General features: G+C 72.2%; 34 protein-coding genes and 12 pseudogenes. 19 read left to right on the forward strand and 27 right to left on the reverse strand.

Annotated features, from left to right (window positions below; all coding sequences use genetic code 11):
* Window positions 1-63: 63 nt before the first annotated feature.
* Window positions 64-996, reverse strand: a pseudogene (locus tag H8R17_RS32415) (hypothetical protein).
* Window positions 997-1,033: 37 nt separating this feature from the next.
* Window positions 1,034-2,073 (reverse strand): annotated as a pseudogene (locus tag H8R17_RS32420) (APC family permease); the annotation flags it as partial.
* A gap of 339 nt (window positions 2,074-2,412) precedes the next feature.
* Between H8R17_RS32420 and H8R17_RS32425 the strand changes: the two are divergent.
* Window positions 2,413-2,787 (forward strand): hypothetical protein, encoded by a 375-nt coding sequence (locus H8R17_RS32425; RefSeq protein WP_187826794.1) that lies wholly within the window; start codon window positions 2,413-2,415, stop codon window positions 2,785-2,787.
* Window positions 2,788-2,817: 30 nt separating this feature from the next.
* On the opposite strand, the pseudogene H8R17_RS49460 reads toward H8R17_RS32425, so the two are convergent.
* Together H8R17_RS49460 and H8R17_RS32430 are read right to left on the reverse strand one after the other, a co-directional pair.
* A pseudogene (locus H8R17_RS49460) lies at window positions 2,818-2,964 on the reverse strand (Si-specific NAD(P)(+) transhydrogenase); the annotation flags it as partial.
* 257 nt (window positions 2,965-3,221) lie between these two features.
* A complete protein-coding gene (locus H8R17_RS32430) occupies window positions 3,222-3,962 on the reverse strand; it encodes an NIPSNAP family protein (RefSeq protein WP_187826795.1) in 741 nt (246 codons plus the stop codon).
* A gap of 129 nt (window positions 3,963-4,091) precedes the next feature.
* Between H8R17_RS32430 and H8R17_RS32435 the strand changes: the two genes are divergently transcribed.
* A complete protein-coding gene (locus H8R17_RS32435) occupies window positions 4,092-5,069 on the forward strand; it encodes a YafY family protein (RefSeq protein WP_187826796.1) in 978 nt (325 codons plus the stop codon).
* 128 nt (window positions 5,070-5,197) lie between these two features.
* Window positions 5,198-5,437, forward strand: a pseudogene (locus tag H8R17_RS49465) (group II intron maturase-specific domain-containing protein); the annotation flags it as partial.
* A 201-nt stretch (window positions 5,438-5,638) separates the two neighbouring features.
* Here H8R17_RS49465 and H8R17_RS32445 read toward each other — a convergent pair.
* The 3 genes and pseudogenes from H8R17_RS32445 to H8R17_RS32455 all read right to left on the reverse strand — a co-directional run.
* Window positions 5,639-5,845, reverse strand: a complete 207-nt coding sequence (locus H8R17_RS32445; protein WP_187826797.1) for a hypothetical protein — start codon at window positions 5,843-5,845, stop codon at window positions 5,639-5,641.
* Between the two features lie 162 nt (window positions 5,846-6,007).
* Complete coding sequence (locus H8R17_RS32450) at window positions 6,008-7,117, reverse strand: PP2C family protein-serine/threonine phosphatase (protein ID WP_316959590.1); 1,110 nt, start codon at window positions 7,115-7,117, stop codon at window positions 6,008-6,010.
* A 12-nt stretch (window positions 7,118-7,129) separates the two neighbouring features.
* Window positions 7,130-7,948, reverse strand: a pseudogene (locus H8R17_RS32455) (beta-1,3-glucanase family protein); the annotation flags it as partial.
* A gap of 484 nt (window positions 7,949-8,432) precedes the next feature.
* Between H8R17_RS32455 and H8R17_RS32460 the strand changes: the two are divergent.
* Together H8R17_RS32460 and H8R17_RS49470 are read left to right on the forward strand one after the other, a co-directional pair.
* Window positions 8,433-9,257: a GNAT family N-acetyltransferase gene (locus H8R17_RS32460; protein ID WP_187826825.1), complete on the forward strand. Its 825-nt coding sequence runs from the start codon at window positions 8,433-8,435 to the stop codon at window positions 9,255-9,257.
* Between the two features lie 28 nt (window positions 9,258-9,285).
* Window positions 9,286-9,973, forward strand: a pseudogene (locus H8R17_RS49470) (phosphotransferase); the annotation flags it as partial.
* A 272-nt stretch (window positions 9,974-10,245) separates the two neighbouring features.
* Here the strand turns inward: H8R17_RS49470 and H8R17_RS32470 are convergent.
* Entirely contained in the window at window positions 10,246-11,139 is an 894-nt protein-coding gene (locus tag H8R17_RS32470; protein WP_187826798.1) for a Gfo/Idh/MocA family protein, read from the reverse strand.
* A gap of 180 nt (window positions 11,140-11,319) precedes the next feature.
* Here H8R17_RS32470 and H8R17_RS32475 point away from each other — a divergent pair.
* From H8R17_RS32475 to H8R17_RS48890, 3 genes and pseudogenes are all read left to right on the forward strand, one after another.
* Window positions 11,320-11,876: pseudogene (locus H8R17_RS32475) on the forward strand (MBL fold metallo-hydrolase); the annotation flags it as partial.
* A gap of 192 nt (window positions 11,877-12,068) precedes the next feature.
* Complete coding sequence (locus H8R17_RS32480) at window positions 12,069-12,926, forward strand: aldo/keto reductase (protein WP_187826799.1); 858 nt, start codon at window positions 12,069-12,071, stop codon at window positions 12,924-12,926.
* A gap of 322 nt (window positions 12,927-13,248) precedes the next feature.
* Window positions 13,249-13,624: pseudogene (locus H8R17_RS48890) on the forward strand (ABC transporter ATP-binding protein); the annotation flags it as partial.
* A gap of 31 nt (window positions 13,625-13,655) precedes the next feature.
* Here H8R17_RS48890 and H8R17_RS32485 read toward each other — a convergent pair.
* Window positions 13,656-14,012, reverse strand: a complete 357-nt coding sequence (locus H8R17_RS32485) for a hypothetical protein (RefSeq protein ID WP_187826800.1) — start codon at window positions 14,010-14,012, stop codon at window positions 13,656-13,658.
* Between the two features lie 198 nt (window positions 14,013-14,210).
* Here H8R17_RS32485 and H8R17_RS32490 point away from each other — a divergent pair, with 198 nt between their 5' ends.
* Both H8R17_RS32490 and H8R17_RS32495 read left to right on the forward strand, forming a co-directional pair.
* Entirely contained in the window at window positions 14,211-14,471 is a 261-nt protein-coding gene (locus H8R17_RS32490; RefSeq protein WP_187826801.1) for a DUF5133 domain-containing protein, read from the forward strand.
* A 285-nt stretch (window positions 14,472-14,756) separates the two neighbouring features.
* Window positions 14,757-14,972: a hypothetical protein gene (locus H8R17_RS32495; protein ID WP_187826802.1), complete on the forward strand. Its 216-nt coding sequence runs from the start codon at window positions 14,757-14,759 to the stop codon at window positions 14,970-14,972.
* A 41-nt stretch (window positions 14,973-15,013) separates the two neighbouring features.
* On the opposite strand, the gene tgmB is transcribed toward H8R17_RS32495, so the two are convergent.
* The 7 genes from tgmB to H8R17_RS32530 form a co-directional block, all read right to left on the reverse strand.
* The gene (gene tgmB, locus H8R17_RS32500) at window positions 15,014-15,997 is read right to left on the reverse strand and encodes an ATP-grasp ribosomal peptide maturase (RefSeq protein ID WP_187826803.1); all 984 of its coding nucleotides are present in this window, start codon (window positions 15,995-15,997) and stop codon (window positions 15,014-15,016) included.
* Window positions 15,998-16,013: 16 nt separating this feature from the next.
* Window positions 16,014-16,205, reverse strand: coding sequence for a putative ATP-grasp-modified RiPP (gene tgmA, locus H8R17_RS32505; protein ID WP_187826804.1), 192 nt, complete (start codon window positions 16,203-16,205; stop codon window positions 16,014-16,016).
* A gap of 167 nt (window positions 16,206-16,372) precedes the next feature.
* On the reverse strand, window positions 16,373-16,636 hold the full coding sequence (locus H8R17_RS32510; protein WP_187826805.1) for a hypothetical protein: 264 nt from the start codon (window positions 16,634-16,636) through the stop codon (window positions 16,373-16,375).
* 164 nt (window positions 16,637-16,800) lie between these two features.
* Window positions 16,801-18,924, reverse strand: a complete 2,124-nt coding sequence (locus tag H8R17_RS32515; protein WP_187826806.1) for a xanthine dehydrogenase family protein molybdopterin-binding subunit — start codon at window positions 18,922-18,924, stop codon at window positions 16,801-16,803.
* 52 nt (window positions 18,925-18,976) lie between these two features.
* A complete protein-coding gene (locus tag H8R17_RS32520; RefSeq protein ID WP_187826807.1) occupies window positions 18,977-19,978 on the reverse strand; it encodes a xanthine dehydrogenase family protein subunit M in 1,002 nt (333 codons plus the stop codon).
* The gene (locus H8R17_RS32525; protein ID WP_187826808.1) at window positions 19,975-20,532 is read right to left on the reverse strand and encodes a (2Fe-2S)-binding protein; all 558 of its coding nucleotides are present in this window, start codon (window positions 20,530-20,532) and stop codon (window positions 19,975-19,977) included. The genes H8R17_RS32520 and H8R17_RS32525 overlap by 4 nt, the downstream gene beginning before the upstream one ends.
* Window positions 20,533-20,660: 128 nt before the next feature.
* Window positions 20,661-21,932: a hypothetical protein gene (locus H8R17_RS32530; protein ID WP_262505667.1), complete on the reverse strand. Its 1,272-nt coding sequence runs from the start codon at window positions 21,930-21,932 to the stop codon at window positions 20,661-20,663.
* Between the two features lie 323 nt (window positions 21,933-22,255).
* Here H8R17_RS32530 and H8R17_RS32535 point away from each other — a divergent pair, with 323 nt between their 5' ends.
* Both H8R17_RS32535 and H8R17_RS32540 read left to right on the forward strand, forming a co-directional pair.
* Window positions 22,256-22,636, forward strand: a complete 381-nt coding sequence (locus tag H8R17_RS32535) for a PadR family transcriptional regulator (RefSeq protein WP_187826826.1) — start codon at window positions 22,256-22,258, stop codon at window positions 22,634-22,636.
* On the forward strand, window positions 22,633-23,703 hold the full coding sequence (locus H8R17_RS32540) for a hypothetical protein (protein WP_187826809.1): 1,071 nt from the start codon (window positions 22,633-22,635) through the stop codon (window positions 23,701-23,703). The genes H8R17_RS32535 and H8R17_RS32540 overlap by 4 nt, the downstream gene beginning before the upstream one ends.
* Before the next feature lie 288 nt (window positions 23,704-23,991).
* On the opposite strand, the gene H8R17_RS32545 is transcribed toward H8R17_RS32540, so the two are convergent.
* The 3 genes from H8R17_RS32545 to H8R17_RS32555 all read right to left on the reverse strand — a co-directional run bounded on the left by H8R17_RS32545 (window position 23,992) and on the right by H8R17_RS32555 (window position 28,925).
* Window positions 23,992-25,356, reverse strand: coding sequence for an FAD-dependent oxidoreductase (locus H8R17_RS32545; protein ID WP_187826810.1), 1,365 nt, complete (start codon window positions 25,354-25,356; stop codon window positions 23,992-23,994).
* A gap of 154 nt (window positions 25,357-25,510) precedes the next feature.
* Complete coding sequence (locus H8R17_RS32550) at window positions 25,511-28,261, reverse strand: SpoIIE family protein phosphatase/ATP-binding protein (RefSeq protein WP_187826811.1); 2,751 nt, start codon at window positions 28,259-28,261, stop codon at window positions 25,511-25,513.
* A gap of 118 nt (window positions 28,262-28,379) precedes the next feature.
* Window positions 28,380-28,925, reverse strand: a complete 546-nt coding sequence (locus H8R17_RS32555) for a hypothetical protein (protein ID WP_187826812.1) — start codon at window positions 28,923-28,925, stop codon at window positions 28,380-28,382.
* Window positions 28,926-29,410: 485 nt separating this feature from the next.
* Here H8R17_RS32555 and H8R17_RS32560 point away from each other — a divergent pair, with 485 nt between their 5' ends.
* Together H8R17_RS32560 and H8R17_RS32565 are read left to right on the forward strand one after the other, a co-directional pair.
* Window positions 29,411-29,641: a DUF397 domain-containing protein gene (locus H8R17_RS32560; protein ID WP_187826813.1), complete on the forward strand. Its 231-nt coding sequence runs from the start codon at window positions 29,411-29,413 to the stop codon at window positions 29,639-29,641.
* Between the two features lie 118 nt (window positions 29,642-29,759).
* Window positions 29,760-30,683 carry a helix-turn-helix transcriptional regulator gene (locus H8R17_RS32565; RefSeq protein ID WP_187826814.1) on the forward strand — a complete coding sequence of 308 codons (924 nt, stop codon included), beginning with the start codon at window positions 29,760-29,762 and terminating at the stop codon, window positions 30,681-30,683.
* Between the two features lie 47 nt (window positions 30,684-30,730).
* Here the strand turns inward: H8R17_RS32565 and H8R17_RS32570 are convergent, their stop codons facing one another.
* Window positions 30,731-31,552, reverse strand: coding sequence for an SAM-dependent methyltransferase (locus H8R17_RS32570; protein WP_187826815.1), 822 nt, complete (start codon window positions 31,550-31,552; stop codon window positions 30,731-30,733).
* A gap of 180 nt (window positions 31,553-31,732) precedes the next feature.
* On the opposite strand from H8R17_RS32570, the pseudogene H8R17_RS32575 reads away from it, so the two are divergent.
* Window positions 31,733-32,202 (forward strand): annotated as a pseudogene (locus H8R17_RS32575) (transcriptional regulator); the annotation flags it as partial.
* 440 nt (window positions 32,203-32,642) lie between these two features.
* Here the strand turns inward: H8R17_RS32575 and H8R17_RS32580 are convergent.
* Together H8R17_RS32580 and H8R17_RS47620 are read right to left on the reverse strand one after the other, a co-directional pair.
* Window positions 32,643-34,040, reverse strand: coding sequence for a GH1 family beta-glucosidase (locus H8R17_RS32580; RefSeq protein WP_187826816.1), 1,398 nt, complete (start codon window positions 34,038-34,040; stop codon window positions 32,643-32,645).
* Window positions 34,041-34,072: 32 nt separating this feature from the next.
* Window positions 34,073-34,203: pseudogene (locus H8R17_RS47620) on the reverse strand (carbohydrate ABC transporter permease); the annotation flags it as partial.
* A gap of 132 nt (window positions 34,204-34,335) precedes the next feature.
* Between H8R17_RS47620 and H8R17_RS47625 the strand changes: the two are divergent.
* A pseudogene (locus H8R17_RS47625) lies at window positions 34,336-34,782 on the forward strand (hypothetical protein); the annotation flags it as partial.
* Window positions 34,783-34,820: 38 nt separating this feature from the next.
* On the opposite strand, the gene H8R17_RS32590 reads toward H8R17_RS47625, so the two are convergent.
* The 4 genes and pseudogenes from H8R17_RS32590 to H8R17_RS32605 form a co-directional block, all read right to left on the reverse strand.
* Window positions 34,821-35,495 (reverse strand): bifunctional 2-polyprenyl-6-hydroxyphenol methylase/3-demethylubiquinol 3-O-methyltransferase UbiG, encoded by a 675-nt coding sequence (locus H8R17_RS32590; protein ID WP_187826818.1) that lies wholly within the window; start codon window positions 35,493-35,495, stop codon window positions 34,821-34,823.
* A 138-nt stretch (window positions 35,496-35,633) separates the two neighbouring features.
* Window positions 35,634-37,112: a cytochrome P450 gene (locus H8R17_RS32595; RefSeq protein WP_187826819.1), complete on the reverse strand. Its 1,479-nt coding sequence runs from the start codon at window positions 37,110-37,112 to the stop codon at window positions 35,634-35,636.
* Window positions 37,113-37,340: 228 nt separating this feature from the next.
* Window positions 37,341-37,505, reverse strand: coding sequence for a hypothetical protein (locus tag H8R17_RS32600; protein ID WP_187826820.1), 165 nt, complete (start codon window positions 37,503-37,505; stop codon window positions 37,341-37,343).
* Between the two features lie 165 nt (window positions 37,506-37,670).
* Window positions 37,671-38,096: pseudogene (locus tag H8R17_RS32605) on the reverse strand (class I SAM-dependent methyltransferase); the annotation flags it as partial.
* A 53-nt stretch (window positions 38,097-38,149) separates the two neighbouring features.
* On the opposite strand from H8R17_RS32605, the gene tap reads away from it, so the two are divergent.
* From tap to H8R17_RS32620, 3 genes are all read left to right on the forward strand, one after another.
* The gene (gene tap / locus H8R17_RS32610; RefSeq protein WP_187826821.1) at window positions 38,150-40,399 is read left to right on the forward strand and encodes a telomere-associated protein Tap; all 2,250 of its coding nucleotides are present in this window, start codon (window positions 38,150-38,152) and stop codon (window positions 40,397-40,399) included.
* A 6-nt stretch (window positions 40,400-40,405) separates the two neighbouring features.
* Window positions 40,406-40,963, forward strand: coding sequence for a telomere-protecting terminal protein Tpg (tpg, locus tag H8R17_RS32615; protein WP_187826822.1), 558 nt, complete (start codon window positions 40,406-40,408; stop codon window positions 40,961-40,963).
* Window positions 40,964-41,027: 64 nt separating this feature from the next.
* Window positions 41,028-42,044 (forward strand): CehA/McbA family metallohydrolase, encoded by a 1,017-nt coding sequence (locus H8R17_RS32620; protein ID WP_187826828.1) that lies wholly within the window; start codon window positions 41,028-41,030, stop codon window positions 42,042-42,044.
* Between the two features lie 86 nt (window positions 42,045-42,130).
* Here the strand turns inward: H8R17_RS32620 and H8R17_RS32625 are convergent, their stop codons facing one another.
* On the reverse strand, window positions 42,131-42,679 hold the full coding sequence (locus tag H8R17_RS32625) for a hypothetical protein (RefSeq protein WP_187826823.1): 549 nt from the start codon (window positions 42,677-42,679) through the stop codon (window positions 42,131-42,133).
* Window positions 42,680-42,947: the final 268 nt, after the last annotated feature.

Consider the following 42,947-nt stretch of genomic DNA (forward strand, 5'->3'; position numbering starts at 1 on the left):
CCCCATACCACAACAACGAGGACCAAGGCCCGAAGCCACGGCTTGTTTCCCGGCAAGCCCTAACTACACGGCATTGGGACTAGGCCTTCTGGTTTTAGGTGTGACGCGCTGGCCCAGCACGCCCAGCACGCCCAGCATGCCCAGCAGCGCGGCCGCGATGTCCGGCTGGCCCGCGCAACAGGCGGCGTGCGCCAGGCAGTTGAGGCCGCGCAGCTCGGCGGGCGCCACGGTGTTGTCCGTACGGCCCATGACCCAGCGCTGCCAGGTGTGCCGTACGCCGCTCACCGCGCCGTCGTGGGCCCAGTGCTGCGCGAGCCCCACCGCCGGGCGCATGCCCTGCGCCGCGTCCACGGCGAAGCGGAACTCCTCCGCCCGCGCGTACCGCACCAGCACTGGCAGCGGGCAGCCGGTCCGCGCCGGCCGCGCCGCGGGCGAAGTCGTACATCAGGCCGTGCGTGCCGTGCCAGCGCGTCGAGTAGTAGTGCAGCACCTGGAGGTGGCCCTCCACGCTGTACGGGTGGCGCCTGTGCAACTCGTCCCATCAGCAACGCCAGTTCATGCCGCCGTACCCCTGACGGGTACAGCCGCGCCACGGAGATCAGCGACACCCAGGGCGTCGGGTCCTCCGGGTAGGCCTCGGCGGCCGTCAGGCACGCCATGACCGCGGCGTCGACGCGGTACTGGTCGATCGGCTCACCCCGGCCCGCCGTGATGGCCAGGGTGAACGCCCGGGCGGTCGGCCGTCGCCGCCCACAGCACCCGCGCGTCCGCGCTGCGCGGCTCGGAGGCCAGCCACGACTCCGCCGTCGAACTGCCCGCGCAGTCCTGCGCGAGCAGCCGCACCCGGTGCCCGCGCACGAACCAGTCGGAGCCGGTCGCGCGCAGCAGCTCCCGCAGGCCCTGCCAGCGGCCGATGACGATGTCCTGTCGGGCGGCGGTCAGCGAGGCGTCCCCGCAGTCCGGGTCGAAGTGGGGCGTGAAGCGGTCGCGTGTCATCGGGACGCCCCTCAGAGCCCGCGCGGCCGCGCGGGCCGAGTTCGCTCCGCGACTCGACGAACACCCAGAACATGAACAGCGAGCCGAGCAGCGGCCACAGCCCGCCGAAGACGAGGTTGGCCGCGGACCTCAGCAGCATCCGGCGGTAGGCGACGACCGCCGCGAGCCCGGCCAGACCGTAGTAGACGGCGATCTGCAGGCCGATCGCGGAGATGGCATCGGAGAGGATGTCACCCACCGTGCCCAGCACGGTGGAGGCGGCGAGCATCAGCAGCGCCACGGCGCCGACCACCACGATCGCCACCCACGGCGTGTTCCAGGCGGGGTGCACCCGCCCCAGCGCGGACGGCATCGTACGGTCCCGGCCCATCGCGAACAGCGAGCGCGTGACCTGGATCAGCGTGGTCTCCAGCGTCGCGATGGTGGACAGCATCACCGCCGCCACGAGCAGCCTGCCGCCCCAGCCCGGCCAGATCTCCTCGCCGAGCACGGCCAGCACGTTGGCCGCGTTCTGGTGGATCTGCCGCTCGGAGAGAATCACTTTCACCGCGATGTTGAACACCTGGACCAGCAGGAAGACGACACCCAGCCCGATGAGCCCGGCGAGCCCCGTCGTACGGCGGCTGTTGCGGGTCTCCTCGCTCAGGTTGCTGGTGACGTCCCAGCCCCAGTAGCAGAAGCGGCGACGAGCGCGCCCGAGGCGAGCCCGTCACCCGTCGAAGTGGCCGAAGCCGAGCCAGGACCAGTCGAAGGAGCGGGCGTTGCCCGTGTGGAAGAGGCGAGCACCGCGAACAGTGCCAGTATGGCCGGCTCGGTGCCGGACAGGACGAGCCGCGCGCGGACGGTCGCCGGGCCCCGCCCAGCACCACGCCCAGCATGAGCAGGAACCAGGCCGCGCCCACCAGCGTGGACAGTGCGGTGTTCTCGGCCAGCCGCTCGTCGAACAGCGCCAGCGTCATCGACCCCGCGGGCAGCGAACCGGCCACCATGAAGATCGTCCCGGCTGAGGTACCTGAACGCCAGCGCGATGCCGAGCATTGGGATCGCGCGGTACAGCAGCGCCGCCGGGCGGCCAAGCCGCCCGGCGCATAGGGGTGGGGGGTGGAGCGCCGCGCCGGACCCGACGGGGATGGCCGCGGGCCCGGAGCGGTGAAAAGGGCGTGGCGGATACCGGTCAGCCGCTGCGCGGACGGTCGGTCACACAGTGTGTGCGAGTGATGATAGCCCCACCCTTTGATCTTTCAAGATTGACCAGTGGGTAATGTGCACGCCCCTCAGAACCCTCAACTCCGGTTTGTTTCCTGGGAGTTGCGAAGCCGTGGTTAACGAGCGCCCGGCGGGAAACGCGGACCGGACACCGTCGTACGAACCCGTCGTACGAACCGGTCGACGCAGCGCGACAGGAAGGCAGCAGTCATGGGAACGGAACCGGCCGAGCCCGAGCCGATGGCGGACAACGCCTACCAGCCCACCGGAAGCAACGAGGAGCAGGAGGACGCCGCGCCGCTCGACCCGCAGGACACCGTCGACGAACCCACCTACGACGAGACGCTCGACCAGGGCTACTCCCCGCCGGAGCGGCCGCTCGGCGTCACCCGGCACGGCACCACCGCCGCCGAGCAGCGCGACGGCGAGACCCTCGACGAACGACTCGCGCAGGAGCGGCCCGACGTGCCCGGACCCGCCGGTGAAGGCGAAGGCGAGGGTGAGAGCGGCACCGGCGCCGAGGAGGCCGCCGTGCAGGTCGTCGGGGACGACACCGAGCCGCCGGGTGCGCAGCGGAGCCGCTGAGCGTCCCTCAGCCCCCGAGCCGGTCGATCTGCCGCAGCCCATCACGGTCTGCCCGATGTGGATCAGCTTGGTGGCGCCGGACCCGAAGCAGTGCACGCCGAGCAGCGTGCGGTCCTGCGCGACGAGGACGGTGTCGAGCTGCTTCGCCGCTTCACCGTTGCCCCTCCGCTCTTCCCGAGCCAGCTCCCAAGGCCGGGTCGCGTCAATACATCGATTGGCCTCCTCCACGATCTCCCAGACAGCGTGGATGGCACGCCGGAAGTCGAAGTCGGCTGTCTTGTCTCACGAGACCTTGTCTCTATCTCATCTGATCTTGTCCGGTTCGGCCGTCGGGGACAACGTCAGGTGAGACAGTCAGGTCGGTTCTCGCGGGTCGGTGAAGTCAGTGGAGTCCCATCCGTCCCCTTGTCTCTCTTGAGCTGTCAGCTCAGGAGTCAGGAGATGAGCGAGCGGCTTGTGGGCGCCAGTCGCAGTGTCCGGGGGGCTGCGGTCTGTTCCCGCTCGATGCCCGGCAGGATCTCGTCCCGTGTGAGGGGGTGGGCCTGCGCCTGGGAAAAGTGCTGGTGATGCGCACCCTCGTTGGGATAGGAGGTGAAGACCGCGGCGACGTTCTCTCCGGTGCGGACCGGCAGCCTTGGGAAGGTGTTGTGCGCTGTCTCGGTGGTCAGGACGGCAAGCGGCGCGGGTCCCGTGTTGTGGAGCACGGGGAGGAGACCGTCTCGGATCAGCGTGATGCCGTCGTGCCGTCCGGGAGGGAAGGACCAGATGGTGGCGGACACGAATCGGTCCGGTTCCGGAGCACCGGCCTGGGGGCGCTCGGACGGGCGGCCGACGAAGTTGCTCCCGGCCGACAGGGGTCGCAGCAGCAGGACATCGTCGGAGTCGATCATGGTGGCGTTGGCCCGGGGACCGTGCTCGGCCCAGACAGGTCCGTCGTAGAAGGCCGTCAGCGCGCGGCGCCGTACCTCCATGTCCCCGAACCCGCGCAGCCAGACGAAGCGGTCCGGATCGTCGAGATCCCGGAACTGGCCGAGCACGGCCATCCCGGCCTCTTCCTGGGTCTCTACCAGCTCCCGGTCGAACAGCGCGATGAGCTCGTCGCGCCGGCCGGGACGCAGCGTGTACTGGCGGAGCTCGATCACAGCGGGGCGGCCGGCGGGATCGGTTCGGGGCACAACGGACTCCTGTTCGGTGCTCTTGTCCGGGCATGAGTGTCGGCTCGTTCGGTGGGAGCCGGACACGGATCGACGCTAGGGCAGTCGTGTGTCAGGTGCTGTCAGGGTTTCCGGAGGAGAATTGCGCCCATGTCTGCCGGTCGCCTGCTGTCACTGCTGCTGTTGCTGCAATCCCGTGGCCGCATGCCCGCGCGAGGAATCGCCGACGAGCTGGGGGTGTCCGTGCGGACCGCCTACCGCGATCTGGCGCGCCTGCAGGCCGCCGGGGTCCCGGTCTTGGCGGAACCGGGCCGCGCGGGCGGCTATCAGCTGCTCGATGGCTATCGCACCCGCCTGACCGGGATGAGCGAGGGCGAGGCGCGGGCACTGGTTTTCGCCGGACTGCCCGGGCCCGCGGCCGACCTGGGCCTGGCGGCGGAGGTGACGGCGGCACGGCTGAAGCTGCTGACCGCGCTGCCGGCGAGACTGCGTGACGAGGCGGCGCGGACCGCGGCGGTGTTCCACCTGGACGCTCCCGGCTGGTACCGGGAACCCGAACAGACGCCGTATCTGCCCTTGTTCGTCGACGCGGTGCTCACCCGGCGGGCGGTGGACGTGCGATATCGCCGCTGGCGCGCGCCCCAGGAGGTGCATCGCCGCCTTCGCCCATACGGCCTGGTGCTCAAATCCGGCATCTGGTACCTCGTGGCCGCCGCGGAGAGCCGGATCGCGACCTACCGGGCCGCCCAAGTCCTGGACGCGGTGGTGAGCGACGAGCGGTTCGACCGGCCGCAGGGCTTCGACCTGGGCGCGTACTGGACCTCCTACCTCGACGATTTCCAGACACGCCGCTACACCGGCACAGCCACCATCCGCCTGTCCCCGCGGGGACGCCGACGCCTGCCCGACAACCTCCCCCCGGAGGTGGTGCGGGCAGTCGACTCCACCGCGACCGCCGTCGGCGGCGACGGATGGGTCGAGGCCGTCATCCCGACCGAGAGCACCGACCACGCCTGCGGCGAGCTGCTGCGACTCGGTATCGACGTAGAGGTCGTCGCACCGGCCGAGCTGCGCCAAGCCATGGCGGCCACCGTGGGCGTACTCGCCCGAGCCTACGGACTCCACTGAGGCCGGGACGCGCACACGGCGATCGTGGTGGGGCGGGGTCTCCGGCTGGGGCGAAGTACCGCTCACCACGATGCAGGCAATCGGCCGGGGGGCGAACGCGTGGGTGAGGGCGAGGTGGAATCGTGGAAATGGCGAGGCAGGTTCTACCTGCAACGCTGGCCCTCGGCCAGAGCGATGCGGGTGCTGCGAGACAAGGTCCGCACAGCCACCGCCCGCTCGAAGACCGAACGGCCGGTGTCCGCCGTGGTCGCCGACCCAACCCCGTACTCCGGGGCTGGGCAGCGTTCTTCCGCAACGGAAACTCCGGGCGGAAGTTCAACGCGGTCGACGGCTACGTCCACGAACGGCTGGCCATCTTCGCCAGCCGGAAACGCCCGGTTCGGTGGGGGGCCGTCGGAAAAGGACCTGGTCACAGGCACCTCGCTGGCGGCCTACCCAAACGAACGCACGGTTTGAAGCGGCGGGGGCTGGAAACGGGAGCGGAAGCCACCGCGCCAGTCCCCGACCCTAGTAGGGCCCGTTGCGAAAGTGGCGTCGCGCGGCCGGCGGCACTTTCGCAACAGGCTCTACTAGGGCAGCAGCTTGTCCAGGGCGGCGGGTCCCTCCGCGGCGAGCTTGCGCCGGGCCCATTCCAGGTTGCGCGGGGTGAGGTCCCTGCCCGCGGCCAGCACCACGTCTTCCGGCGACACATCGGTGCCGGTGCGGGCATGGAGCAGGTCGTCCGGGGTGGCGCGGTCCTCGGGCAGCGGGGACGCGGCGGGCTGTGACGTCGGCATGTTCTGCTCCTCGGGTCCGGATCGCTGTGGCGGCCCCGGTGGGCTCAGTCATCGGGTCCGTCCGATATCACCATTCAACGCCGGAGCCCGCCATGCATCCGGAGAGCACGGAGCGCCGCAGCAGAGCGGGCTCTGAAGATCAGGGATGCCCGTCAGCGGCGGTCAGTCCGCCAGGGGCCCGAGCACGAGCATCGTGACGTCGTCCCGCACGTCCGGACAGTGCCGTACGAGGTCCGCCCACACGTGCTCGGCCAGCGCCTCCGGCTCCCCGGTGCCGGCGAGGTCCGCGAGGCGCTCGGTCAGTGGATAGAACGCCCCGGCGGCGTCCCGGGCCTCGGTGACCCCGTCGGAGGCCAGGAAGAGCCGGTCACCGCATTGCAGCGGCACCGCCGAGCCGACGGGCGGGCAGCCCTCGCCGGGGCCGAGAGCGAGGCCGAGCGGCGTCCCCGGCTCGACCGGCAGCTCCACGGCCCGGCCCGCGCGCAGCAGCACCGGCCCCGGGTGACCGCACGCCACGATCCGCACCGCCCGGACGTCGGGGGAGAACGCCAGCAGCACGGCGGTGGCGAACAGCTCGGCATGCTGCACCTCCGCGCTGTCCACCTCCAGCCGCCGGTCCAGGCGCTCGGCCAGCGACTCGGGCTCCGGCTGGTCGAGCACCCCCTCCCGGAACGCCCCCAGCAGCGAGGCGACCGTCGCCACGGCCGACAGCCCGTGCCCCTGCACGTCCCCCAGGACCGCCCGCACGCCCCACGGCCCCGCGCGCACGTCGAAGAAGTCCCCGCCCACCAGCGTCCCGCGCTGCGCGGCCCGGTACAGACCCGCGCACCGCACCGCCCCCACCCGCTCCGGCAGCGGCGGCACGACGGCCCGCTGCGCAGCCTTGGCGACGGCCCGCTCGGTCACCAGCTGGGCGTCGCGGTGGCTGCGGACGTAGGACACCAGCACGCTCAGCGCGGCGACGAAACCGACGGTGAGCAGATCGGTGGTGCCGGGGTCGTTCAGGCGGAAGGCTGGGATGTTCAGCACCGCCACCACCGAGGCGCCCAGCACCGCGGTCGCCAGCGGACCGTACGACAGCACGGCCAGCGGCGGGATGGCGCCCAGCAGGAAGCCGATGTCCAGCGGCCCGGGGCTGACCAGCGTCGCCACGCACACGGCCGCCAGCAGTGCGGTCGGCAGCACCCGCACCCAGCCCGGCGGCGGCGCGCCCCGCAGCCAACCCCGCCGGTCCCGCTCCCGGCGCTGCGGCCGGCCGCGCCCTGTGCTCACACCCCTACGCTGCTACGCCGGACCGGGCGCCGCACGCCGGGAGCCCGCGGCGCCCCGGCCGCGCTGGAACGGCGCGAGGGTGAGCCGGATGCCCGTGGGCGCCGTGTCCTGGATGTACGAGGCGAAGTCGGCCACGTCGTCGCAGGCGAATCCGTACGCTCTGCCGTCCTCGGTGGCGGCGTGCATCGCCGCGGAGTAGTGGTCGGTGACCGCCGTCCGGTAGAAGGCGGCGGCGTCGGTGGTCGGCTGGGCGGGATGGCTGACCAGCGTCGAGCGGTTGAAACCGGCGCCGAGCACGGCGGCGACGGGACCGGTCGTGCCGTCGTTGGGCGCGGCGAGGGCCCCGTCGCAGAAGAGGACGTCGCGGATGGACGGCCGGTCGAAGGCGACCTGGGTCCGCCCGTCGAAGGTGAGCTGCTGCCCGTGTACCCGTCCCGTGAAGGTACCGGCGTTGGTGGTGACCTTGAGGTCCTTGCCGGCGCACGAGCTCCACACCTCGTCGATGTACGCGGCGAAGTAGTCCTTGCTGAACAGCCAGGCGTCCAGCCCGTGACCGGGCGCGATGATCCGGGTGTCGTTCACCACCAGCCGCGCGAAGTCCTCGGCCTGCCGCACGGCGGCGAACGCGGCCGCCCGGCCCCCCGAGCGCAGGATGCCGGTCGTCTGGTCCTTCGCGCCGGTCAGCCGGATGCTCAGCGGCACGCTGAACATGTCGACCATGGTCGTGTTGCAGAACATCCCGGAGGAGCTGTGCGTGAACTCGGCAACCGTTGGGGCCGTTGTCCGAGACGGCGATCGGCGCGAGGGCGCCGCAGTCCGCGCCCGGGCCGGTGAGGCGCTCGCCCTGATCGATCCGCTGGAGAGCCGCTCGGTCCGTCCATGCCCGACGTGCGCTCGGCGCCGCGGCCGCCGCAGAGGGCGCGTACGAGGCGGCGTACGACCAACTCCGCAGGGGTTTTCACGGCAGATGGCGCACACGTGCATTACCACGCCTCCTGTCCGGCCGTCGCGGATCTGGCCGCCGCCGCTGTGCGCAGTGGCCGGTGCGAGAAGGCAACCGCGATCGTCGAGCGTTCCGCTCGCACCCCCGCGGACCAGGCATCACCCCGCCTGCGCGCGCTGACCGACCGGGCCCGCGGACTCCTGGCCGACCCCGAGGACGCCGAGCCGCACTTCCGGGCGGCTCTGGCCGGCCCCGTGCTGGAGCACTGGCCGTTCGAACGCGCCCAGACGCTGCTGGACCTCGCCGAATGGCTGCGGCGCCGGCGGCGCATCGCAGAGGCGCGAGCGCCGGCGGTGTCGTGCCGGGTGGCAGCTGGCCGTGCGGGAGACGCACCGGCTGACCCGGCACCGCCCCGACTGGAAGCGCGTCGCCCTGCGCGACGGCGAGGTCGTCGCCCGCGCCGCCTGGTGGGGCGGCCCCGACGACACCACGCCTGTCAACCTCAACTGGTTCGACGTCGCCGAGGGGGAGGAGGAGGCGGGAGCCGAGCTCCTGCGGACCTCTCCCTGGCAGGTGGAGATCGAACTGAACCTGCCGCCCGGCTGGCGTGACGACCCCGCCCTGCGCGCCGCTGCTGAGGCTCGCCTCACCGCCGTACGCGCGGCCGGGTACGACCTCCTGGTGGAGCGCTTCTTGTACCGGTGGACGCCGGAGTGCGGGCTGCCCGAGCGGCCCGGACGCCTGGTCTTCCGCCCCGAACCGGACGACGCGGTGTTCTCCGACGCGCTGCGCCGCATCCACTCCCTCACCCTGGACGCCCATGCGCTGATCGCCATCGAGCAGGGCGGGCTCGAACAGGCGGCCCGGGAGGAACTCGACTTCTTCCGGTGGTGCCCGTCACCGCGCGAGTGGTGGCAGATCGCGTACACGCCGCGGGGCGAACCCGTGGGCATGCACATCCCCGCGCACAATCCGGCGGGGCCCTGCGTCGGCTTCATCGGCGTCCTGCCGCAGCAGCGCGGCCACGGCTATGCCTACGACCTGCTGGCCGAGTGCACCCACTACCTCGTCGAACGGGGCGCGCAGTTCGTCGCGGGTGCGACGGACCAGGGCAACTTCCCCATGGCCGCCAACTTCGCCAAGGCCGGATATCCCGTCGTAAGGGAACGGGTGAACTTCCACCTGCCGCAGGCCTGACCGCAGCACACCGAGGGGAGACCGCCTGATGGAGGTCGTCGAAGCACACCGGCCGCTGCTGCGCCGGTTGCTGCCGGCGGACGAACCGCGTGCCCTGGGGGTCCGCGGGGACAGTTCCATCACGTGGTCCTGGGCTCGGACCGGGTCGTGTGTCTGCCGCGCACTGCGGCGGCAGCCGCACGGCTCACCGGGCGGGCCGCAATACTGCGTACCCTGGCCGGCCTGGATCTCGGCTTCCGTACTCCGGAGCCGTGGTGCCGGGCGGCACCGACAAGCCGCCGTTCCTGGCGCTCATACGGGTTCCCGGCGCCCCGCTGGACGCCGGCGCGCTCGCGACCAGGCCGTGGCCGAGGCGGTGGCGGCGCGGTACGCCGCACTGCTGACCGGCTAGCCCGGGCCGGGGCCGACCCGAGGGCACGGGACGTCATGTCCGCCGGCGGCGGCGACGGGCCGATCGCGAACTGGCCGCGCTCGACGCGCTGCCCCACCTCACCACCGCGGTCGTGCACGGTGACCTGGGTGCCGAGAACGTCCTGTGGGAGTACGACGACGAGGGACTCCCGAGGCTCAGCGGCGTCGTCGACTGGGTCGACGCCGCCCTCGGGGACCCGGCCGAGGACCTCGCCGCCGTCGAGGCCGACCACGGCGGCCGGTTCCTGCGCCGGGGGGTGGCCCGGGGCGGCTGGCCCGACCCCGCCATCACCGCCCGCACATCACCACGGGGCGACGGGCTGAACTGCCCGCGTACGACCGCGCTCCGCGCCGTGCCGGCGGGCAGGCGGCAACGCGCCCGCCGACTCCGACAACCTGGTGAGTTCACTGTGCGCTGGACCCTGCTGGGCCGCTGCTCGTCCCGGCACCGAGTGCACGGTTGTCGCCCGGCCCGGTACTGCGTGCTCGGCTGTCGCCCGGCCTGGAGTCGAGCACTCGGTTGTCGCCCGGCCCGGCACCGAGTGCCCAGCTGTCGCCCGGCCCTGACAACCGGCGCTCAGCCGTCGCTCGGCCGGGCGTCGAGCAAGGCTTCGGCCGCGGTGAGTATCTCCGTGACCCGAAGGGCGAACGCCGCGTCGCACGCGTGCGCGTGGCCGGTCAGGGCGGCGGCGAGCAGCGCGTCCGCCGCCCGGGCGAGAGCGGGTACGACTCCGCCGGAGCTCTCCGGAAGCAGTGCCACCCCGGCCTCGCCCCGCAGCTCCACCGTGGCACCCGCCGCCGCGGCCGGTGCCGTGAGGCTCAGGGTCAGCGTGCTGGACGCGCCACCGGCGTGGTCCAGAACCAGATGGACGGTGTCCCCGGGGCCGTGCGCCGCCGCCGACACCCGCCGCGCGTCACCGAGGACCGGCAGCAGCACGGACAGGGCATGCGGACCGACGTCCCACAGAGCCCCCTTCTCCCGCCGCCACGGTGAGGCCGCGAACGGGCTGTCACTGGTGAACACCGCACCGAGCCACTGCGCCCGCGCCGTGAACCAGCCCTTCCTGCCCGCCTGTTCGGCGATCCACGCCTCCGCCTCGGTCACGAAGCGGGTGGTGAAGAAGACCACCGAGGCGATTTCGGCCTGCTGGACCGCCTCGACCACGGCCCGCCCCTGCGGCACCGAGAGCGCCAGCGGCTTGTCGAGCAGCAGATGGCGGCCCGCGCGTGCCGCGCGCACCGCCAACTCGGCCTGCACATCCGGTGGCAGGGCCACGGCCACGGCGTCCACGTCGCCGAGCAGCGCGTCCACGTCGTCGTATGCGCGCGTGTCGTACCGGTCGGCCAGCTCCTTGGCGGCCTCCGGACGACGGCCCCACACACCGGCGAAGTCCAGCCCTGGGTGCTCGCTCAACGCCGGCGCGTACGCCATCTGTGCCCAGGGGCCGGTCCCCAGCAGTCCGATCCGCATGCCGTCGCCTCTCCACGCCGCCGCATCCCACCGTCACCGGCACTGCGCCGGGCGGCCGAGGCTGAGAGTGCACACGTCCCGGCCGACCGCGCAACCCCGTGTCCAGCTGGAGAAACGGAACGGCAGCCGGACAGAGCATTCAGGCTGTTCGTGGACGGATGGTATGTGGACGACCGCTGTATGAACCGCGATGCCGCCCGGCAGTTCGTGCCGGAACTGATCGGCGAGGCCGCAGGGAGGTCGCAGCTGCTGCGGCTGCCGGGCAATGACACGGAGAACCGGCGCTTACACGCTGCGGTCTCCGCCTGCCCCACCCGGTCGATCCCGGCCGGGTCCGGGCAGGCGGACCAGGCACTCGATCCGTTTTCTGATGGCTCTCGAGGACGGCGTACTGATCTGCGGCCACAACTCGCCGCACACCGCTGGGGCCAACTCCTATCTGCTCCTGCGGCCGTCCTCCGGCGCAGTCATGATGATCGACACCCTGGAGCCGTGCCCTGGCCAAGCGCTGCACGGCATCGGGCCCCGTCACCGACGTGCTGCAAACCCATCGCGATCACGCCACACACGGCCGCCGCTACGCCGACCACTCCGGCGCCCGGCTGTGGATCCACGAGGGCGACCTCGACGCGGCACCGGACGCGGACCAGGTGATCCACGGCCCCGAACCCGTGGGGATCGGCGAAGGGGTCACCGCCCATCCCCTGCCCGGACACACCCGGGGCAGCGTGCTCTACGGGCTCCGCCCGCCATCCGGGATTCAGCGCCCCGGGCGCTGAATGTGTTCTCCATCTTCTATTGGACCTGCGGCCACGGGACGACCAGGCTGGTGTCCGTCCGGCATCGTGCGATCCCCCCCTCGTGCGCGTGCCGGACACCCAATGGTTCTGCCACGGTTCTGCGCGACAACCGGAAGAGGTCACGACCCCATGCACACCCGCCGCATCGGTGACGCCGAGGTCAGCGCGATCGGCCTGGGCGCCATGCCCATGTCCATCGAGGGCCGGCCGGACGAGGCCCGCTCCCTCGCCACCATCCACGCCGCGCTCGACGCCGGCGTGACCCTGATCGACACCGCGGACGCCTACCACCGTGACGCCGACGAGGTCGGCCACAACGAGACCCTCATCGCCAAGGCCCTCGGCTCCCACGACCGCGGCGCCGAGGTGCTGGTCGCGACCAAGGGCGGCCACCAGCGCCCCGGCGACGGCAGTTGGACGCTGGACGGCAGCCCCCACCACCTCAAGGAGGCCTGCGAGGCGTCCCTGCGCCGCCTCGGCGTGGAGGCCATCGGGCTCTACCAGTTCCACCGGCCCGACCCCCGCGTCCCGTACGAGGAGTCCGTCGGCGCGGTGCGCGACCTGCTGGACGAGGGCAAGATCCGTATGGCCGGGATCTCCAACGCGAACCCGGACCAGATCCGGCAGGCGAACGAGATCCTCGGCGGCCGGCTGGTCTCCGTGCAGAACCAGTTCTCCCCGGCGTTCCGTTCCAGCGAGCCGGAACTGCGCCTGTGCGACGAACTCGGCATCGCGTTCCTGCCCTGGAGCCCGCTAGGCGGCATCTCCCGCGCCGGCGAACTGGGCTCGGCCCACGCGCCGTTCGCCCGCATCGCCGAGGCCCGCGGCTTGAGCCCGCAGCGGGTGTGCCTGGCGTGGATGCTCGCCAAGTCACCGGTCGTCATCCCGATCCCCGGCGCCAGCCGCCCGGAAACCATCCAGGACTCCCTCGCCGCGACCGACCTCACACTCACGGCCGGCGAACTCGCGGAACTCGACGCCGCCTGACGGACGGTGAAGGTCGTGACAAGCGGACACGGCGGCAGCGGCACGGCGGGCGCACACGCGGCTTGGCGCCTGACGGTCGGGCAGCTCGCGGAAGGCGACCTCCGCCTGAGGGCGCGCTCGCCCGCGCCGGCCGGGCTGCCTGCCCCCAAGCTTCGGCATCGCTCGAGCAGGGGGCCTCGGGATCGGCACGGCCCCCCGTCGGGTCCAACACGGCCCCCGTCCACCGCCACCCGCCTCCGCCAACCCCGCGCCGCGACCACCCGAAAACCCCCGCACCCGCCGGGTGTACTGCTCCCCGGCACGGGAAGGGAGGCGCTTGCCGTCCATCCTCTTCGACGGCACGATCCGCGAGAACGTCGCGTACGGCATGGACGACGCCGACGAGGAGACCGTGCGCGCGGCGCTGCGCGAGGCCAACGCGCTGCGCCCTCATCCGGGACCCCAAGGTGCTGGTCCCGGACGGAGGCGACCTCGGCGCTCGACCCCCGCTCCGAGGCGCTCGTCCAACAGGCCCTCGCCCGGCTGCTGCGCGGGCGCACCACGTTCGTGGTGGCCCACCGGCTGTCCACCGCGCGCGGGGCGGACCGGATCGTGGTGATGGGGGACGGCCGGATCCTGGGGACCGGCACGCACGACGAACTCCTGCGCCGGGGCGGCGCGGCGCGTACACGGAGCTGCACTGCGGCCAGGTGGCCTGACCGCACGCCCGCCGCCGACCGGGACGGCCGGTCAGGCGGCGCTGCTGCGCCGCATCCGGTGCGGGCAGGTGGCGTCGTGGTCGGTGCCCAGGCTCGTCCACCAGCGTTCGCAGCAGGCGGCGTCCAGCTCCGCGCGGACGATCCGGTCGGCGAGCCCCTCGCCGCGCCCGCGCCGCCCCGCCGCCCGCGTGGACAGCTCGGGGACGGCACGGCGCTGGTCCTGGATCACGGTCTCCCGTACGACGCCGGCGACCTGGACGAGACTGGCGGCCCCGAACAGACAGGCCGCCCACAGAGGGCCGTATCGGTACTGGAGCACCGCCGTCCAGGCCAGACCGGTGCTGGTGGCGACGTACAGGGCGCGGAGCAGGTGGCTGGAGCGGTTCATGCGACAAGCCGTTCGACGTGGGGGATCTTGCGTCCTGCTCAACTGCTCGGGGCGCCCGGGGAAGCGGGTCGGTCAACTCCAGCTGACGCCCGGTCAGGGAGCGGTAATATCAAGTCAATTCCGAGCGCGTGAAACATTGGAGTGAATGATTCCGCACTCTCCGGGCATAAGCATGCGAAAACCGAGAGAGGGGCGCTAGTGCTCGTACCGGACCAGAAGGCCGTCAGAACACTGTTGACGCGGTATGCGTCGCTGAAGATCGCTCAGGCGGAGCGGCACAACCCGGCGGCGGCACGCGAACTGGAGGACGTCAGCTACACGCTGTGCGTGATGATGGGTACGACCAGCATCCACGAGGCCGTCGCCGAGGCGGACGCCCTGCTGCTCGCCGGCCGGCGCGGGGCAACAGCTCCGAGCGCCGACCCGGACGAGGAGAGCGGGCTGTCCCTGGCCGTGTGAGCCCACACCGGGGCCCGTGACCGACGGCGTCTCGTGAGGGTGCGCGGAGTCCGACGACGTACTCCGCGCACCCTCGCCGTACGGCGTCGGCGTTCCTCCTGATCGTTCACCCCGCCTCCACGACCATCTGACATGGGCGGTCACCAGCACCCGGCCCACGTCAAACCCGACGGGCGAATTCGCACTGCGGGGTACGGGGGCGCCTAGACTCGGCAGTCGCACCCACGCACGGGGGCGGACTGCGCCCACGTACGGGGGCGGACGAGAAGAAAGGCACGTTGACGGGTGTTCCAGGATTCCCCCATCTACGACCGGCTCGTCGCAGAACGCGGCGACGTACCCACGCAGGCGCGCCAGGAGGCCGAACGCGTCAGCAGGGAACTGGAGATCGCCATACGGCCCCTGCGCTCGCCCGGCCTCCCACCGGCCGGCGAGCGTCCGCCCTCCCCGGGCAACGGCTGGCAGCGCGCGGGCATGCTGCCGGGCCCGCGCCCGCACTGACCGCGCGACTCCACGAGAGCCGGCGAGTTCGCTTTGCACGCTCAAGTCACCGCCGAGTTCGCGCCATTGACGTGCGTCGGCTCCGGCGGCACGGGCCGCGCCAGCCACTGCGCGATGGTGCGGGCGATCGGCTGGCCCGTCTCCACCTCCACGAAACCGAACTGCCCCGACTGGTTGCACTCCAGAAACCACCAGGTGCCGTCCGTGTCCTCGGCGAAGTCGAAGGCGCCGTAGGCCAGTTCGGCCCGGCGCAGGTACGAGCGGACGGCCGCGGCCACGCGCGGCGGCACGTCGGTGGCCTGCCAGGGCGCCTCGGACGCGGCGAAGCGCACGTCCACCTGGGCGGGGTCCGCGTCCGGGTCGGCCGCCTTACGGGCGGCGAGCAGCCGGTCGCCCACCGCGGTGAGCCGGATGTCGGCTCGCTTGGCTATCCGCCGTTGCAGCAGCGTGGGCCCGTAGGCGACCGCGGCGAAGTCCGTGTCCGGCGCGACTCGGCTGACCGGCACCGCGCGCGGCGGGTCCTGCGGATGCGCCCCCGACACCGGCTTGACCACCAGGTCGGGGTAGCGCTGCGCGAACTCACGAGCCGCGCCCGGAAAAGTCGTGATCAGCGTGGCCGGCACGGGCAGGCCGCACTGCTGTGCGAGACGCAGCTGCCAGGGTTTGTGACGGGCCCGGCGCGCCGCGTCCGGGTGGTTCATCCAGCGCGCTCCACTGCCGCGGAGCATGCCGTACAACGCCTGCGAGGACTCCTCGGTCAGCCAGGCGGAGGGCTCGGCCGCCCGCCCGGCCGGAGTCCCCGGCCTGCGCACCCAGATGGACCGCAGGCCGCCTATGCCGACCAGCCGGCCCCCGGAGGCCAGATGGCCGCGGAAGGACCCGTGGACGTACTCGCCGGACAGGGCGACACCGCCGGTCAGATCGGTGGGATCCAGGCGGATCACCGGCACGCCGGACGCGCCCAGCTGCACCACCACCATGTCCGCGGTCACGTCCTCCTCACGGGTGAGGATCAGCACGGTCATCGTCGGCGGCCCGCGGTCAGTCGTCGAAGTGCGTCTTCGAGCCCGCGGTGGACGTCGTGGTCCCCACCTCTCTCAGCAACGCGTGGTCGCAGGCGGCGACCCGCCCGTCGAAGAGCACGTTCAACTGCCGACCGGAGTCGTAGACGTACGGTGTGGTGGCCTCGAACTCCACTGCCGGACGTGCGTAGTTGAGCGCGAACGGTTGCATCGTCTCTCCCTGCGTCGGTGCTGTCCGGAGCAGGCCGCGCTCACCCCGTGCGACGCCTGCCCGCCGAATAGCTTCGGCTTCCATGCACTTATACGAATCGAACGAGTGAATGGTTTCCTTACGTTGCGTAACGGGGAACCGGTGCGTGAACGTCCGGCGCAGCCCGGTCAGCACCGGGCCGCCCGCAGGGTGCGCAGCGCCAGGAGCAGCACGCCGATGTCGTCCAGGTACACCGGGTCGGGCAGCAGGTCGGCCGGCAGCACGACGTAGATGACGGCACCCCAGAAAACCCAGCCGGGGCCCGTGGGAAGCCCGGCTTCGCGCAGGACGCGCCGGGTCCGCACCAGTCGTACGAGGAGTACGACCGCCACGGTGAGCGCGGCCGCGGCGAGGACCGCGGCGGCACCGATCACGGCTGTGGTCGTGTCCACGGGTCCTCTCTCACGGTCGGGCCGGAGTGCCGCGACGATGCGCGGCCGGGCAGCTCTCCCCCTTCGGATTCCCCATGTCGGCGCGCGCATCACGCCTGCCGGAGCCGACCGGCGTACCCCCGTACCCCGTACCTGACCGTCGACGGTGCAGCCCCTGCGATCGTTTAGACGTTGACTTGACGGTTCGGGTTGCGGCGAGCGGCGAGCGCGGGCAGCACGCGCTCCGGGGTGAGCGGGAGCTCGCGGAAGCGCACACCGGTCGCGTGGTGCACGGCGTTGCCGATCGCGGCTGCCGTGCCGACGGTGCCGATCTCCCCGATGCCCTTGCTGCCCATGGGGTTGAGGTGGGGATCGTCCTCCTCGATCCAGTGCGCCTCGACATCCGGCACGTCGGCGTGCACCGGCACGTGGTACGACGCCAGGTCGGACTCGGCGAAGTCGCCGGACTCGGCGTCCAGGGTGCTGCCCTCGGTCAGCGCCATGCCCATCCCCATGACCATGCCCCCGACGAACTGGGAGCGCGCCGTCAGGGCGTTGAGGATCCGCCCGGCGGCGTAGACACCGAGCAGCCGGCGGACCCGGACCTCACCGGTGACCGCGTCGACCGCGACCTCGGCGAAGTGCGCCCCGAAGGCGTACCGCGCCCAGGGGCTGCCCGCGTCGGCCGTGCCCGTCGTGTCGGCACTGGCCTCGACGCCCCGCTCGGGCAGTGGCCCCGCGTGCCCGGCCAGGCGCCGGGCGAGCCGGGCGCAGGCCTCGTGCACCGCCCAGCCCCACGAGGCGGTACCGGACGAGCCGCCGGCCAGCGACGCGGCCGGCAGATCACTGCAGCCGACCTCGATGCGCACCCGCGCCGGCGGCACGCCGAGAACGTCGGCCGCGATCTGCGCCAGCACGGTCCGGGCACCCGTGCCGATGTCCGCGGCGTTGACCCGGACCAGGAAGGACCCGTCGGGCAGCGCGCGGGCCGCCGCTGTGGACGGCCACACCAGCACGGGATGGAAGGCCGCGGCCACGCCCGAACCGACCAGCAGCGGCCCCGCGGCACGGGAACGCGGGCGCGGATCGCGCCGGGACCACCCGAACCGTCGGGCGCCCTCGCGCAGGCAGGCGACGAGGTTCCGGCTGCTGAACGGCTTCCCGCTGTCGGGTTCGGCCTCCGGCTCGTTGCGGATCCGCAGCTCCACGGGATCCATGCCGAGCTCGGTGGCGAGCTCGTCCACCGCGGACTCCAGGGCGTACATGCCGGGCGTCCCGCCCGGGGCGCGCATCCAGGACGGCGTGGGCACGTCCAGCGGCACCACCCGGTGCTCGGTGCGGCTGTGCGGCGCGGCGTACATCACCCGGGAGGGCACCGCGGCCTGCTCGACGAACTCCGTCACGCGCGAGGTGTGCGTGGTGACCTCGTGCACGAGACACGTGAGGCGGCGGTCGGTGCCGGCGCCGAGCCGGAGCCGGTGCAGCGTGGGAGCCCGGTGCCCGACCACCGTGGGCAGATACCGGCGGGGCAGCGCGACGGTGACGGCCTGTCCGGTGTGCCGCGCCGCCAGCGCGGCCAGCACCACGTCGGGCCGCGGCGTCCCCTTCGACCCGAAGCCGCCGCCGACGTGCTCCGCGACGACCGTGACCCGCTCCTGAGACAGGCCGAACATCCCGGCCAGCACGGCGCGTACGACGGTGGTGCCCTGACTGGAGGTGTGCACCGTGAGCCGCTCGCCGTCCCAGTGGGCGGTGCTTGCGTGCGGCTCCATCGGGTGGTTGTGCAGCGGCGGCACCCGGTACTCGACGTCGACCCGGACGGCCGCGCCGCCGAAGGCCCCCTCTGGATCGCCACGCTCACGGACGGCCGGATAGCCGCCGTTGGTCACCTCGGGCACGTACGCCCCCGGGTGCGAGCCGGTGAGCGTCACGTCGTGCTCCTCCACGGCGTACCTCACGCGGACCGTGGAAGCACCGGCGCGGGCCGCCTCCAGGGTGTCCGCCACCACCAGGGCGACGAACCAGCCGCGGTGCGGCACGCCCGGGCCCTGCAGCACGGCGAGCGTGGGATCGTCCGGTGCGGCGAGTCGCGGCGCGTTCTCGTGCGTGAGCACGGCGTGTACGCCGGGAACGGCGAGGGCGGCGGCGGTGTCGATGCCGGTCACCCGGCCCCGGGCGATCGCCGCCGGCACGGGCCGGGCGTGCAGTCGGCCGGGAAAGGGGTGCTCGGCGGCGTAGCGGGCGGTGCCGGTGACCTTCGCCCGCCCCTCCCGGCGCTCGGCGGGCGCGCCCACGGCGGTGTGGGTCATGGCGTCCTCCTCACGGCTGAAACGGCCCACATGGCGTCCAGGCACACCCGGGTCATGGCATCCTCTTCACGGCCGAAACCGCCAGCCGGGTGAGGACGTCCAGCGCGAGACTCCGAGCCAGCGCCACCTTGTAGGCGTTGTCCCGCAGGGGCTGCGCGGCGGAGAGTTCGAGGTCGACGGCGTGGGCGAACGCCTCCGCGGTGGGCGCCTCGCCCACGAGCTCCGTCTCCGCCCGCCGCGCCCGCCACGGCCGGTGCGCCAGGCCGCCGAAGGCCAGCCCGACATGGTCGACGACATCGTCGGCCACTCGCAGCACGGCGGCGACGGACGCCAGCGCGAAGGCGTACGACGCCCGGTCGCGGACCTTGCGGAACGCCGACGGCAGCCCGCCCGCGGCGGCCGGCAGCAGCACACCGGTGACGAGCTCGCCGGGCCGGATCTCGGTGTCCCGCTCGGGATGCTCCCCGGGCAGCCGGTGGAACTCGGCAGCGGCCAGACTCCGGGCGCCCTCGGGTCCGTACAGCTCCACGCGCGCGTCGAGAGCGGCCAGCGCCACCGCCATGTCCGAGGGATGCGTGGCGATGCAGTGCGGCGAGTGCCCGAGCACGGCGTGGTCGTGGTGCACGCCGTCGCGGGCGCCGCAACCGCTGCCCGGCACACGTTTGTTGCACGGCTTGGACACGTCCTGGAAGTACGGGCACCGGGTGCGCTGCAGCAGGTTGCCGCCGGTGGTGGCGGCGTTGCGCAACTGCCCGGAGGCGCCCGCGAGCAGTGCCTGCGACAGCGCCGGGTAGCGTTCGCGGACCGCGGGATGGGCGGCGAGGTCGCTGTTCCGGACCAGGGCGCCGACCCGCAGCGAGCCGTCGGCCTGCTCCTCCACCGTGTCCAGCGGGAGCCGGCCGATGTCGACGAGGGCGGCGGGCTCCTCGACGCCGAGTTTCATCAGGTCGACGAGGTTGGTGCCGCCCCCGAGGTAGCGGGCGCCGGGCCGGGCGGCGTAGGCGGCGGTCGCCTCCTCGAGACTGCCGGCGCGGACGTAGGTGAACGGCATCACGGGATCACGTCCTCCACCGCCTCCACGATGCGCGGATAGGCACCGCACCGGCACAGGTTGCCGCTCATCCGCTCCCGGATCTCCTCCCGGTCCAGCGGCACCGGCCGGCCCGACGGTGTGGCGGGCCCGGTGACGGACGAGGGATGGCCCGCCGCGGCCTCGGCCAGCATGCCGAGCGCCGAGCAGATCTGGCCGGGTGTGCAGTAGCCGCACTGGAAGGCGTCCCGTGCGAGGAACGCCCGCTGCAAGGGGTGCAGGTCCTCTCCGTCCCCGGCGAGAGCCTCGACGGTCGTCACCTCGCAGCCGTCCAGCGTCACCGCCAGCAGCAGGCAGCTGTTCACGCGCCGCCCGTCCACCAGGACCGTGCAGGCCCCGCACTGCCCGTGGTCACAGCCTTTCTTGGCGCCGGTGAGGTCAAGGTCCTCCCGCAGTACGTCCAGCAGGACGCGCCGGTGGTCGACGGTGAGCGTGTGCGGCTTGCCGTTGACGCGGAGCGTGGTCCCGGAGTGGTGGCCCGGTGCGGGAGCACTGCTGGGGGAAGGCTGGCTGCCCATGTCGTCGACGACCTTCCGGGGGCGGTCCGCGGTGACTGTGCAGACCGCGTATCCACGGTGCTGCGGCCCACACGTCCGCGATGCCGCGAGCGCCGCCTCGCTGACCGAACGGCGTGGGCCGGGCCTGGTCAGTCGTCCGAGGTCGCCGTCCGCTTCTCGTCCGAAGGGGCCGACGGCTCCCCGTCCGAAGACGCCGACGGCTCCTTGTCCGAGGGCACCGACCGTTCCCCGTCCGAGGAACCCGCGCCGGCGCTGTCCGCCGGAGCCGCGGGACGCCGCCCCTTGCCCGTGACCTTGAGCCGCTCCAGCGTCCGGGTGAGGTGCTGGAACGGCGAGGAGGCCTGCGTGCCGGACGGCGACTGCTTCGCCGGAGCGACCTCGCCGGACTCGCGATAGGCGGTCAGTGCCTCGTGGGCGCGCTCGGCCGCCTCCCGGTACAGGTCGCGGGACTTCGTCATGGCCTCCAGCGCTTCGGCGTACATCGTCACCAGCCTGCGTTCGCGGGCGAGTTCCTCCTCCAGCGTCAGCAGGTGCCACTGCTCCCGCAGCGCGGTGAGGGCCTCACCGGCGGCGTCCGGCAACGGCCGCGGCAGCCGCGCGAAGCCGGTCACGGCCGCGATGAGGTCGCTCGGCTCCGAGCCGTCCAGGAACACCGCGCGCACGGAGAAGTCCTGCACGTCGTAGCCCTCGGGCACCGGGGCGCCGGGCAGCACCACGGCACCGCCGCGCGGCACCTGCACGCCGAACTCCCGCAGGGCCCAGTTGACCACCCGCAGCTGCTGCGGCGCTGCGCGGTGCTCCACCACCCGGTGCCGCAGCCCCGGCGGCAGCGACCCGGCCAGCGGCACCCTGCCGCGGTCGTCGGTGGTCATCGCCTCGTGCACGACGACGTGGACGCTCCAGCCGCTGCGCCCGGCGCTCCTGAGGACGCGCCGCACGGCCTTGTCGTCCTGGGGGAGGTGCTGGACCTCCCCGAAGCGCAGCCCCGTGTCGGCGTCGTGGTCCCACCCGGCGTCCGCGCTGGTGGCGCCGGTGGCGCCGGTGTCTTCGTCGGTCGGCCAGAACATGGCGACGGGGGACGGCCACGCCGGGTCCCACGCCTCCTCGGCCTCCGCGACCAGGAGCCACTCCGGTCCGTCGTCCGGGCCGTGCGCCAGGGCCAGCCGCGCCCGTACGGTCACCGCGTCGGAAGTCTTCCAGCGGGCCTCGAAGACCGACTCCCCGGCGCCGGTCTCCTCGTCCGGCACTTCCATGAAGTCGTCGATGACCTGACGGTCCTTGTGCCGCTGGAGAGTGCGGCGGAGAACGTCCTCCGCCTGCGCGGCGGATCCGGAGCAGCGGCCGCGGGCCGGCCACACCGTGGGGGGTGTTGCGGGGCGGACGGTGGGGGAGGTCGACATGGGTCCATCTATAGCGGGAGCACGTGCACCTGCCAGTATCGCCGCTGGCCGCTACCGGCGATCACGCGGGTCCCCAGTGGGCGGCCCGCGTACGGGAGACGCGGCGCGCGCACGGGGTGTGCGCGGCGCACGTGCGGCGGATGCCGTTCACTCGTGGCCGGGACGGGGCGCCTTCCTGACAATGGTGTGCGCGGGCAGGACCCGTCCACCATCCGCATTGGGACGGGTCCTGCCCGCACCAGCGCCTCTTCGAGCGATCGGCGTGTCTGCGCGCCTGAATATATCGGCAGCCGAGATATCATGGCTGCATGGCATCGAGGAACATGACACAGGCGGCGTTCTTCGTCCTGACCGCCCTGGCCGACCAGCCGAGGCACGGGTACGGGATCCTGCGCGAGGTCGAGGAACTGTCCGACGGCGAGGTGCAGATGCGCGTCGGCACCCTGTACGGCGTGCTCGACCGGCTCACCGCGGACGGACTGATCGTCCTGGACCGTGAGGAGGTCCAGCAGGGCCGGCTCAGGCGCTACTACCGACTCACCGACGACGGCGTCCGGGCCCTCGACGCCGAGGCGGACCGGATGGCGGCCGGCGCCGGCGCGGCCAAGAAGCGGATCGCCGAGGGACGCCGCGCCCCCGCACCGACCGACGTCACACCCGCACGGCCCGCGACGGGCCCGGGACTCGCCGGAGGTCTCGCATGACGACGACACTGCTCGAAGCGCGCTACCGCACCGTGCTGCGGCTGCTCCCCGCGTACTACCGCCGGGCGCGGGAGGAGGAGATGGTCGAGACGTACCTGTGGGACGTCGACCGGGACACCCAGGACCAGAGCCGGCCCACGCTGGGCGAGGTGGCGAGCGTCGCCGCCCTCGCGCTGCGCACCCGTTTCGCGACCCCCGGTGCGCCCCGCCCGTACGCCCTCTTCGGCACCGCCGCACGGCAGTTCGCCCTGTTCGCGGTGCTGCTCCAGGCTGCCACCGCCGTTGTCGAGGGGATCCTGGAGCTGACCTGGGCGTCGACCCACGGCAGGGCGCAGTGGGAGATGTTCACCTCGGGATTCACCGGCCACGGACTGCGCTCCGGCATCGTCGAGGCCGCCCTGTGGACACTGCCCCTGCTGTGGACGGCCGGCTACTTCGCCCTGCTGCACGACCGGCGCCGCCTCGCGCGCGTGTCCGTGCTGCTGGCCGCCGTACCCACGCTCTGGCCGCTGCTGGAACCGCTGCTGGACGCGTCGGTCCCGCCCGAACCGGCCTACGCCACCGCCACCGCGCTGCTGGCCTGGCTGTCCGCCCTCGCCGTGTGCGCGGCCCACCACCGCGACGCGCCCCCGGCGTCCCTGCCCGCTGGCTCGCCCGGCCTGTTGTTCACCGCCTGCTGTGTGGTGATGGGCGGGTCCGTCGTGCTGCTGCCCGAGGCCGCCGACTCGGTGTGGGCGCCGGCCACGGGCTTCCTGGCCGGCTCGCTGGGCTGGCTGCTGTGGCGCACCCTGCGCGCGGACCGCGACACCGGGCAGGGAGCAGAACAGGGCGCCGACCCGAGCGCCGGCCAGAGCACCGCGTGCGGCGCGGTCGCCCTCGCGGTGCTCGGCCTGCTGATCCTGGTGGTACGCGTGGCCGCGCTGGAGCCGTGGCTCGACGTGCCCGTCCCGGCCGTGTTCCTCGGCAGCGCCCTCGGGCAGGGGGCCGCGCTCGCCCTGCTGACCGCGATCCTCGCGCTCGTGGGCCGGCGCGGCCGGCTCGCGCGCCGGGTCAGCGGTGGAAGGTGATGTACCCGTTGCCGTCCCGGTCGTTGCCGCACTTGCCGCACTTGGTGCACTTTGGTGTACGAGTGCACGTCGGCGCGGCTGCCGGACGGCTTGTACAGGTAGATCGTGTCCTTGGGCGAATCCGTTGCCGGTGGCGTGCGGCCTGCGCTGGGACGGCCGTCCCGGCGGCCAGCGCGCCCGCGGCGACGGGCCACTTCGGTACCCGACTTCACCCGGAACAACGGGCCCGGCGGCGCTGGCCGCCGGACCCGTCGCACCACGCGGAGCGAACCGCTCACACCTAACGGCTCACGCGCCGCTCTCCCGCAGCATGTCCTCACGCTCGACGATCTTCACGCGCTCACGTCCCTGCGGTTCGCCCAGCGCCTTCTCCGCGGCGTCCAGCTTGTACCAGCCCTCCCAGGTGGTGAAGCGGACCTCGCGCTCGGCGAGGAACGCGTCCACGGTCTCGGGTGCGGGCGAAGCGGGCGTGTGCAGACGGCCGTTCGCGTAGTCGTCCAGCAGGTTGGACACCGTCTCGTTGGCGTCGCCCTTGGTGTGGCCGATCAGACCCACGGGTCCGCGCCGGATCCAGCCGGTGACGTACGTCGACTGCAGGTGCTCACCGCTCTCCTGCACGACCCGGCCCCCCTCGTCCGGCACCGTGCCGGAGTCGATGTCCCAGGGCAGCTTGGGGAGTTTGTCGGAGAGGTAGCCCACCGCGCGGTACACGGCACTGACGTCCCAGTCCTTGAACGTGCCCGTGCCCTTGACGTTGCCGGTGCCGTCGAGTTCGGTGCGCTCGGTGCGCAGGCCGACGACCCTGCCGTCCTCGCCGAGGACCTCCGCCGGCGACTCGAAGAAGTGCAGGAACAGCTTGTGCGGCCGGTCGCCGACATCGCGGATCGCCCAGTTCTCCAGCGTCTTGGCGACCATGTCGGCCTGCTTGTTGCCGCGCCGGGTGGCGATCGAGCCCTCGTCGTAGTCGATGTCCTCCGGGTCGACGATCACCTCGATGTTGGGGGAGTGGTCCAGCTCCCGCAGCTCCATCGGGCTGAACTTCGCCTGCGCCGGGCCGCGGCGGCCGAACACGTGGATCTCCTTGGCCCGGTTGGCCTTCAGGCCCTCGTAGACGTTCGGCGGGATCTCCGTCGGCAGCAGCTCGTCCGCCGTCTTGGCCAGGACGCGCGCGATGTCCAGGGCGACGTTGCCGACGCCGAGCACCGCGACCTTCTCCGCCTCCAGCGGCCAGGTGCGCGGCACGTCCGGGTGACCGTCGTACCAGGAGACGAAGTCCGCGGCGCCGTACGAGCCGTCGAGGGCGATGCCGGGCAGGGACGGCGCCCGGTCGGCCATCGCGCCGGTGGCGAAGATCACTCCGTCGTAGAAGGCGCGCAGATCGTCCAGGCTGATGTCGGTGGGGTAGTCCACGTTGCCGAAGAGACGGATCTGCGGCTTGTCGAGGACCTGGTGCAGGGCCGTGATGATGCCCTTGATCCGCGGGTGGTCGGGCGCGACGCCGTACCGGATCAGCCCGAACGGGGCCGGCATGCGCTCGAAGATGTCGATGGACACACCGGGGGCGGCGGCGACGTCGGACTTGAGCAGAGCGTCGGCGGCGTAGATCCCGGCGGGGCCGGACCCGACGATGGCTACCCGCAGGGGGCGGGGCATGATCAGCTTCCCTTCGAGCGGTGACAGGCGACTCGATCAAGAAGCCTAAACTAAGGCAAGCCTAAGTTGGTACACGGGTCCGGTCTATGAGCTCATAAGCGTGTTTTATGAGCAGCTCAGCGCCGAGCAGTCCCCGCCGCGGACCGCCGCAGGCTCAGGGCAGCGGCTGCTCCGCCCAAATTACCTTCCCGGCCGGCAGATACCGGGTGCCCCAGCGCTCCGCGACCTGCGCCACGAGGAACAGGCCCCGCCCGCCCTCGTCCGTCATCGTCGCGTACCGCAGGTGCGGCGAGGTGCTGCTGCTGTCGAACACCTCGCAGATCAGTTTGCGGTCGCGCAGTATCCGCACCCGGATCGGGGCAACGCCGTAGCGGATCGCGTTGGTGACCAGCTCGCTCAGGATCAGCTCGGTGGTGAACGCCAGCTCGTCCAGCCCCCATATGGCCAGCTGCCGGGTCACCGCCGCCCGCACCTCGGCGACCGCCGACGGGTCGGACGGCACCGGCCACTCGGCGATCTGCTTGGCCGATAGCGCCCGGGTGCGCGCCACGATCAGGGCGATGTCGTCGACGGCCCGGGCCGGAAGCCGGGAGTCGAGGACGACCCGGCAGGTGTCCTCGGGGGAGTCACCGGCCCGTTCCAGCGCCTGCCGCAGCAGCTCCAGACCGACGTCGATGTCCCGCTCCCGGTCCTCGACCAGCCCGTCCGTGTACAGCACCAGCCGGCTGCCCTCGGCCAGCTCCAGCTCGGCCGTCTCGAACGGCAGACCGCCGAGCCCCAGCGGGGGACCGGCGGGTACCTCCGGGAACACCACACTGGCGTCGGGGTGGATCAGCGCCGGCGGCGGATGACCGGCGCGAGCCACCGTGCAGCGCCGGGACACCGGGTCGTACACCGCGTACAGACAGGTCGCCCCGATGACCGGCGCGCTGCCGCCCTTCTCCGTCTCGTCCTGGTCGATGCGGGCCACCAACTCGTCCAGCAGGGCGAGGAGTTCGTCGGGCGGCAGGTCGAGCGCGGAGAAGTTGTGCACCGCGGTGCGCAGCCGCCCCATCGTGGCCGCGGCGTGCAGCCCGTGCCCGACGACATCGCCCACCACGAGCGCCACGCGCGCACCGGACAGCGGCAGAACGTCGAACCAGTCGCCGCCCACGCCGGCCTGCGCGGGCAGATAGCGGTAGGCGACGTCCAGGGCGCCCTGCGCGGGCAGACTGCGGGGCAGCAGACTGCGCTGCAGCGTCACCGCCATGCTGTGCTCGCGCGTGTAGCGGCGCGCGTTGTCGATCGAGACCGCGGCCCGGGCGACCAGCTCCTCCGCCAGCGCCAGCTCGTCCGTGTCGAACGGCTCCGGCTTCTCGGAGCGCAAGAAACTGACCACACCCAGCACCTGCGCGCCGGCCCGCAGCGGCACCGTGATCAGCGAGTGGATGCCGTACTCCATGATCTGCCCGGACCGCTCGAAGTCCTGCGCACGCCAGCCCGGGGCCTCACTGAGCCGCGGCTCCAGCACGGCCTGGCCCGTGGCGAGACTGCGGGCCTGGGGCGAGGAGCCGACGAACCGGATCTTCTCGGCCACGGGATACAGGGGAGCGTCCTTGCGGATCCCGCTCAGTGCCGTACGGCACAGCGCGGCCGCCGCGTCCGGCTGCCCGCCGCTGATCACCGGCTCGAACAGGTCCACCGCCACGAAATCGGCGAACCGCGGCACGGCCAGCTCCGCCAGCTCCTCGGCGGTACGGGTCACATCCAGGCCCGTGCCGATGGCCACCCCGGCGTCGTACAGCATGTTGAGCCGCTCCCGCGCCGCCTCCGCCCGGCCGGACAGGGCCCGCAGCTCCGTGGAGTCGCGCACGGTGGCGACGGAGCCGGGCGGCCCGCCGGCGACGTGGGTCGGCCGCTGGTTGACCGCCAGCAGCCGGTCCCCGACCCGGTGCACCTCGTCCGTCACGACCCGCCCCGACGCCAGCAGGTCTGCGGTCCCCGGGGCGAGACCGAGGTCGAGCACCTGCCGGCCCTCGGCGTCGGCGGGCAGGTCGAGCAGGCGGTGCGCCTCGTCGTTGGCGAGCAGCAGGCTGCCCCCGCCGCCGACGATGACCACTCCCTCCCGTACGGAGTGCAGCACCGCGTCGTGGTGCTCGTACATCCGGGTCATCTCGCGCGGGCCGAGACCGTGGGTCTGGCGCAGCAGCCTTCTGCTGACCAGAGCCGCGCCTGCCATGGCGAGGGCCAGGGCGGCGGCCGCGGCGGCCAGGACGACCGGCAGCTGCCGGTCGACGGCGCCGCCGACGTGCTCGGTCGTGATGCCCGCCGAAACCAGGCCCACCACCGAGCCGTCGGGCGCCTTCACCGGCACCACGGCCTGCACCAGCGGGCCGATCGTCCCGTCGATCTCCTCGGTCAGGGGACGCCCGGCCAGCGCGGGCCCGATGTCCCCGACGAACTTCTTGCCGATGCGGTCCCGCTTCGGGTGGGTGTAGCGGATGCCGTCGGTGTTCATCACGACGACGAAGTCCACCGGGGCCTGCCGCCGGGCTGCCTCCGCCCGTGGCTGGAGCACCCGCGTGGGATCCGGGCTGCGCAGCGCCTCCCGGATGCCGGGCGCGTTGGCGAAGGTCTCGGCGACGGCGAGGGAACGGTTGCGGGCCTCCTTCGTGGTGTCGTGCCGCGCCTGCAGCACCAGCGCCACCACCGCGGCCACGACCAGCAGCAGCACCATCACCACATGCAGTACGAACACCTGACCGGCGACACTGCGCCCACCGAACACGGACCGCAGCCCCGCCGCCGGATGCCACCGCGACAGGCAGGCCCCCCGCCCCGGGAGCGGACCGCGCCGTGCCTTGTCGGCCTCCGTCCCGCGAGCGCTGCCGGACGTGCGCCGCTCGCGCCGCAAGAGTCGGACCATGTGCCAATGTCTACACTGCCAGGCCTCGTGAGGCGAGGGGCGTCACGCAGGGTGGCAGCGGTCCGCCCGACGGCACCCGCCCGGACGGACGGCACGCCGAGCGGCCTGCCGCCGGGCGTCAGTCACCCAGGGAGCGGGCGAGCTCCGTCGTGGCCCGCTCGATCTCGCTGTCCCCGTCGGCCAGCAGCCGCGGCAGGTCGCCGCGCCGGGCACGCACGGCCTGCCGTGCCGCCCGCTCCCACACCACGTGGTTCTCGCGGTGATTGAGCAGCTTCGGATACACGGCGGCGGTGTTCTCCCACTGCCGGGCATCCGCGATGGACTTGAGCAGCTGGATGATCTGCGCCCGGCACGTCACCTTCGGCAGTTGCGCCAGTTCCCACAGGAACGGCACCGTGGCCGCCGTCGCCTGCTCCACGACGAAGCCGTACTGGCAGATGCGCTCCCGCAGATCGGCGAGGGCGGCCCGGGCGGTGTCGGCGTCACCCCACGCTATGCCGTTGAGCAGCAGGGGGATCGCCGCGGCGCAGCCGGTGGAGTCCTTGATCCGGCCCCAGGGCACCTGGCCCACCGCCACGAGCGGCGAAGGCCTGGCTGCGCCGGCCGGGGGCAGGTCACTGTCGGGGCGCTCGGTACACGGCTGCTCGGTCGAAGCGCTGCGCATGGCGGGATGCCTTTCCGCGGCAGTCTGTCAGGTTGGTGGGAGCCCGAGCCGGATCTCCGGCCCGGGTGCGGTCCGGGGCGCCGCGTGCGTCGCGGCGCCGGCGGCCGGCTCGGTGATCACCAGAGCGGCGCCACTTCGCACCTCCGGTTCCCGCACGGGCCGCGCCCCCGTACGCGGCCCGTGCCGGAGCGCGCCCCCGCTGCCGGGCCCACCCGCGAGTGCCACGGCCCTGATCTGCGGCCGGAGCACATTGAGCGCAGGTGACGACACGGCTTCTCCCCGATGCGACGTCAGGAAATGGCGGCAACAACGTGGGTTGACGCCGGGGCTATTATCCACGCTGACGGCGCTCTCGTGCAATTGCACGAGAAATTGCGTGAATTCGAGTGGGGTGGCCGAGGCTCATGGGCCGCGGCCGTCCCCTCTGTACGGCCGGGCACACGCGCCCGCGCACGGCGGGGAACGTGGACAGCAAGGAGACTGCGGTGCCACCAGTACGGAACGGAGTGCAGGCCAGCTCGCTGGACGCCTGCTGGATCAAGAGTCGGCACAGCAACGCCGAGGGCAACTGCGTCGAGGTCGCCGCCCTGGTCGGCGGGGGCATCGCGATGCGCAACTCCCGTGACCCCGACGGCCCCGCGCTCGTCTACACCCCGGCGGAGGTGGCGGCCTTCCTGGCCGGAGCGAAGGACGGAGAGTTCGACCACCTCTTGTGAGGTCCCTTTGAGGCACCGGCGCGGGCTCCAACTGGCCCGTGGCCGACGGGGGATGCGTCGACGCCCGGCGGGGTGCGATAGTGTAAATCGCCCTTGTGCCGGTCTGCTGGGAGTCAGGATGTCTGCCGCGTCACATCGCATCTCCCGTCTGGAACCCTATCTCGACCGGCCCGAGCCCGCTCCGACTCTGCTGAAGATGCTGGTCGGCGTGCAGTTGGCGGGTTTCCGCGAGGATGCGGGGCTGGCGCAGGACCAGGCGGCGCGCGTCGTCGGTTTCAGTGCGGCGAAGCTGTCCCGCATCGAGTCGGGCAAGGGCCGCCGCCCGCCGTCGGAGAGCGACGTGCGCGCGCTGCTGCGGCTGTACGGCACCGAGGAGTACGAGGCCTCCGTGCTGCTCAAACTCCTCCAGCGGGCCGGCGAGCCCGGCTGGTGGCAGCGCTACGACAAGCGGCTGATGCCCGAGTGGTTCGACCGGCTGGTGGGACTGCAGGAGGCGGCCGCCACCATCCGTACCTTCGAGATCCAGTACGTCCCCGGCCTGCTCCAGACACCCGAGTACACCCGCGCCGTGGTGGAGCGCGGCCTGCCGAACGCACCGGCCGCCGAGGTGCGCCGACGCGTCGAACTGCGCACTCGCCGCGCGGAGCTGCTGCTGCGGGCGGACGCCCCGCAACTATGGGCGGTGATCGACGAATCGGTCCTGCTCCGGGTCCTGGGCAGCCGCGAGATCATGCGCGAGCAGCTCGCCCACCTCGTCGACATAACCGGCCGCCCGAACGTGACGGTGCAGATCGTACCGCTGGACGTCACCAACGCCTCGGCGCCCGCGATCCCCGTCACCTATCTGCGCTTCGGCGGCCTCGACCTGCCCGACGTGGTCTACCTGGAGCACATCAGGAGCGCGAACTTCCTGGAGGACCGGGACGAGACGGAGGAGTACCGGCTCGCGCTGGACCGGCTCGGCGACGAGGCCCTCACCCCGCGCGAGTCCCTGGACCTGCTGCGCAACACGATGAAGAGCCGCTACACCGCGGCCACTTGAGTACCGGGCGGCCCATCGCGCGGGGCGCCCGGAACCCCTTGGGCGGGTCAGCCGACCGGGATCCGCCCCACGCCGCCGAACTCGATCCACTCGTGCGTGAGCTGACGGGGCGCCACCTCCGAGTCCGGACGCCAGGTGGACACCTCCACCAGACCCGGCTCCAGGATCTCGAGCCCCCCGAACAACTCGGCCACGTCCTTCTGCTCACGCACCCGGCCCCAATGCCCCTGCGTGGCCTGGTCCATGAAGTTGGTGACGAATTCGCGGACCTCGGGATCCTCGCTGACCAGCTGGCACATCACCAGAACGCTGCCCGGCACCAGCCGCTCCCGCACCTGGCGCACCACCGCGAGCGGACCGTCGGTGTCGCTGTCCGGGATGCAGTGGAACACCGAGTTGAACAGCACGCACACCGGCTGCGAGAAGTCGATGAGCCGCTCGGTCTCGGGGTGCATGAAGATCACGTCGGTGTCGCGCATGTCGGCCTGGATGACGGCGGTGCGCTCATCCTGTTCGAGCAGCGCGCGGCCGTGCACCAGCACCATCGGGTCGTTGTCGACGTACACCACGTGCGTGCCCGGGCCGATCTGCTGGGCGACCTGGTGCACGTTGTCCTGGGTCGGCAGCCCTGATCCGTGGTCCAGGAACTGGCGGATGCCGTACTCCTCGGCGAGCGTCCGGACGACCCGCTGCAGGAAGCGCCGGTTGTTCACGGCGAGGCGGCGCGTGCTGGGCACGACCTTGTCGAGCTCCTCGCACGCCGCCCGGTCAGCCGCGTAGTTGTCCTTGCCGCCCAGATAGTGGTCGTACATGCGCGCGGCCGTCGGCACGGTGGCGTCGATCTGTGTGGACAGCTTGTCGGTGTGCATCGTTCCCCCAGCGAAGTGCCGCGCCAACTGGACTGGCCTGACAGGGAGTCCATCCTAGAGATCCCGGCTCCACCGGTGCCAGCCCACCGACGAACCGTTCCCCCTTCGAGGACCTGCGCGAACGGGGCCGGGCCCGTCGCCGGCGCCACGGGTGGCCGGGCGCGGCACGTCGCATACCGCTTCGTCACCGAATGGGGCAAGACCAGCAGCGGTCAGGTGGGGCGCCCCGGCACGGTCCTGAAGGTGGCCCGGACCGGTCCGGCCGGGCTCGGCATCGAGATTCACATCGACTACGTCGCCGTGTGCGCCGTCGACCTGGCGGGCACGGCCCGGGTCCGGCTGGTCGAGCACGTCGACAACCGCGGCACGCCGCCCTCGGAGGTACGGCGCGTGCGGCCGGGCTCGCGACCCGCGCCATCGCCTCGGCGGCCGAACAGGAGCTGACGCCGGTCGGCGCGCACGTCGCCCTGCCCGGCCTGGTCAGCGGGGGCACCGTGCGCCAGGCCCCCAACCTCGGCTGGACGCGGGTCGCCGTGGAGGGCCTGTTCGCGCAGGCCCTCTCCGCGCTGCGCCCCACCCGCCGGGCCCTGCCGGTCAGCTCCGACAACGAGGCCAACGTGGCCGCCCTCGCGGAGCTGTGGTTCGGAGCCCGAGGATGTGCGCAGCGCCCCGGCGTTCCGGTCGCGGGGTGGGTTGCCGATCCGGCGCCCGGCCGGAGGCGGCGGCTGCCGGTCTGCAGCCCGGTACGCTCCGCCGACCACCGCTCCGCAGCGGGAGCACGGGGCCGCCCACCCACGGCGTCGACGCGCTCCGACGGCCTGTCGCTCGCAACAGGCCTAGCGGTCAGCCTGTGCTCTTCCGGCGGCATCGGTTGGCTCGCCGTGCCGGCAGCGGTGCCCGGCCCGCCGATCCGGCACCACCGGTCGGCACCCGCCCCGGCGCCATCGGGTGACCCCGGAATTCCTGCATCACCCGTCGGCGTGCCGCCAGTTCCCTCCTCGACGCCCCACCGCCCCGCAGCATCGGGCGGCGCAGTACGGCCCGGCGGCTCCGCCTGCGGCGTCTCACCGCCCTTCACCCGCTCCCGCGGCTACCGCCCCTGCGCGGCGATCATCCCCTTGTACCAGCGGAAGCTGTCCTTCGGCGTGCGCTCCTGGCTGTCGTAGTCGACCCGCACGATCCCGAACCGCTTGTCGAAGCCGAAGGCCCACTCGAAGTTGTCCAGCAGCGACCACACGTAGTAGCCGCGGACGTCCACCCCGGCGTCCATGGCGGCGCGCAGCGCTGTCAGGTGGTCGCGCAGGTAGGCGACCCGGTCGGGGTCGTGCACGGCGCCGTCCGCGCTCACCTCGTCGTGCTCCGCGGAGCCGTTCTCGGTGATGTGGACCGGCGGCAGGGCGTCGCCGTACTGCTCCTTGAGCCGGACCAGCAGGTCGGTGAAGGTGCCGGGTGCGACGGGCCAGCCCATTGCGGTGTGCCGGACGCCGGGCAGCCGCACCTCCTCGTAGCGGTTGTCGGTCGCCACGCGCCGCGCAGGGTCGCTCTCGCGCCAGGGGGCGTCGGCGACGACGATCGGGCGGTAGTAGTTGACGCCGAGGAAGTCCAGCGGCTGGGAGATCAGGGCCAGGTCGCCGTCCCGCCGGAAGTCCTGTCCGGCGATCAGCTCGCCCCAGGTCTCCTCCTCGGTGGCCGGGTAGCGGCCCGCGAGGATCGGCTCGGTCCACACCAGGTTGTGCTGGGTGTCGGCGCGCACGACGGCCGCGAGGTCGGCGGGGGAGTCGCTGGCCGGCAGGTTGTGGTCGAGGTTGAGCGTGATGCCCACCTCGCGCACCCCGGCCGCCCGCAGCGCCGGCACCGCGAGACCGTGGCCGACCAGCAGATGGTGGGCCGCGGCCAGCGCGCCCCGGCCCTCGCGCGCGCCGGGCGCGTGCCGTCCGACGGAGTAGCCGAGGAAGGCGCTGCACCACGGCTCGTTGAGAGTGATCCAGCGCGGCACCCGGTCGCCCAGGTGCTCCGCCACGACCGCCGCGTACGCGGCGAACCGCTCCGCGGTCTCCCGCACCCGCCAGCCGCCCCGGTCCTCCAGGGCCTGCGGAAGGTCCCAGTGGTAGAGCGTGGCGGCCGGTTCGATGCCCGCCGCGAGCAGCTCGTCGACCAGCCGGGAGTAGAAGTCCAGCCCCTTGGGGTTCACCGGACCCGACCCGTCGGGCACGATCCGCGGCCAGGCGATCGAGAAGCGGTACGAGTCCACGCCCAGGTCCCGCAGCAGCGCCACGTCCTGCGGATAGCGGTGGTAGTGGTCGCAGGCGACGTCACCGGTGTCGCCGTTCGCCACCAGACCGGGGGTGCGGCTGTAGGTGTCCCAGATCGACGGGCCGCGGCCGTCCTCCCGCGCCGCGCCCTCGATCTGGTACGAGGCGGTCGCGGCGCCGAAGACGAAGCCGGGCGGGAACCGGGGAAACTGGGGGAGCTCGGAAGAGTCGACCATGTGCGGGGCTCCTGAGGTCACTTGACGTGTATTCACTTGACGGATCCGCCGGTGATCGCGGCGGCGATGTACTTCTGGGCGAGGACGAGGAGGACGCGGCCGGGATCGCGGACAGCACGGATGCCGCCATCACCGAGCCCCAGTCGCCCACGTGCGCGCCGATGTCGTACGGCCACCCCGGGCGCTGAAGGGCGGCCGTACGGCGGTGACCACGCCGGTCTCCGTCTGGCCATCGGGCACCGACTCGCGCGGCCGATCCGCGCATCCCACGGCCGGGCACGCTGACCGGACCGTCAACAACACCTGCCGCGACATCCTCGCCATCGCGGCGGCCATGCTGGACGGCGAACTCGCCTACCGCAAGGGTGATCACGACGAGGCCTTCGCCGCCCTGCAGAGGTCGATCGAACTCGACGACAGCCTTCCCTACGACGAGCCCTGGGGCTGCATGCAGCCCACCCGCCACGCCTACGGCGCCCTGCTGCTGGAACAGGGCCGCGTCGAGGAGGCCGAGGCGGTCTACCGGGCGGACCTCGGTCTCGACGACACGTTGCCCCGCCCTCTCCAGCACCCGGGCAACGTCTGGGCGTTGCACGGATTCCACGAGTGCGTGACCCGGCTCGGGAGGACCGGCGAGGCCGCCATCGTGGCCCAACAGCTCAAACTGGCCGCCGCGTCGGCCGACGTACCCATTCACGCGTCTTGCTTCTGCCGCCTGCGGCCGACTGCCACTGCCACTGCCACTGCCACTGCCACTGAGGCGCACAGACGACCGGTCAGTCATCCCTCACGCCGGCAGTACAGGTACAGATGGGGCTCGGGCTCGGCCTGCGGGTGGGGAGCCGTGAACATCACGTCCTCCTGTGCCACCACTGTCAGCCCGGCCCCGCTCACCATCGCGACGAAGTCCTCGGCGGCGAAGCTGGTCACCCGTACCGGCTGCCCCATAAAGACACCCTCGACGTCCTCCCAGTCCACAGACACCGTGGCGAAGACGACATGACCCCCGGGCCGCACCGCCCGTGCCAGCCGCCGCACGAGATCGGTCTGCTCCCGCCGCGACATCTGCAGCAGCGAGAAAAACGCGCACGCCGCGTCGAAGGCCCCGTCGTCGAGCGGCACTTCGCGGATGTCGAAACAGGCGAAGGAGGCCTCCGGCACCTGCCGCCGGGCGAGCTCCACCATGACGGGGGAGACGTCGATCCCCGTCACGTCGTGCCCGGCTGCGGCAAGCGTGGCCGCCGTCGGCCGCCCCGTCCCGCTGCCCACGTCCAGCACCCGGCTGCCCTGCCAGAGCCGGCCGAGCAGCCAGTCCAGCGACGCCCGGTGCGCCTCGGATCCGCCGAACGCCTTCTCGTACTCCGCGCCCAACGCGTCGAACGCCTCGGCCGCCGGCGCCCTGCGCGTCTCGTGGCCCACGATGCACCCCCGTTCCCGCAGTCCGGTCACGGTCATCGTTCCACCCTGCCCAGCGCCCCACAACGACCCCTCCGCGACACCGAGTCCGCGCCCGGCCGCCCCCTTCCGACTGCTGCGGGCAGAAGCCGAAGGGAGGCTCACTTCCGCGGGGTCTGTCGCCGCCGCGCGGACAGTTCAGCCGCTGGGCGTCGGGCTTGCGGCGCCGGGGTCGCGACGCGCCGTGCCGATGCCTGCCGAATCCCTGGACGCGGTTTGTCGGCGGAAGGACATGGTGAGTTGGTCGGGTTTGACGGTGACGACGGCCTGCGGGCGTGGTGACCGCGAGGTGAGAGTGAAGGCGGGCCAGGTGCGCAGGATCGTCGCGAGGATGATCTGCAGTTCGGTCCAGGCGAAGTTCTCGCCGATGCACTTGCGGCGCCCGTCGCCGAAGGCGAGGAAGGAACCGCGTGTGGCGGCGATGGATTCGGGCGTCCAGCGGTCCGGGTCGAAGACGTCGGGATGGTCGAAGACATCCGGGTCGTGCTGGTGCAGGTACGGACTCCAGACGACGTCGGCGCCCTGCGGTATCCGGTGGCCGCCGAGGTCGATGTCGCGGGTGGCGGTCCGGGTGACCAGCCAGGCCGGCCCGTACTTGCGGATGGCCTCCTGCAGCACCCGGCGCGCGAAGGTGAGCTGATCGAGGTCGGTATGGCGCAGGGGCCGGTCCTGACAGACCGCGGCGAGCTCCTCCCGCAGCCGCTGTTCGACCTGTGGGTTGCGGGTGATCTCGTACAGCGTCCAGGCGAGCGTGGTGCCCGTGGTTTCGATGGCGCCGGTGAGCAGGGTAATGGCTTCGTCCTGCAACTGCTGGCGGGTCAGGGGGTCCTCGGCGGTCAGCAGGGTGTCGAACAGTCCGGTCTGCGCCTGGGATGTCGCGGCCGCATGGGGACACCCGGCGGCGACCGCAGGCGTATCGGCCTCGGTGGCGGAGCTGTCGCCCCCGGTTCGCTCGGCACGGTGGTCGATGGCCTGGTCGATGAGCGCGCGCAGGCGGGCGACACGTTCGGCATGGGCGCGGTTGGCGGGCAGGGGAAGCCGGGTGATCCAGGGCGGCAGGATCGTCTGCCGGATGGTCCCCTTCATGATCGCCGGCATCAGCGAGATGAACTCGCCGGCCAGATGCTCGGGCAGGTCCGCACCGAACAGCGCGGTGAGGAAGGCCGCGAGGGTGACCTCGTTCATGTCGGCGTACACGTCGCGCTGTTGCCCCTCGGGCCAGGTCGCGACCATGGACCGCACCTGCTCGACCATCGCGTCGCCCCGCTCGGCGATGTGCGCCTTGTTGAACATGGGCTGCATCAGCCGCCGGTTGCGCAGATGCGCGTCGCCGTCGGCGATCGTCGCGAGCCCGTCACCGAAGAAGAGACGCAACGCGTCGATGATGCGGCCGCCCTTGGCGAAGTGCGCGGCGTCGGTGACCAGGACCTTGCGGGTGAGCGCGGGTTCGGTGACCACGTAGGCGGGCGTGGGCCCGATACGTATGCGGACGACGCTGCCGTGATCCCGCAGCGAGGTAATGAACTCCAGGGGACTACGGGCGAGTTGAAGTCCATGCCCGATCAGGGGCAGTCCGTTGGGGGCAGTGGGGGTGGGCGGCGTCGCGGGAGCGCTCATGGAGGTCCACTCCTTGTGGGGGACGTGGTCAAACGCCCCATGCATGCCCATGTCACAGCTGTGGGATGCGGGGCGACAGTGATCTGTGGATCACATTCGCCGCGGCCGAGTGGGCCGCGTTTCCGCAACGGCGGTCGGCTGATCCCACGTTGACTGCGCAGCGGCCCGAACCGGCTTTCGGGCAGGTCTTCAGGGTGTGTGAGCCAGTAGCGGGCGCCAGCCCCCGCATCAGCCGGGTATCAACACCCGGTAGTCGTCAGCCAAACCGCGGAAGAAGAGATGTGCCCGGCCCGCACCGTCGCGCCAGATGACCCGGCGGGGCGGACCGAACCCGCCGTCGCCCTCGCCCAGGAGGGAGGTGATCCCCCACAACAGGCCGACCGGCAGTCCCACCGGTCACCACAGCGCCCACCACACCAGGCGGCCCCGATAGCCCCGCAAGGCAGGAACCGTGACCGGCTCCACGGTCCACCGCACCCGGCCGAAGCGCACAAAGCGGCGACGCCGCAACGTGATCCGCCCGAGCAGCGCGCCGGACGGATCCCCGACACGATAGACGGCAGGGTCCCTGCTCAGCCGAAAAACCAGAAGCCCGCCAGGCCGCAGCGCTTCGTAGGGGCCTCGAAGCGTCTTCTGCCACGACTGCGGATCAACGATGGCCTGGGCGACGTTCCCCGTCATCGTCGCAAGGTCAACCTGGAGCGGCGGGAGGGCTGTCAGATCACAGCAGATCCAGCGCACCCGCTCGCTGCCCGGTTTGGCCCGAGCGACATCGATGGATGCCTGGACGGGATCGACGCCGGCGACCTCGATCCCGCGATCAGCCAGGAGGAGGGCGAACACCCCTGTCCCGCAGCCGATGTCCAGCACTCGATGCGCTCTGAACTCTTCCGCCGAACGTATGCAGAGCCGGACTTCAGGAGCTACTCGGTTTCCGCGTCCCTCATCGTCAACCTTCGACGACGCGCGCGAGATGTACCCCAGTCGTACGCAATCCGTACGCTTCGCAAGGTAGGGTATCGACGGGAGGTGCCTTCGTGTCCGAGCTGTTCGACCGGATCGATGCGCTGGTCGCGTCGCGAGCCGCGCTGCCGCCGCCCGCGGAGCGCAAGCGGCTGCGTCAGGCGCACGGCCTGACCCTGGACGAGGTGGCCGAGGCCCTGGGCGTGCGCCGGGCCACGGTGAGCGGCTGGGAGTCGGGCAAGACCGAGCCACGGCCACCGGAGCGCGAGGCGTACGCGCGGCTGCTGAACAAACTCGCGGAGCTCTACCCCGCCCCCACCAACTCGACAGCGCCCGCGAAGGACACACCGGCGCCCGAGATGTTCACCGGTACGCCCGCCCCAGTACCGGAAGCGCGGACTGCGGCCGCACCACCACCCTCCGAGGAGGCGGCCACGGCTGCTCCCGAAAGCACCGAGCCCCGTCCCGCCACGACGCCCATCACCCCAGCGGCCCCGGCCGCCGCATCGCGTCCGGCGCGCACGAGCACTGCCGGGCCACCGATGACCTCGCGCCGTGCGGGCGAGAAGAAGGCCGCCCCGGCGGCCGGTACCGGCCCGCGTTTCGCCGACGGGCCGCTCGCGGTCGTCGACGTCGACGTCGACGGCCAGGTTCTCGCGTACTGCGTCGGCGGCCTGGTCCTGGACGTGCCCGCCAAGTCCCTGCGGGCCCTGGTGGAGTGGACGCTGGGGGAGGCCAGGCTCGGACAGCCGAAGCTCGTCGGGCCGGGCAAGGACGCCGACCCCCTGCTCGTGCTCACCGAGGCCGCGTGTGAGCGCTACGGCCTGCCGGTCACCCTCACCGACGAAGAGCGCCTTGCGGGGCGGCTGCCGGAGGGCCACAAGATCATCAAGCAACTCGCCCGCGCTGACTGGAAGTTGACGAAGCGCGGGTTCGGGCCGTGGGCGAGGATCTACCGCCCGGCGCAGGGCTCGGAGCGCTCGTGCGTGCAACTGTGCATCCCGTCGTGGAACGCGCTCGACGCCCGGCACTGGTCTGACGCCGGGCAGCTGCCGCCGGCGGACCTCGCCAGGCTGCTGGGCACGTACGCGGAGCGGGTGATGACGCCGCGCGGTTCGACCGCGGTGACCGGCCTGGAGCTGATGACGGCCTTCCATCCGCCGACCCGCGCGTCCGAGCCGGACGAGCACGGCGTCCGGCACAGCGAGCACAACCCCGGCTCGCTGGGGAAGGACCCGGTCGACCCGGCGCCGTGCGAGGCCCCCGACGGGCACCCGCTGCTCAAGGAACTGCCGCGCTTCCACCAGCGCACCCCGGCTGAGGTCCTGGTGGAGGAGGCGTACGACTGGGCGCGCCCGCTGACCGACGCCGAATGCGCGACGCGGTTCCTGGTCGGCATCGACGTCAACATGGCCTTCGCCGCCGGCGCCAACGGCCTGGTCGTCGGCCTCGGCGCACCGGCGCACGTCAACCAGCCGGTGTTCGACCCGAAACTCCCCGGTTCGTGGCTGGTCGACTTGAGTCACGTCGACCTGTCCCGGGTGAAGGCCGGCAAGCAGTGGGTGGCGCTGGACGGCGAGCTGCTGCCCAGCCCGTTCACCCCGACCGGGGACCTCCCCGCAGGCCCGGCCTGGTACGCGACACCGACCGTCGCCTACGCGGTGGAGCTCGGCTACGACGTCGCCCCGGTCGAGGCCTGGGTCCGCTACGACAACAGCCGCTACCTGGACGCCTGGTACAACCGCCTGCGCGACGCGTACGTCGCCACCATGGCCGACCTCGGCGTGCCCGCCGACCTGGACCCGGCCGACTTCCTCGCGGCGATGGACGGCTACCAGGGCCGCGACCCTCAGCTGGCGATCGTGGTGTCCGCGATCAAGGCGACGGTCAAGGGCGGCATCGGCAAGCTGCGCGAGCGTCCGCGTGGCAGTGGCTGGAAGCCGGGGGAGCCGTGGCCGGCTCTGCGGCGTCCGACGTGGCGGCCGGACATCCGTGCCGCGGTCATCTCCCGCACGCGCGTCAACATGCACCGCAAGATCATCAAGCACGCCGCGTTCACCGGCCAGTACCCGGTCGCGATCCTCTCGGACTGTGCAGTGTACGCGGCCGACGGCCCGAGCCCGCTGGATTTCCTGCCCTACCGGGACGGCAAGCCGCTGCCGGGCGGCTGGCGGCTGGGCGTGAACCCGGGGATGATCAAGCACGAGGGCACCCAGACCGTGCTGTGGGGCGAGGGCGTGCGCGAGCAGTTCGACGCCCCGGAACTCAACCTCGCCCGGTACATCAAGACCGGCGAGGTCACGAACCAGGACGGCGGGGAGTAGCAGCCGATGAGCGTGTTCGGAAACGGCCTGGACAAGGCGGTGCAGAAGGCGTTCACCCGCCCGGCCCCCCAGAGCGCGGGCGCGCAGATGCGGTATCTGGTCCGGCAGCTCAAGGGCACGAGGCCGGTCGCCGAACTGCTCGGAGTCTCCCAGCGCCAGGTGGAGCGCTACGTGGCCGGCCAGGCCAAGAAGCCCCGCCCGGACCTCGCAGCCCGTCTGGAGGCCGAGGTGAAGAGGCGGTGGCAGCCGCAGGTCCGTGCGAGGGCGCGGGTGCGGGCCGCGACCACCGACGGCATCGTCATCGACACTCGTGCCCGGATCGGCTACACCGCCCCCGTCGGCACGACCGACGACGCCCGGCTCCGGCACCTGACCGTGGCCCTGCCGCCTCAATACGCCGCCCGCCTCTTCGATGCCCAGGAGCGCGGCGCCACCGACCAGCAGTTGCAGAACATCGCCGCCGAAGGGCTCAAGCAGGTGTACTTCCAGGACGGCGGCCGCCGCGCCGGCAACCTGGAGGAAGTCCGCTTCACCGACATCGAGCACCTCGAGTTCGACCTTTAGACGTCCGTGGACGCGCTGCTGTGACTGAGAAGTCCTGTCACGGAACTAGGCTGCTGCAATGGCTATGGGCGACGAAGTGGGAAGAGAGCTTCCGGCCTCTCGGTTCCCCCGACGCGGGTGGCCGATCGGGGGGCGCGGCTGGTACCGGGGCGACTGCCATGTGCATTCGGTGTCCTCGAACGGCGGCGAGTTGACGCCGGCCCAGCTTGTGGCGGGTGCCCGTGCGGCGGGGCTGGATTTCCTCGCGACCACCGAGCACAACACTGCCGCGACGCACGGCGCCTGGAGCCGGCACGCCGGCGACGATCTATTGGTGATCCTGGGGCAGGAGGTCGTCACGCGGACCGGACACTGGCTCGCGCTGGGGCTCCGCCCAGGTCAGGTGGTCGACTGGCGCTATGGCGTGCGGGACAACGCGGTCGACCGGCATCTGGACGAGGTGCATCGGGCCGGTGGCCTCGGCGTGGCGGCTCATCCGCATGCGCCGTACCTCTCGGGCACGTTCATGTATCCCTATCAGGGCTTCGACGTGGTCGAGGTGTGGAACGGGCTGTGGAGTTCGGAAGTGCCGTGGCAGGCGGACAACGAGGCGGCCGTGGCCGAGTGGGGACGCGGTCTGACCGCGGAGGTCCACCAGGGTCGGTGGCGGCCCGCGGTAGGGAACAGCGACACCCACCTGGAGGGCCAGATCGGCAGCCCGCACACCGTCGTACTGGCTGACGAGCTGAGCGTCGACGCGATCCTCGCCGGTATCCGCGCCGGCCACAGCTGGATCGCCGCATCGGACGCCGTCGAGCTGTCGTTCACCGCCTCTGCCGGTGATCACAATGCCGGGATCGGTGAGCGGTTGAAGACCGGCGACAAGCAGGCCGTGGTGCGAGTCGACCTAGCTGGCGTGCCCGGCGGCACGGTCAGCCTCCACACCGAGAAGGGAAGAGCGCACGGCGCATCATGGTCCGACACGGGGTCAGGCACCGTGGAATGGCACATCAGCGCTGAGGAGTCGGCGTTCGTTCGCACCGAAGTCCGCGATGCGAAAGGCCACATGGCAGTGCTCAGCAACCCGATCATCCTGGCCTAACAGCAGATCGAGCACACGACCGTTGTCCCCGAGGACATCTTCACGGCGCATCACATCACCAGTGCACAGGTTCTCCGACACGGCACCTAGGCCGGCAGGTCGAGGCCGGCGATGCCGTCGGGAGTGGTCACGTACACGTGTTGGCTGTCGACCACGGACCGGTACTCCATCAGGACCCGCGAGTCGGGGAAGATCAGCACCCGACTTCGGGGTGCCGTGCCGGTCCACGACGTCCTTCTTGTCGCCGAGGAAGGCGTAGATGAGGCCCTCGTGGACGGTGGGGGTGCCGTAGTTCCCACGCCGTGGACCACGACCGTCCATACCTTGGATCCGTCGATGCGGTCGACAGCCCTGAGCGCGTTGTCGGACGGGCAGACGACCAGGCTCCTGGAGCCGGCGCCGTCGGCCGGGACGACCGCGGTACCATTGAAGTGGGCGGGCCGCCTGTTGGCGGATTTCGTCTCGAACCCCGACAGCCGTGTTCCGTCCCCTACACCGAGGGTGACGAGCAACCCGGAGGTACGGTCCTCGGCGTGCTCCGCCCGCACCACCTTCACCGCCAGCCGCTCGCCGGCGGGCGACTGGCCAGGTACCCTCACCCACGCCGCCGGCACCGAGCCGGCCCAGGACTCCATACCGTCCGATCCACCGGGGATCCGTCTCACGTAACGCAGGCACTCCGTACCCCCCTGGTCGCTCGTGCGATACGTGCGGCCGCTGAAGGGAAGGGTATACGCCGGGTACGCCCCGAGGCAGCGGTCGCTCATGCGCCTGGAACACGCGCTCCTGACGGGCCTGACGTTTCACCATCGGGGGGCCTAGTAGACTGTCGCGGCTAATATTTGGGATAAAGGTGACGCAGTTTGATGCGTGCATCGTGGGTGGTGAACTGCCAGTCCACCT

The organism is Streptomyces sp. TRM68367, from assembly GCF_014495685.1.
Classification (GTDB): Bacteria; Actinomycetota; Actinomycetes; order Streptomycetales; family Streptomycetaceae; genus Streptomyces.

Coding starts and splice junctions, on each gene's coding strand:
- H8R17_RS32425 (WP_187826794.1), top strand. CDS start 2,413: ATGGGAACGGAACCGGCCGAGCCCGAGCCGATGGCGGACAACGCCTAC.
- H8R17_RS32435 (WP_187826796.1), top strand. CDS start 4,092: ATGTCTGCCGGTCGCCTGCTGTCACTGCTGCTGTTGCTGCAATCCCGT.
- H8R17_RS32445 (WP_187826797.1), bottom strand. CDS start 5,845: ATGCCGACGTCACAGCCCGCCGCGTCCCCGCTGCCCGAGGACCGCGCC.
- H8R17_RS32470 (WP_187826798.1), bottom strand. CDS start 11,139: ATGCGGATCGGACTGCTGGGGACCGGCCCCTGGGCACAGATGGCGTAC.
- H8R17_RS32480 (WP_187826799.1), top strand. CDS start 12,069: ATGCACACCCGCCGCATCGGTGACGCCGAGGTCAGCGCGATCGGCCTG.
- H8R17_RS32485 (WP_187826800.1), bottom strand. CDS start 14,012: ATGAACCGCTCCAGCCACCTGCTCCGCGCCCTGTACGTCGCCACCAGC.
- tgmB (WP_187826803.1), bottom strand. CDS start 15,997: ATGACCGTGCTGATCCTCACCCGTGAGGAGGACGTGACCGCGGACATG.
- tgmA (WP_187826804.1), bottom strand. CDS start 16,205: ATGCAACCGTTCGCGCTCAACTACGCACGTCCGGCAGTGGAGTTCGAG.
- H8R17_RS32515 (WP_187826806.1), bottom strand. CDS start 18,924: ATGACCCACACCGCCGTGGGCGCGCCCGCCGAGCGCCGGGAGGGGCGG.
- H8R17_RS32525 (WP_187826808.1), bottom strand. CDS start 20,532: ATGGGCAGCCAGCCTTCCCCCAGCAGTGCTCCCGCACCGGGCCACCAC.
- H8R17_RS32530 (WP_262505667.1), bottom strand. CDS start 21,932: ATGTCGACCTCCCCCACCGTCCGCCCCGCAACACCCCCCACGGTGTGG.
- H8R17_RS32535 (WP_187826826.1), top strand. CDS start 22,256: ATGACACAGGCGGCGTTCTTCGTCCTGACCGCCCTGGCCGACCAGCCG.
- H8R17_RS32540 (WP_187826809.1), top strand. CDS start 22,633: ATGACGACGACACTGCTCGAAGCGCGCTACCGCACCGTGCTGCGGCTG.
- H8R17_RS32545 (WP_187826810.1), bottom strand. CDS start 25,356: ATGCCCCGCCCCCTGCGGGTAGCCATCGTCGGGTCCGGCCCCGCCGGG.
- H8R17_RS32550 (WP_187826811.1), bottom strand. CDS start 28,261: ATGGTCCGACTCTTGCGGCGCGAGCGGCGCACGTCCGGCAGCGCTCGC.
- H8R17_RS32555 (WP_187826812.1), bottom strand. CDS start 28,925: ATGCGCAGCGCTTCGACCGAGCAGCCGTGTACCGAGCGCCCCGACAGT.
- H8R17_RS32565 (WP_187826814.1), top strand. CDS start 29,760: ATGTCTGCCGCGTCACATCGCATCTCCCGTCTGGAACCCTATCTCGAC.
- H8R17_RS32570 (WP_187826815.1), bottom strand. CDS start 31,552: ATGCACACCGACAAGCTGTCCACACAGATCGACGCCACCGTGCCGACG.
- H8R17_RS32580 (WP_187826816.1), bottom strand. CDS start 34,040: ATGGTCGACTCTTCCGAGCTCCCCCAGTTTCCCCGGTTCCCGCCCGGC.
- H8R17_RS32590 (WP_187826818.1), bottom strand. CDS start 35,495: ATGACCGTGACCGGACTGCGGGAACGGGGGTGCATCGTGGGCCACGAG.
- H8R17_RS32595 (WP_187826819.1), bottom strand. CDS start 37,112: ATGAGCGCTCCCGCGACGCCGCCCACCCCCACTGCCCCCAACGGACTG.
- tpg (WP_187826822.1), top strand. CDS start 40,406: ATGAGCGTGTTCGGAAACGGCCTGGACAAGGCGGTGCAGAAGGCGTTC.
- H8R17_RS32620 (WP_187826828.1), top strand. CDS start 41,028: ATGGGCGACGAAGTGGGAAGAGAGCTTCCGGCCTCTCGGTTCCCCCGA.
- H8R17_RS32625 (WP_187826823.1), bottom strand. CDS start 42,679: ATGGAGTCCTGGGCCGGCTCGGTGCCGGCGGCGTGGGTGAGGGTACCT.